Annotated in this window: 57 protein-coding genes and 1 pseudogene (2 of these 58 running past the window's edge); 38 read left to right on the forward strand and 20 right to left on the reverse strand. The window is 40.0% G+C overall.

The genetic code is table 11. The features are described from left to right. Window positions 1-969, reverse strand: partial view of a DNA repair protein RadA gene (radA, locus tag FCU45_RS03255; RefSeq protein ID WP_137012239.1) — the 5' portion only. 378 nt of this gene lie to the left of the window's left edge; only the first 969 of its 1347 coding nucleotides appear in the window; it begins with the start codon at window positions 967-969; its stop codon lies beyond the left edge, outside the window. 96 nt (window positions 970-1065) lie between these two features. Here radA and FCU45_RS03260 point away from each other — a divergent pair. Beyond that, window positions 1066-1563: pseudogene (locus FCU45_RS03260) on the forward strand (methyl-accepting chemotaxis protein); the annotation flags it as partial. A 2-nt stretch (window positions 1564-1565) separates the two neighbouring features. On the opposite strand, the gene ftsY reads toward FCU45_RS03260, so the two are convergent. Together ftsY and FCU45_RS03270 are read right to left on the reverse strand one after the other, a co-directional pair. After that, window positions 1566-2447: a signal recognition particle-docking protein FtsY gene (gene ftsY, locus FCU45_RS03265; protein ID WP_137012241.1), complete on the reverse strand. Its 882-nt coding sequence runs from the start codon at window positions 2445-2447 to the stop codon at window positions 1566-1568. Then, the gene (locus tag FCU45_RS03270; protein WP_137012243.1) at window positions 2448-3011 is read right to left on the reverse strand and encodes a TlpA disulfide reductase family protein; all 564 of its coding nucleotides are present in this window, start codon (window positions 3009-3011) and stop codon (window positions 2448-2450) included. 54 nt (window positions 3012-3065) lie between these two features. Here FCU45_RS03270 and FCU45_RS03275 point away from each other — a divergent pair, with 54 nt between their 5' ends. The 4 genes from FCU45_RS03275 to FCU45_RS03290 are packed head-to-tail and all read left to right on the forward strand — an operon-like array spanning window position 3066 to window position 6829. Continuing rightward, a complete protein-coding gene (locus FCU45_RS03275) occupies window positions 3066-3647 on the forward strand; it encodes a 5-formyltetrahydrofolate cyclo-ligase (RefSeq protein WP_137012245.1) in 582 nt (193 codons plus the stop codon). A 1-nt stretch (window position 3648) separates the two neighbouring features. Beyond that, window positions 3649-5217, forward strand: a complete 1569-nt coding sequence (rny, locus tag FCU45_RS03280) for a ribonuclease Y (RefSeq protein WP_137012247.1) — start codon at window positions 3649-3651, stop codon at window positions 5215-5217. Beyond that, window positions 5207-5677 (forward strand): cytochrome c, encoded by a 471-nt coding sequence (locus tag FCU45_RS03285; RefSeq protein ID WP_137012249.1) that lies wholly within the window; start codon window positions 5207-5209, stop codon window positions 5675-5677. The genes rny and FCU45_RS03285 overlap by 11 nt, the downstream gene beginning before the upstream one ends. A 6-nt stretch (window positions 5678-5683) precedes the next feature. After that, a complete protein-coding gene (locus tag FCU45_RS03290; protein WP_137012251.1) occupies window positions 5684-6829 on the forward strand; it encodes a DcaP family trimeric outer membrane transporter in 1146 nt (381 codons plus the stop codon). Here FCU45_RS03290 and FCU45_RS03295 read toward each other — a convergent pair. Then, a complete protein-coding gene (locus FCU45_RS03295) occupies window positions 6826-7719 on the reverse strand; it encodes a cation diffusion facilitator family transporter (protein ID WP_137012253.1) in 894 nt (297 codons plus the stop codon). The two genes, FCU45_RS03290 and FCU45_RS03295, sit on opposite strands and share 4 nt — an antisense overlap. A gap of 63 nt (window positions 7720-7782) precedes the next feature. On the opposite strand from FCU45_RS03295, the gene cmoB reads away from it, so the two are divergent. Then, entirely contained in the window at window positions 7783-8679 is an 897-nt protein-coding gene (gene cmoB, locus FCU45_RS03300; RefSeq protein WP_137012255.1) for a tRNA 5-methoxyuridine(34)/uridine 5-oxyacetic acid(34) synthase CmoB, read from the forward strand. Then, entirely contained in the window at window positions 8676-9188 is a 513-nt protein-coding gene (locus tag FCU45_RS03305; protein ID WP_137012257.1) for a hotdog domain-containing protein, read from the forward strand. The genes cmoB and FCU45_RS03305 overlap by 4 nt, the downstream gene beginning before the upstream one ends. An 8-nt stretch (window positions 9189-9196) precedes the next feature. Here FCU45_RS03305 and FCU45_RS03310 read toward each other — a convergent pair whose 3' ends face one another. Further along, window positions 9197-9790: an MBL fold metallo-hydrolase gene (locus tag FCU45_RS03310; protein ID WP_137012259.1), complete on the reverse strand. Its 594-nt coding sequence runs from the start codon at window positions 9788-9790 to the stop codon at window positions 9197-9199. Window positions 9791-9916: 126 nt separating this feature from the next. Between FCU45_RS03310 and FCU45_RS03315 the strand changes: the two genes are divergently transcribed. The 4 genes from FCU45_RS03315 to argB are packed head-to-tail and all read left to right on the forward strand — an operon-like array spanning window position 9917 to window position 13625. Then, on the forward strand, window positions 9917-10723 hold the full coding sequence (locus FCU45_RS03315; protein WP_137012260.1) for an NAD+ synthase: 807 nt from the start codon (window positions 9917-9919) through the stop codon (window positions 10721-10723). A gap of 11 nt (window positions 10724-10734) precedes the next feature. Next, complete coding sequence (locus FCU45_RS03320) at window positions 10735-11856, forward strand: DegT/DnrJ/EryC1/StrS family aminotransferase (protein WP_137012261.1); 1122 nt, start codon at window positions 10735-10737, stop codon at window positions 11854-11856. Between the two features lie 10 nt (window positions 11857-11866). After that, complete coding sequence (locus FCU45_RS03325) at window positions 11867-12790, forward strand: tetraacyldisaccharide 4'-kinase (RefSeq protein ID WP_137012263.1); 924 nt, start codon at window positions 11867-11869, stop codon at window positions 12788-12790. Then, window positions 12774-13625, forward strand: coding sequence for an acetylglutamate kinase (gene argB / locus FCU45_RS03330; RefSeq protein WP_137012265.1), 852 nt, complete (start codon window positions 12774-12776; stop codon window positions 13623-13625). Before FCU45_RS03325 ends, argB begins: the two co-directional genes overlap by 17 nt. On the opposite strand, the gene FCU45_RS03335 is transcribed toward argB, so the two are convergent. Continuing rightward, window positions 13622-14779: an FAD-dependent oxidoreductase gene (locus FCU45_RS03335; RefSeq protein WP_342776133.1), complete on the reverse strand. Its 1158-nt coding sequence runs from the start codon at window positions 14777-14779 to the stop codon at window positions 13622-13624. The two genes, argB and FCU45_RS03335, sit on opposite strands and share 4 nt — an antisense overlap. Window positions 14780-14844: 65 nt before the next feature. Between FCU45_RS03335 and FCU45_RS03340 the strand changes: the two genes are divergently transcribed. The 12 genes from FCU45_RS03340 (at window position 14845) to FCU45_RS03395 (ending at window position 25423) form a co-directional block, all read left to right on the forward strand. Then, a complete protein-coding gene (locus tag FCU45_RS03340) occupies window positions 14845-15147 on the forward strand; it encodes a DUF2018 family protein (protein ID WP_137012267.1) in 303 nt (100 codons plus the stop codon). Between the two features lie 84 nt (window positions 15148-15231). Next, window positions 15232-15564 (forward strand): hypothetical protein, encoded by a 333-nt coding sequence (locus tag FCU45_RS03345; protein WP_246032228.1) that lies wholly within the window; start codon window positions 15232-15234, stop codon window positions 15562-15564. Window positions 15565-15573: 9 nt separating this feature from the next. Beyond that, window positions 15574-16461 carry a polyprenyl synthetase family protein gene (locus FCU45_RS03350; RefSeq protein WP_137012271.1) on the forward strand — a complete coding sequence of 296 codons (888 nt, stop codon included), beginning with the start codon at window positions 15574-15576 and terminating at the stop codon, window positions 16459-16461. Continuing rightward, entirely contained in the window at window positions 16461-17759 is a 1299-nt protein-coding gene (gene hemA / locus FCU45_RS03355) for a glutamyl-tRNA reductase (protein WP_137012273.1), read from the forward strand. Before FCU45_RS03350 ends, hemA begins: the two co-directional genes overlap by 1 nt. Further along, window positions 17760-19067, forward strand: coding sequence for a proline--tRNA ligase (proS, locus tag FCU45_RS03360; RefSeq protein WP_137012275.1), 1308 nt, complete (start codon window positions 17760-17762; stop codon window positions 19065-19067). It begins immediately after the preceding gene. Next, window positions 19067-19495 carry an FxsA family protein gene (locus FCU45_RS03365; protein ID WP_137012277.1) on the forward strand — a complete coding sequence of 143 codons (429 nt, stop codon included), beginning with the start codon at window positions 19067-19069 and terminating at the stop codon, window positions 19493-19495. The genes proS and FCU45_RS03365 overlap by 1 nt, the downstream gene beginning before the upstream one ends. Beyond that, on the forward strand, window positions 19458-20279 hold the full coding sequence (locus tag FCU45_RS03370) for a thioredoxin domain-containing protein (RefSeq protein ID WP_246032229.1): 822 nt from the start codon (window positions 19458-19460) through the stop codon (window positions 20277-20279). The genes FCU45_RS03365 and FCU45_RS03370 overlap by 38 nt, the downstream gene beginning before the upstream one ends. Continuing rightward, window positions 20279-21220 carry a hydroxymethylbilane synthase gene (hemC, locus tag FCU45_RS03375; RefSeq protein ID WP_137012281.1) on the forward strand — a complete coding sequence of 314 codons (942 nt, stop codon included), beginning with the start codon at window positions 20279-20281 and terminating at the stop codon, window positions 21218-21220. Before FCU45_RS03370 ends, hemC begins: the two co-directional genes overlap by 1 nt. 1 nt (window position 21221) lies before the next feature. Then, window positions 21222-23036: a menaquinone biosynthesis decarboxylase gene (locus tag FCU45_RS03380; protein ID WP_137012283.1), complete on the forward strand. Its 1815-nt coding sequence runs from the start codon at window positions 21222-21224 to the stop codon at window positions 23034-23036. 84 nt (window positions 23037-23120) lie between these two features. After that, window positions 23121-23456, forward strand: a complete 336-nt coding sequence (locus FCU45_RS03385; protein ID WP_137012285.1) for a cytochrome C — start codon at window positions 23121-23123, stop codon at window positions 23454-23456. Window positions 23457-23576: 120 nt separating this feature from the next. Next, window positions 23577-24959: an argininosuccinate lyase gene (argH, locus tag FCU45_RS03390; protein ID WP_137012287.1), complete on the forward strand. Its 1383-nt coding sequence runs from the start codon at window positions 23577-23579 to the stop codon at window positions 24957-24959. Then, complete coding sequence (locus FCU45_RS03395) at window positions 24959-25423, forward strand: OsmC family protein (RefSeq protein ID WP_137012289.1); 465 nt, start codon at window positions 24959-24961, stop codon at window positions 25421-25423. The genes argH and FCU45_RS03395 overlap by 1 nt, the downstream gene beginning before the upstream one ends. A 102-nt stretch (window positions 25424-25525) precedes the next feature. On the opposite strand, the gene FCU45_RS03400 is transcribed toward FCU45_RS03395, so the two are convergent. Together FCU45_RS03400 and FCU45_RS03405 are read right to left on the reverse strand one after the other, a co-directional pair. After that, a complete protein-coding gene (locus tag FCU45_RS03400; RefSeq protein WP_137012291.1) occupies window positions 25526-26710 on the reverse strand; it encodes a murein transglycosylase domain-containing protein in 1185 nt (394 codons plus the stop codon). A 6-nt stretch (window positions 26711-26716) separates the two neighbouring features. Further along, entirely contained in the window at window positions 26717-27073 is a 357-nt protein-coding gene (locus tag FCU45_RS03405) for a histidine triad nucleotide-binding protein (protein WP_137012293.1), read from the reverse strand. Between the two features lie 124 nt (window positions 27074-27197). On the opposite strand from FCU45_RS03405, the gene pheS reads away from it, so the two are divergent. From pheS to serA, 7 genes are all read left to right on the forward strand, one after another. Continuing rightward, complete coding sequence (gene pheS, locus FCU45_RS03410) at window positions 27198-28190, forward strand: phenylalanine--tRNA ligase subunit alpha (protein ID WP_137012295.1); 993 nt, start codon at window positions 27198-27200, stop codon at window positions 28188-28190. Then, on the forward strand, window positions 28187-30526 hold the full coding sequence (pheT, locus tag FCU45_RS03415; RefSeq protein WP_137012297.1) for a phenylalanine--tRNA ligase subunit beta: 2340 nt from the start codon (window positions 28187-28189) through the stop codon (window positions 30524-30526). The genes pheS and pheT overlap by 4 nt, the downstream gene beginning before the upstream one ends. Then, window positions 30523-31803, forward strand: a complete 1281-nt coding sequence (gene aroA / locus FCU45_RS03420; protein WP_137012299.1) for a 3-phosphoshikimate 1-carboxyvinyltransferase — start codon at window positions 30523-30525, stop codon at window positions 31801-31803. The genes pheT and aroA overlap by 4 nt, the downstream gene beginning before the upstream one ends. Then, window positions 31804-32646, forward strand: coding sequence for a 4-hydroxy-3-methylbut-2-enyl diphosphate reductase (locus FCU45_RS03425; protein WP_137012301.1), 843 nt, complete (start codon window positions 31804-31806; stop codon window positions 32644-32646). A 134-nt stretch (window positions 32647-32780) separates the two neighbouring features. Continuing rightward, the gene (locus FCU45_RS03430; RefSeq protein ID WP_137012303.1) at window positions 32781-34436 is read left to right on the forward strand and encodes a 30S ribosomal protein S1; all 1656 of its coding nucleotides are present in this window, start codon (window positions 32781-32783) and stop codon (window positions 34434-34436) included. Window positions 34437-34441: 5 nt separating this feature from the next. After that, complete coding sequence (locus FCU45_RS03435) at window positions 34442-34921, forward strand: hypothetical protein (RefSeq protein WP_137012305.1); 480 nt, start codon at window positions 34442-34444, stop codon at window positions 34919-34921. Then, window positions 34921-36510 carry a phosphoglycerate dehydrogenase gene (serA, locus tag FCU45_RS03440; RefSeq protein WP_137012307.1) on the forward strand — a complete coding sequence of 530 codons (1590 nt, stop codon included), beginning with the start codon at window positions 34921-34923 and terminating at the stop codon, window positions 36508-36510. Before FCU45_RS03435 ends, serA begins: the two co-directional genes overlap by 1 nt. A 75-nt stretch (window positions 36511-36585) precedes the next feature. Here the strand turns inward: serA and FCU45_RS11795 are convergent, their stop codons facing one another. The 5 genes from FCU45_RS11795 to FCU45_RS03465 form a co-directional block, all read right to left on the reverse strand. Continuing rightward, on the reverse strand, window positions 36586-38274 hold the full coding sequence (locus FCU45_RS11795) for an efflux RND transporter permease subunit (RefSeq protein WP_137012309.1): 1689 nt from the start codon (window positions 38272-38274) through the stop codon (window positions 36586-36588). Continuing rightward, window positions 38267-39856, reverse strand: a complete 1590-nt coding sequence (locus FCU45_RS11800; RefSeq protein ID WP_137012311.1) for an efflux RND transporter permease subunit — start codon at window positions 39854-39856, stop codon at window positions 38267-38269. The genes FCU45_RS11795 and FCU45_RS11800 overlap by 8 nt, the downstream gene beginning before the upstream one ends. A 9-nt stretch (window positions 39857-39865) precedes the next feature. Continuing rightward, entirely contained in the window at window positions 39866-40654 is a 789-nt protein-coding gene (locus FCU45_RS03455; RefSeq protein WP_137012313.1) for an efflux RND transporter periplasmic adaptor subunit, read from the reverse strand. Continuing rightward, window positions 40651-42036, reverse strand: coding sequence for a TolC family protein (locus FCU45_RS03460; protein ID WP_137012315.1), 1386 nt, complete (start codon window positions 42034-42036; stop codon window positions 40651-40653). The genes FCU45_RS03455 and FCU45_RS03460 overlap by 4 nt, the downstream gene beginning before the upstream one ends. Window positions 42037-42129: 93 nt before the next feature. Further along, on the reverse strand, window positions 42130-43086 hold the full coding sequence (locus tag FCU45_RS03465; protein ID WP_137012316.1) for an HD-GYP domain-containing protein: 957 nt from the start codon (window positions 43084-43086) through the stop codon (window positions 42130-42132). A 92-nt stretch (window positions 43087-43178) separates the two neighbouring features. Between FCU45_RS03465 and FCU45_RS03470 the strand changes: the two genes are divergently transcribed. The 4 genes from FCU45_RS03470 to FCU45_RS03485 are packed head-to-tail and all read left to right on the forward strand — an operon-like array spanning window position 43179 to window position 45421. Continuing rightward, window positions 43179-43499 carry a hypothetical protein gene (locus FCU45_RS03470; RefSeq protein ID WP_137012317.1) on the forward strand — a complete coding sequence of 107 codons (321 nt, stop codon included), beginning with the start codon at window positions 43179-43181 and terminating at the stop codon, window positions 43497-43499. Continuing rightward, window positions 43484-44116 carry a type III pantothenate kinase gene (locus FCU45_RS03475; RefSeq protein ID WP_246032230.1) on the forward strand — a complete coding sequence of 211 codons (633 nt, stop codon included), beginning with the start codon at window positions 43484-43486 and terminating at the stop codon, window positions 44114-44116. Before FCU45_RS03470 ends, FCU45_RS03475 begins: the two co-directional genes overlap by 16 nt. After that, window positions 44110-44736 (forward strand): ATP phosphoribosyltransferase, encoded by a 627-nt coding sequence (hisG, locus tag FCU45_RS03480; RefSeq protein WP_137012319.1) that lies wholly within the window; start codon window positions 44110-44112, stop codon window positions 44734-44736. Before FCU45_RS03475 ends, hisG begins: the two co-directional genes overlap by 7 nt. 1 nt (window position 44737) lies before the next feature. After that, complete coding sequence (locus FCU45_RS03485) at window positions 44738-45421, forward strand: class I SAM-dependent DNA methyltransferase (RefSeq protein WP_137012321.1); 684 nt, start codon at window positions 44738-44740, stop codon at window positions 45419-45421. Here the strand turns inward: FCU45_RS03485 and FCU45_RS03490 are convergent. From FCU45_RS03490 to FCU45_RS03500, 3 genes are read right to left on the reverse strand one after another with little or no spacing between them, the layout of a single operon-like run. Further along, entirely contained in the window at window positions 45408-46088 is a 681-nt protein-coding gene (locus FCU45_RS03490) for a response regulator transcription factor (RefSeq protein ID WP_137012323.1), read from the reverse strand. The genes FCU45_RS03485 and FCU45_RS03490 overlap by 14 nt on opposite strands. Then, a complete protein-coding gene (locus FCU45_RS03495; RefSeq protein WP_137012325.1) occupies window positions 46076-47194 on the reverse strand; it encodes a hybrid sensor histidine kinase/response regulator in 1119 nt (372 codons plus the stop codon). Before FCU45_RS03495 ends, FCU45_RS03490 begins: the two co-directional genes overlap by 13 nt. Beyond that, window positions 47187-49982 carry an ABC transporter substrate-binding protein gene (locus FCU45_RS03500; RefSeq protein WP_137012327.1) on the reverse strand — a complete coding sequence of 932 codons (2796 nt, stop codon included), beginning with the start codon at window positions 49980-49982 and terminating at the stop codon, window positions 47187-47189. Before FCU45_RS03500 ends, FCU45_RS03495 begins: the two co-directional genes overlap by 8 nt. Before the next feature lie 102 nt (window positions 49983-50084). On the opposite strand from FCU45_RS03500, the gene FCU45_RS03505 reads away from it, so the two are divergent. Together FCU45_RS03505 and FCU45_RS03510 are read left to right on the forward strand one after the other, a co-directional pair. Then, on the forward strand, window positions 50085-50969 hold the full coding sequence (locus FCU45_RS03505) for a GGDEF domain-containing response regulator (RefSeq protein ID WP_137012329.1): 885 nt from the start codon (window positions 50085-50087) through the stop codon (window positions 50967-50969). Between the two features lie 197 nt (window positions 50970-51166). Beyond that, on the forward strand, window positions 51167-51496 hold the full coding sequence (locus FCU45_RS03510; RefSeq protein ID WP_281276884.1) for a diguanylate cyclase domain-containing protein: 330 nt from the start codon (window positions 51167-51169) through the stop codon (window positions 51494-51496). Here FCU45_RS03510 and FCU45_RS03515 read toward each other — a convergent pair. Next, window positions 51483-52601 (reverse strand): metallophosphoesterase, encoded by a 1119-nt coding sequence (locus FCU45_RS03515; protein WP_137012333.1) that lies wholly within the window; start codon window positions 52599-52601, stop codon window positions 51483-51485. The genes FCU45_RS03510 and FCU45_RS03515 overlap by 14 nt on opposite strands. Before the next feature lie 43 nt (window positions 52602-52644). On the opposite strand from FCU45_RS03515, the gene FCU45_RS03520 reads away from it, so the two are divergent. Together FCU45_RS03520 and FCU45_RS03525 are read left to right on the forward strand one after the other, a co-directional pair. After that, a complete protein-coding gene (locus FCU45_RS03520; RefSeq protein WP_137012335.1) occupies window positions 52645-53289 on the forward strand; it encodes a class I SAM-dependent methyltransferase in 645 nt (214 codons plus the stop codon). A gap of 53 nt (window positions 53290-53342) precedes the next feature. Then, the gene (locus FCU45_RS03525; RefSeq protein WP_137012337.1) at window positions 53343-53975 is read left to right on the forward strand and encodes a YceI family protein; all 633 of its coding nucleotides are present in this window, start codon (window positions 53343-53345) and stop codon (window positions 53973-53975) included. A gap of 97 nt (window positions 53976-54072) precedes the next feature. Here the strand turns inward: FCU45_RS03525 and pdxA are convergent, their stop codons facing one another. The 3 genes from pdxA to FCU45_RS03540 all read right to left on the reverse strand — a co-directional run. Next, window positions 54073-55026 carry a 4-hydroxythreonine-4-phosphate dehydrogenase gene (gene pdxA, locus FCU45_RS03530; protein WP_137012339.1) on the reverse strand — a complete coding sequence of 318 codons (954 nt, stop codon included), beginning with the start codon at window positions 55024-55026 and terminating at the stop codon, window positions 54073-54075. Continuing rightward, a complete protein-coding gene (locus tag FCU45_RS03535; protein ID WP_170175825.1) occupies window positions 55023-55805 on the reverse strand; it encodes a pyridoxine 5'-phosphate synthase in 783 nt (260 codons plus the stop codon). The genes pdxA and FCU45_RS03535 overlap by 4 nt, the downstream gene beginning before the upstream one ends. Window positions 55806-55934: 129 nt before the next feature. Next, window positions 55935-57491, reverse strand: the 3' portion of a protein-coding gene (locus FCU45_RS03540; protein WP_137012343.1) for a thioredoxin domain-containing protein. Its footprint extends 378 nt past the window's final position; only the last 1557 of its 1935 coding nucleotides appear in the window; its start codon lies beyond the right edge, outside the window; the stop codon is at window positions 55935-55937.

Below are 57491 nucleotides of genomic sequence, written 5' to 3' on the forward strand. Positions count from 1 at the left end.
CTGTCTTTTTGAGTTTGCCGTATGAGACTCTGAGACAAGTGCCTGAACTTCAAGTATGATAGGGCGTGATCCTTCCATGATGACCGTCAAAGCAGAGCCTGCCTGCTCTGAGTTACGGTTAAAAAAACGTGATGCCACGTCTGTGGCAGAAACAAGTCCGTCACCGCGCATCTCAAAGACTCCTATTTCGCTTGTCGGTCCGAAACGGTTTTTGAACCCCCTAAGGATTCTCAGCTCTTGCGACGAGTCGCCCTCAAAATAGAGAACCGTATCTACCATATGTTCTAAAACTCTCGGTCCTGCGATCGATCCCTCTTTTGTTATATGCCCTATGATAAAGATCGCTATATTTTTATCTTTTGCAATGCGCATCAGCTCAAAAGTTATTTGTCTTACCTGAGTGACAGAGCCGGGAGCTGATGATATATTTTCAGAGTAGAGCGTCTGAATGGAGTCGATTATCAAAAAGTCATAATCTCTATGCTCAAGCTCGACTAGTACCTGCTCAAGTCTTATCTCGCTTAGAAGATAGAGCGAGTCATGATTTGCGCTGAGCCTGTTCGCACGAAGTTTTATCTGTCCTGCAGACTCCTCTCCTGTTACGTAAAGCACATTCTTCCCGCTTGAAGCTATATCTCCGCCCACTTTTAGAAGTAGAGTTGATTTTCCGACACCTGGACTTCCTCCGATAAGTGTGAGAGAACCGGGAACAACGCCTCCTCCCAGAACCATGTCAAGCTCTGCATTTTTAGAGCTGAACCTGTATATCTCCTCCTCTTTTATCTCATTGATACTTTGCGCTTTTGCAGATGAGCCGGAAGCTGATTTTGTCTGTTTTGCGACCTCTTGCTGATGTTCATTAAGTTCTATAAATGAGTCCCAAGCTCCGCAGTTCGTGCATTTGCCCATCCATCTTGGAGTTGTAAGTCCGCAGTGCTGGCACTCAAAGAGAATCTTTTTTTTGGACATATTTTTTAGCCTTATTGAGGTATTTGAGGAATTATACACTTCAAATTATAAGAGAGAGTAAAATATTGCAAATTGTCATATTGTGCGTAATCTAAGATAATCTCAGACATTGCAGACCAGACAAACCTGCTTGCACTCAATGCCGCTATAGAAGCAGCACGTGCAGGTGAACATGGAAGAGGATTTGCGGTTGTGGCAGATGAAGTAAGAAAACTTGCAGAGAGAACTCAAAGAAGCTTGACTGAGATAAATGCGACAATAAATGTCATTGTCCAATCTATTGTGGATGTAAGTACACAGATGAACTCTAACTCTGAAGATATTCAAAAGCTCTCTGAAAATGCAACCGATGTTGAAGTTAAGATCAATGAGAGTGTAGGAATTGTAAAAGATGCGGTAAGAGCAAGTGATAAAACAGTAAACGACTTTGAGAAGACGGGAAGAGATGTTGAGTTTATAGTATCTCAAGTCTCAGAGATAAATGAGATATCATCTAAAAATGCAAGAAATGTCGAAGAGATAGCAGCTGCTGCTGAGCATCTAAACTCTATGACAGATGAGCTTCATGCTAAGTTGGAGACGTTTAGGACGTAAGATTAACTCTCTTCTTCAACGAAGATAGCATCTAAGAGTCCGTCTACGAACTCATACTTGTCAAACGGAGTAAGATTTTCGGGCTGCTCGCCTGTTCCAACGTATAGTATAGGGAGCTCGAGCGCGTAAGCGATGCTGAAGATGCTTCCGCCTTTTGCGGTTCCGTCAAGCTTAGTAATTATTATGCCGTCAATCCCTATCATCTCGTTAAAAGCTTTTGCTTGAGCTATCGCTGAGTTGCCTTGCGTGCCGTCGATGATAAGAACAGTTCTGTGAGGTGCGCCGCTGTGTGCTTTGTCACATATCCTAGCTATTTTTTTGAGTTCGTTTGCAAGATTTGTCTGGGTGTGAAGTCTTCCAGCAGTATCTATGATGACGTTGTCAAGCTCTCTTGATTTTGCAGAGTCTATCGTGTCGTAAGCAACCGCAGAGCTGTCATGTCCTTGTTTTGAGGCGATGATAGGAATGTCTAGTTTTTTTGCCCAGAGAGTAAGCTGCTCTATTGCAGCGGCTCTAAAAGTATCTCCCGCTCCGAGGATCACTTTTTTGCCCTCACTCTTATAGCGAGCCGCAAGTTTAGAGATTGTGGTCGTTTTTCCCGCACCGTTTACACCGACTATCAGCTCGACAAAAGGAGGAGTGAACTTTGGCTCCTCGTAAGATGTGTAGGCTAGGGTAGCAAGCAGTTTTGAGCGCAGAATGTCGCGTGTGACTTTATCTTGATATATCTCGCGAAGTATTATCTCTACAAGTTCATACTCGATATCTGCTTCGAGTAAAATATCCTCAAGCTCATCTTTGCTAAAGGATACTTTCTTCTTTGGAACTACGGATTTTAATGCATCTGCAGTTTTAGAGAGAGATTTTTTTATAAAGCCGAACATTTAGTTGCCTAAAGCATTTCTTATGTCGCTGTCAATAAACTCTTCCTCCGTCGCACCGACATAGTAGTTGATAAGTTTTGCATCTTTATACATCGCCATCGTAGGGATTGGGAATCTCTCTCCAAGCTCCAGCTCCAGCACAAGTTCGTTTACAAGACGGCGGTTTTGATCGGAATTGACCAAAAGATACTTAGCTCCGTAGGTCTGTGCAAACTCTTGAAGTTTTGCATCTGCAATATTATCCTCAATAGTTATGCCTATAATAATCAGATCATCTTTGTATTTTTCCTGAAGTGAACTTAGGTGAGAAGCGGCAGCACGGCATGGAGGACACCAGGTTGCAAATATATCAAATATGACTATTTTGCTTTCAGCTCCATCGAGCCTAAAGCCTTTTCCATCTTTTTTAACGATGTACTGTTTTTTATCCAGACCGGTTAGAACATACTCTTTTGCCGCTATCATCTCATTTGCACTGCTTTTTTTATCTTCGTTGCCTGAACAGCCTTGAAAAAGTATTGCTGCTGAAATAACTGAAATAACTAAAATATATTTTTTAAACATTTGCTTACCTTGTTTTTAGTAAAATGAGCGAAATTATAGCCATAAAGATTTTATATGCCTCTTACAAAAGCAATTTTTAGACGAAATTGTCTAGAAAAAATTAAAAGCTCTCCTTTTCACAACAGATTTTATAAAAATGCAAAAATAGATGCAAAGTTGCTTAAAGAGCTCGGCAGGTTTAAAAATTTAAAAAATTTAAAGATACTTTTTTATACTTCTCTTCCCTTTGAGGCGAACACAGCTAAATCAATTGAAAAATTGAGAAAAAAATGTGATATTTTTGTTCCATTTATGGAAGGCGAAAGTTTTAAGATGGTACCATTTAGATTACCGCTGAAGAAAAAAAAGTTTGGTATTTATGAAGCGGGAAAAAGTTTAAGAGATATTAAAAAAGTTGATATAGCCATAGTGCCCGTTGTTGGCGTAGATGGAAATTTACAAAGAGTTGGTTTTGGAAAAGGGATGTATGATCGTTTCTTTGCAAAGTTAAAAAAGAGACCGTACACAATTTTTATACAATCAGAATTTTGTTACACAAAAGAGTTGATCTGTGATGAGTACGACATCACATGTGATTTAATCATCACGCCAAATATTACCGTGCAAAATAAAAATATGGCTATAAATAGGAAATAAAATGTTAAATGAGATACTAATTGGAGGTTCAATCGCCTCTGTTAGTGGGCTTATTGGATTTTTCATCTCTAAAAAAATTACTAATGCTAATTTTGACATATATGTCGAAAAAGCTAAAGCTCAAGCAGGCGCGATCGAGAATGAGGCGCAGATGCTTTTATACAAAGCCAATATAAAATCTCAAGAGATAGAGCTCGAAGCTACAAAGCTTTATGAGAGTGCCAAAGAGAAGGCAAAAGCCGACCTCTATCAAAGAGAAGAGGATATTGTAAAAAAAGAGCAGAATTTTAAACGCTACAAACATAACGAAGAGAGAAGACTTCAGGATGAAGTGGCTATTTTAAAATCTAAGCAAGTTGATTTAAAAAGAAATGAAAAATCTCTAAACTCACTAAAAAAAAGATACGAAGAGAAGATAGACGAGGCGCTAAATGCCATAGAGCATTGTGCAGGAATGACAAAAGATGAAGCAAAAGCGGTTTTGCTTGAAAAAGTTGAAGAGAAGTCGCGAGCCGAGATAGCCCACATCGTAAGACGTTATGAAAATGAGGCAAAAACCGAGGCTAAGAAAAGAGCAAACTATATATTGGCTCAGGCTACAAGCAGGTATGCCGGCGAGTTTGCCGCAGAGAGACTTACAAATATTGTCCACCTCTCAGATGATGAGCTAAAAGGGCGCATTATAGGAAAAGAGGGCAGAAATATTAAAACCCTTGAGACTCTTTTGGGTGTTGATATTATTATCGATGATACTCCAAACGCGATCATGCTTAGCAGTTTTAATCTCTACAGACGTGCTATTGCTACAAAAACCATAGAACTTCTCATAGAAGATGGGCGTATACAGCCGGCTCGCATAGAGGAGATATTCACTAAAGTTTGCGATGATTTTGAGTCAGAGATCTTAAACGAGGGCGAGGAGATACTGGCAGAGCTAGATATCGGTGTAATGCATCCAGAACTTGTAAAACTGATAGGCAAGCTTCGTTATCGTGCAAGTTACGGACAAAATGCGTTGGCACATACTCTTGAAGTGGCACATCTCGCAGGAATTATGACGGCTGAGATGGGCGGAGACGTAAAACTTGCAAAAAGAGCGGGACTACTGCATGACATAGGAAAGGCTCTTACGCATGACAATGACGGAAATCATGTCGATCTTGGAGTTGCTATCTGTAACCGCTACAGCGAGCACAGTGTAGTTATAAATGCTATTTATGCTCATCACGGCTATGAAGAGATAAACTCCATAGAGTGCGGTGCGGTCTGTGCAGCTGATGCCCTATCGGCAGCAAGACCCGGCGCTAGAAGAGAGGTTTTAGAGAGCTTCTTAAAGAGAGTGACTGAGATAGAGGAGATAGCATCCGAGCATACGGGTGTAAAACAGGCTTACGCTATCAATGCAGGGCGTGAGGTAAGAGTCATAGTCAATGCCTCTTTGGTAAATGACGACGAATCTGTTTTGATGGCAAAAGAGATCGCCAAAGAGATAGAGGAGAAGGTTCAGTATCCGGGTGAGATAAAAGTCAATGTAATCAGAGAGAGCAGGGCTGTAGAGTTTGCAAAATAGAAAGTTTTACGCTTTTGGAGCTATGATCTGCTGTGCTATAGCACTTTTTCTCTTCAGCGGATGTTCTCTAAAAGAGCAGAGTAGCAAACCTGCTCTAAAACATATGATACAGAGCGAAAAACTTCGCATCTTGATGAGAGAACTTGACTTAGTGGTTTATGAGCGCCAAAAAAGCGAGCTTGAGAGAGACAAGATGCGTAAGAGGTATGTTTTTACCCTTGCAGATACGCTCAAAAAACTTTCGGCAGAAATTGAAAATATGCCAAAAGGTGATTTGGGCAGCGATTTGACACCTGGTGATTTTGATGATTATAAAAGATATGCAAAGAACCTCAATCAAGATGCAAATGAGTTGTACCTCTTGGCTCAAAATTATGAGTTTGAACTATTAACGAAAAAGATGGAAGATATAAAGACCTCATGTAACTCTTGTCATAAGCAGTTTAGGAAAAATCCCTAATTTATTATGACTATTTTACGTCTTTTTTGCTCTCTTCTTCTGTTTACTACGCTTCTCCTTGGAGATATTGAAGATAAAAACACGACATCCGGTAACATACTATCCAAGACGATTTTCAGCGTTGGCGGAAGAGCCCATCTAAGTACCATTTTTACCTCTGATCAATCAACATATTTTGCAGGAAAAATAGCCCTTGATAGTAAAGAAAAGGGCAAAGATATCTATGCAAATGCCCGCGAGAGCAGACTCTGGACAAAAACGAGAACTCCGACAGAGCAGGGCATACTGCGCACCACGCTGGAGATAGATTTTCTGGGCACGAAAGACGGCAAAGCCGATAAAAACGACTACTATCCCCGTCTAAGACACGCCTTTGTAGAGCTTGGGAGTTTTGGATTTGGTCAGACAAACTCTACTTTTAACTCCGTTTCGGCACTCGATACCATCTCCTACCCGATGGATGACACTTTTGTGCGTCAATTTCTTCTCCGATACACCTACGATAAAGACATGTTTGCATTTGACATCTCTCTGGAGGACCCTAAAACAACGCTTTTAGATAGTAGCAGCTCAAAGATCATAACAAAAGATGAGCTGCTTTTTGATCTAATTTTGCGTTCAAGATACTACCCAGTGTGGGGAGAGGTAGGCATTGCATTTTTATCGCGCAAGATTACCCATAACTCATCAATATATGATACCAAAGATTCCAAATACGGCTATGGAATCAACCTGTCAGGGCGACTTAAGACATTCGCAATGGATGATATCCGCTTTAATCTGCATTACGGAGAGGGGAGCGGGCGTTATGTAGCATACGGCGCTTTTAGCGAAGGAGTAATAGACTCAGAGGGAAAGATATCCCTTACCCCTGTTTATGGAGGACATCTTGGATATCGTCACTGGTGGAGCCATGATCTTCGCTCTACGATCGCTTTTTCTTACATCGGTGCCGATAACAACTTAGATGTTTTGCAAACGGGGCTTGATAAGGTCACAAAAGAGAGTTACGGCACACAGATAAATCTTCTTTGGGTACCTGTTAAAAATCTCTTAACTGGCATAGAGTACGCTTGGGCAAAGAGAGAGGTAGAGAGTAGGGAGAGCGGCAGTACAAACTTTTTTAATCTTGTATTGCGCTATGATTTTTAGTAACCGTCCTCGATAACATTCATCTCCGAATCGTCATAAGGGTCCATATGTATAAGAATATGTACATGTTTGTCATTAAATAGTTCACGAAGCTTGGCTTCAAGTCTATCTGAGATAAGATGTGCGTCGTAGAGCGATATGCTGACATTAAAGACTACGTGAACAGAGATAAATATATGGGAACCCGACTCTCTTGTTTTTAGGTCATGGTAGCCGTTTATATCTTTTTGAACATCTAAAAGCGCTTCTATTTTTGCCACATCTTCGGGTGCGGGAGCAGCATCGAGCAGCATTAACATCCCCTCTTTTATGATCGGAGCAGCCGAGTAGATCATGTAAATAGCTATACCCATACCAAGTATCGGGTCTATAAGATGCTCGCCTGTATATGATATAAGCAGCAGTGCCAGCAGGATGGCACCGTTTGAGAAGAGGTCTGTTTTGTAGTGAAGCGCATCCGCTTTGATGACCATATTTTTCGTTTTTTTTGCGACATAGTTTAAAAAAGCGACAAGAAATGCAGTTATAACAAAGGATGCGACCATAACGGTAACACTCGTTCCAATGTACTCCATAGGTTTGTAGCTTACAATTTTTGAAATCGCTTCATAAAATATAAAGAGTGCCGAAAAGGAGATGACAAACCCCTCTATAACTGCGGCTAAAGGCTCTATCTTACTGCGCCCGAAATGAAACTTGTCGTCAGGGTCTTTCTCCGCACTATTTAGGGCAAAGTAGTTAAAAAGCGATACTATCAGGTCAAGAAGCGAATCAATTGCAGATGCTAACACAGCAATAGAACCGCTAAATATTCCCACAGTCATCTTCATTAGTACAAGCACGGCCGCTACACTTGTCGAGACGACCGTAGCTTTCTTTTCGAGTCTCATAAAATTCCTTATAGCTATCTTTTGATACAATTATAATTAAATTTTTTTAAGATAAAGTATAAGATGAACATAGATGTATTAAGAGAAGAGCGACAGAAGTGGATGCTCTGGAAAAATATAGCACCGCTTCGCGAAGCTCTTGATAGTTTAGAGGATGGCTCATGGAGTGTAGAGCTGGGAGATGCGGTGAAAATAAGCGGCAATTACTCAGACCTCTCAGGGATAGAGAGAGTGGCACGAATGATGATGCCATGGAGAAAGGGACCGTTTGAAATATTTGACACATATATAGACTCCGAGTGGAGAAGCAACCTGAAATACAATCTGCTGCGCAAACATTTTAATTTAAAAGATAAGAGAGTTGCCGATATAGGGTGTAACAATGGATATTATCTTTTTAGGATGCAGGAGGACTCTCCAAAATCGCTTGTAGGCTTTGATCCTTCGCCGCTTTATAAGACGCAGTTCGATTTTATAAATCACTTTGTTAAAAGCGCTATTGTCTACGAACTTTTAGGGGTTGAACACCTAGAGTTTTATGAAGAGAAGTTTGATACTATTTTTTGTTTAGGGGTTCTTTATCACAGAAGCGATCCAATTGCTATGTTAAAGTCCCTCTACAGGGGGCTTGATAAGCAGGGTGAGGTGATACTTGATACCTTTTATATAGAGGGGGATGATGATATGTGCCTGTGTCCAGAGTCCTCATACTCCAAGATACCAAATATCTATTTCGTGCCTACTGTAAAAGCATTAAAAAACTGGTGCACAAGAGCTGGATTTAGCGGTTTTGAAGTGTTGGAGAAAACCGTGACAGGCAGTGATGAACAGAGAAAGACCTCATGGATAGAGGGGCAGTCGCTGGAAGATTTTTTAGATAAAGATGACAGCACAAAGACCATAGAGGGGTATCCCGCTCCTGCTAGAGTATATGTAAAATTAACCAAGGATTGCAAATGAGCGATAGAGAAGATAAAGATTTTGAAGATAACGAAGAGCTTGAAGTAGAAGATTACAGAGCCAAAGATGACGTGATGCTAAAGACTCACGAGGAGATCAACCGTGATCTCTGCGGAGAGATCGAGAAGATGGATATAGGGTATGTAAAATTAAAACTTGTAACCACTCATGATATGATTGCAGACTCTAAGGGATTGATACACGGCGGATTTATTTTCGGTGCTGCGGATTATGCCGCTATGGCAGCGGTTAATGAGAGAAACGTTGTTTTAGTGGCAAGCAACTGCCAGTTTCTCTCTCCCGTAAAATTTGGCGATATAGTTAATTTTACTGCTAAAGTACGCCATAAAGAGGGCAGAAAAAGAAACGTACGTGTTACAGGCAATGTTTTGGACATCAAGGTCTTTGACGGTGAGTTTAAGACAGTTGTGACGGATAGACACGTGCTAAAGCTAAAACTTACAGAAGAAGATGCAGAAGAGGAGGAGTACCACAACGAGCACAACTAGAGTGCCGTTTATAGATTGGCTATCCAGTAGTCACTGTATTGCTGCTCCTGTTTTATCGTAGTCGTGTTTCCGTGTCCCGGATATATGGTTTTGTCATAAGGGATCTTTTTAAATTCTCCAAGAGACTCTCTCATCTGCTGAGGTGAGGAGTATGGAAAATCTGTTCGCCCGATAGAGCGTTCAAATATAAAGTCACCGCTAAACATAGCATCTCCAATCTCAATCGTAGAACATCCAGGTGTATGCCCGGGAAAGTGACGAAACTTTACTTTAACTCCGTTAAAACCAAACTCCTGATTCGGCTCTACCTCTACATCCGGTTTTGAGGGCGGCAGGTCGGGACTCCAGCTGGAGCCTTGAAGAAGCATCACATCCTCTTTTGGAGTATATAGCGGAACTTTTAATCTCTTTTGCAGCTCTTCATTGCTCCAGACATGGTCAAAATGTCCGTGAGTATTTAAAATTGCTACAGGATTGGTCACATTCTGCATAACCCACTCTACGGCACCGATGCCCGGGTCGATTATAAAGTCCATCTCATCAACGGTGACTATGTAGCAGTTTGTCTGGTACTCTCCCATTGCTTTTGCTTTTATCTTCATTACACAACTCTTTTTTTAGGGCAATTGTAACCTAGTAAATATAAATATATCTATAGAGTGTTTTTGCACATATAGTTACTAAAGTTTGATATAATATTTTTTGTTAAACTTCTTTAAAGGTTGGTGATGGGAAAGTATGATCTCATATCGGAGTATCTGCAATATTTTTTGGACGATGAAGTTCGTAAGACAGGGATGCAAAACGTTGTTTTAGGACTTAGCGGCGGTATAGACTCAGCAGTCGTTGCCGTTCTTGCCCAGAGAGTATTCGGTGATAATCTTTTATGCGTAAAAATGCCTTCTCACTACTCTTCACAAAGCTCTTTAGACGATGCCGATGAACTCTGTCGTGATTTTAAACTAAACTCCATAACAGTCTCGATAGAGCCGATGTTAAAGGCGTATGAAGAGTTAAATCTAGATATGGACAATCTAAGACGCGGAAATCTCTCCGCAAGGCTTAGAATGAGCACCCTTTTTGATATCTCTGCAAAGCATAATGCATTGGTCTTAGGAACTAGCAATAAAAGTGAGCTTATGCTTGGATATGGAACGCTGTACGGCGATTTGGCAAGCGCGCTAAATCCTATAGGTGATCTTTATAAGAGCGAGATATATGAGCTTGCAGAGCATCTGGGCGTAACTAGAAGTATCATACAAAAAGCTCCCTCAGCCGATCTATGGGACGGACAGAGTGATGAAGCCGATCTGGGTTACAGTTACGCTAAGCTTGATGAGGCGCTTAAGTATTACGTTGAAGATAGATTAAGCAAAGAAGAGATTGTCAAAAGAGGGTGTGACGAGAGTATGTTCGATATGATCGTTGGGCGTATCTTTAGAAACCAGTTTAAGAGAAAAATGCCCCTTATTGCCAAGTTGACATCTAGAACAATAAACCATGATTTTAATTACCCAAGAGATATAACACTATGAAGGATGAGAGAATGAAAGTCGCATTTTGTAGATATGAGAGCAGTAGAGAAGCACACTCAAACGTGAGTGATGTTTTGGACCAAGAGGATATAAGTCAGGTAGAGGAGCTTGAGAGTGAATTTGCTTCATATGTAGGCGTTGATTATGCATTGGCGACCTCACACGGTACCTCGGCTCTGCACCTGGCTATGCTGGCGCTCGATTTAAAAAGAGGCGACAAGATAGTATGTTCCGTAAATGCACACCCTAACGTTCCGGAAGTCGTGCGTCATTTTGATGCAGAACCTATTTTTATAGATATTGACCCTGAGAGTTATAATATTAATCTTGACAAATTAGAGAAATATCTAGAAGATAACAGCGCGAAAAAATTAAAAGCCGTTATTGTCACGCATATTGCAGGACAGTGTGTCGATCTGGAGAGACTTTACGCAATGGCAAAGAGATTTGACGTAAAGATAGTAGAGGATGCCTGCGAGGCTTTAGGAGCTACTTACAAAGGTGAGAGGATCGGCTCAACGGGAGCTGATATTACCTGCTTTAACTTCTCTTCTCATCTAAAAAGAGATATCTGTAACGGCGGTATGCTTGTTTCAAACTCTTCTGAGATCATAGAGCGCGCAAAACTGCTTCGCTCACACGCTATGAAGAGAGATGAGGACTCTTTAGAGTATATCTATGACGTTGTGGACATCGGGTTTGACTACTCTATGAGTCAGCTTAGTGCCGCATATATTAGAGCACAGATAAAAGAGCAGGATAAGAACCTTCAAAGGATTCAAGAGATAGCTCAGATGTACAATAAGGCTCTTGATGGAGTGGAGCATGTCACTATTCCTAAGCCTAAAAGCGATGACCACCCTTACTCTTTATATATCATCAAAGTAGATAAAAACAGGGATTCATTCGCGCTTGAACTTAAAAAGCAGGGCGTTGAGGTCGGACTTCACTACATTCCGCTTCACTTTTTGACATACTACAAGAACAAATACTCGCTAAAAGTGAATAATTTTCCCGTAGCACTCACAACTTATCAGCAGGTTATGTCACTTCCTATCTATGCAAGTATGGAAAATAAAGAGGTGCAGTACGTGATCGAGAAGATAAAAGCGGTAGCATCGACAAGAGTTTAAAAGCAAAAAATTGAAAAAAAAGATAATCTTTTGGGTTGAGGAGTACTTCTACAACCCAAACCCCTCTCAAAGAGTTCTCTCTCTTTTACTTCTTCCGCTTAGCTGGGTCTACTGTTTTGTTATGTTCTTGTGCTTTAAAAGCAAAAAGAGCGAAGATCTTGGCGTAGATGTTATCGGGATCGGAAACCTGAGTGTCGGCGGAAGCGGCAAAACTCCGCTTGTAACAGCTCTTGCATCAAGATATGAAGATGCGGCAGTTGTGCTCAGAGGCTATGGGAGAGAGAGCAGCGGTCTTGTTGTGGTAAGCAGCGGCGAAGAGATATTATGCGATGTGGCCGTGAGCGGCGATGAAGCGATGATATATGCGCACAAGATTTCAAAGGCGATCGTAATTGTAAGCGAAGATAGAAAAAAGGGGATACTAAAGGCCAAAGAAATGGGTGCTAGAGTAGTCTTTTTAGATGATGCCTACTCAAAACATGAGATAAAAAAACTTGATATAGTAATAGATGTAGAGAGCAAAAATTTATCTTGTCTGCCATCTGGTCCATTTAGAGAGAGACTCTGGAGTAAAAAAGAGGCTCTTGTCGTAAAAGAGGGAGTAGATTTTAAAAGAGTGGTTGAACTTAAAAATAAAAGTGATAAAATGTCGCTTTTAACTGCCATAGCGAGACCTGAGCGACTTGATAGTTATCTGCCTGATGTTATCAGCAAAAACTACTTTGAAGATCATCACGCATTTACAAAAAGTGAGGTTTTTGATATTCTTCAAAGAGACAAAGCAGACTCTATTTTGGTGACATACAAAGATTTCGTAAAACTGGAGCAGTTCGGTTTAAAGCTTTCACTGCTGGATATGTATCTGGAAGTCGATGAAAATATTTTTAAAAAAGTAGATGATTATAGGAAATTTGGTAATGCAAAAAAAGATTGAAACAGTTCAGACGCTTCTTGAAGCCCTGCCGTTTATAAAAGAGTTCAATAAAGAGATAGTGGTCATTAAATACGGCGGTTCAGCACAGGAGTCCTCGCAGCTTAAAGAGAGATTCGCGCAAGATGTTCTACTTATGTATCTAGTAGGTATTAAGCCTGTTATCGTTCATGGCGGCGGCAGACAGATAAATGAGATGTTGGATGCGCTTAGTATCATTCCTAAATTTATAGACGGGCAGCGGGTAACTTCAAAAGAGGTAATGCGCATTGTCGAGATGGTTCTAAGCGGAGAGATAAACAAAGAGATAGTTTCACTTCTAAACTCTCATGGCGCAAAAGCGATCGGAATCAGCGGAAAAGATGCGAAGTTTATAAGCGCTCGCGCAAAAGATTTCGCTAAATGGGGACTCACTGGAAATATAACAAACGTAGATGCCGATGTCATCACAAATCTCATTGCAGAAAAGTTTATCCCCGTGATTGCTCCAATAGCAGACGGCGGAGAGATGGGACACCCAGGTTTTAATATTAACGCGGATTTATGTGCATCCTATGTTGCCAAAGCCATAGGTGCGAATAAAATCATATTTTTAACCGATACCGCAGGAGTGCTGAACAAAGACAAAAAGCTTTTAAGTACTCTAAACAAAGACGAAGTAGAGGCATTGAAGGCAGATGGAACAATCCATGGCGGCATGGTTCCAAAAGTGGATGCATGTCTTGAAGCAGTGGAGGGCGGTGTGCATAAAGCTCACATCATTGATGGAAGAATAGAGCACTCTCTTCTTTTGGAACTTTTTACATCTGCAGGTGTGGGAACGCAGATAGTTCTCTAGTCTTTTCTAGCCGCTTTATAGAAGAGTTTCTCGGTAGAGACCTCTTTTGGTATCGGCTCATTATATAAAATATTTTGAGCTAATATTTTTGCCAGATAAGGACCGTAAACAAACCCTCTTGAACCCAATGCATTTATAACATACATATTTGGATAGTATTCTAACATCTCAGGCGGGATCTTTGTTCCGTTTTTGATGGAAGGGTATTTTTTAAGGCTGCTCTCATAATTGACAACTTTGCCGATTAGAGGAAAGTAGCTTTTAATAGTAGCTCTGGCACCCTTATATATTTTTACAACCTCTAGATCTTCGAGTTTTATAAGTTCCTCTGCCTGCTTTAAAAGAGTTGCTGTCTGCATCTCGTCACTCTCTAGATAATAAGCGCACTTGTCACATGTTGTCAGACACTCTATCTTCTCATCATCATGCCTCTGTTGCGTTGCTCCGATTGAGAGGGTGCCGTCATGTTTGTTTGTTGAGACGGATATGGATTTATGGATATTAAAAGGAACTTTCGTTGTTGTCTTGACATCTACTCTAAGCCCGAAAATAGGCGATATTTTCATATATGGGATCTCTACTAATGAGCTGCCGACTCCTTGAGCCAAGATGATGTTTTTAGCTTTTATCTCATCTATGGTGTAGATGCCATCTTTGAAATGAAGCTCCTTGACATCTCTTTTGTAAAAATCAGACTCTTTTGTAAGTTCACGGCAGATCTGAACAGGCTCTACAACTGCCGCATTCTCATAAAAGTAACCATCAATCTCCATAAAGTTTTTTGAAATATAGTGGAGTTTTTCACTGCTTAAGTATTCACACCTTATACTGTTTTTTGATAATTTCTCTTCATCAAAATTAGTGTCCGCAACCCTAAGAACTCCTTTTTTATCAACTGCACTAGGCAGCAGTTTTTCATAAAAATCCAAAGAGTAATCAAGTGCCGCGTTTACCAAAGAGTTATAGGGGTTTTTCTTACCCGGCAGGGGTGAGAGAAATGCTCCTGCAGCCCCGCTCGCTCCTCCCGCAATCCCCTCCCTATCTATGAGCGCGATGCTTTTGTTCTCTTTTTGTAAAAAATAGGCCATGCTGCATCCCGCACTTCCGGCTCCGATTATTAAGAAGTCATATATTTTCATTTTAGAATTATACATAATATTCAAGTTTATATTGTTTTTGTGATGTTATAATCGCGGAAATAAAATTAGGATGTAAAACAATGTATGGACTTTTTGAAGATGAAGATGATCTATTAACAGGCTCACCAAAGAGCAAGTTGATGGATATCATTTTTCATGCTAATAATGATGTAGTAAGATACGAGTTAGAGAACTTTATCGACAGAGCGGCTGCAATGGAGATGATGATAAGAGAGAAGTGCGGCGATAAATTCAGCGATGACGGTGATGAGATAGAAAAAGAGATACGCTCTTTCATTCTCTCTAGAAGAGACGAAGTTGATGATTTTGCAAAAAACTTATATATTGAGATGATGGGTTCAATTTTATCAAAGAGTGAATAGTTGAAAACAGTTTTACGACTATTTACTCTCTTGCTCTTTAGTTTTAGTTTCATTTTTGCAAATAATTTTGCACAAAGCAGAGAAATGTCACTCAAAAAAGATGAGCAAAAGAAAATTCTTGTAAAATATGACAACAAAGAGAAAATATTTAAATTTAGATGGACACTCTATAAAAACGGTGGATTGGTAGTTTTTAGAGAATATGACAGAATTGTTGCTCAAAATGTACTCTATTTAAGACATAAAAACCGAAGTTTCAGAGTTGAGTTAAAGACGAGAGGCGCAGATTTTTACAATACGCCCTATATGTTGGTTAAATTTAAAGAGTTTGACCAAAAATCAAATAAGGCACTATTTGAAATCTTTTTATCGGATGATAAAGGGCAGATAGTACTTGAAGATCTAAATAACGGCTAAAGAGGGACGATGCAGAGAGTTGAGAGTGAAATAGCAAGATTAATTGGGGAGATAGAGTATGATGAAGTTACACGCCTTTTCAGTACGCTCTCAGGCGGTAAGAGACTTAGAGCAAAGCTAATTTTAAAGATCGCACCCTCAAGCGAGAGAGCCCCTCTTTTAGCAGCTATCGTAGAACTTATTCACGCTGCGAGCTTGCTTCATGATGATGTAATAGATGAAGCAATACTAAGACGCGGCGTAGCTTCCGTCAATGCGACTGAGGGAAGTAAAAACGCTGTTATGCTTGGAGATATTTTATACTCAAAAGCTTTTAGTGAACTTGTCTCGTTTGATAGGGGTATTGCCAAGATGATCGCCTCAAGCGTTACTGCTTTAAGCAAGGGCGAGATGATGGATGTAAAAATGGCGCAGAGTTTTAACGACGATGAAGAGAGATATCTTGAGATGCTATATCTAAAAACTGCCACTCTAATTGAAGCGGCAGCCCACGGGGCTGCAACCTTAGCGGGCAAAGATCCACTTTCCCACGCCCTCTACGGAAGAAACCTCGGTCTCTCTTTTCAGATAATAGACGATATACTAGACATCACAAGTGACGCGGCAACTCTTGGAAAGCCCGCAATGAACGATTTTGTAGAAGGTAAATGCACGCTGCCGTATATTTATCTTTACAGAGTCCTAAGCGGTGATGAAAAAGAGAGGCTAAAGAGCCTTCACGCAAAAGTTTTGAGTGAAGATGAAAGCGCATGGATCAGAGATAAGATGCAAGAGTACAAGAGTGTTGAGAGATCTTTTGAGTTGGCGCAAAAATTATCAGATGAGGCGATGAATGCAATGAAAAATGACGAACAGCTCATAAATATTTTACAGACCATGATAAAAAGAAGTTACTGATGCACTATTTAAATATAAGTTTTTCACATAAAAATTCAACTATGGAAGTAAGGGAGAAGCTCTCTTATAAAGATGAGCAATCCAAGATGGGGTGTTTGACTAAGTTAAACTCTAGCCCTGCAATAAACGAGTCTATCCTGATCTCTACTTGTAACCGCATGGAGGTGTTCTGCAGCTGTAGCGATGTGGCAGAGGCAACTCAGCATATTTTTAACATGTTAACGGCAAGGTCAGGAATTTCAATAGATGAACTTGAGGGAAGAGCTAGCATATTTGATGACAGCAGTGCTATTCATCATGTATTTTCGGTAGCTTCTTCACTTGATTCGATGGTCGTAGGCGAGACGCAGATCGCAGGACAGCTAAAAGATGCATTTAGATTCTCATACGACAAGGGTTTCTGCGGTCAAAAACTTGCTCGCGCAATGCACCACGCTTTTAAGTGTGCGGCAAAAGTCAGAAATGCGACCGATATCTCTTCAAAACCTGTCTCGATCGCAAGTGTTGCGGTTTCAAAGCTAAAGTCTGTATTAGAGAGCGTCGAGGGTAAAAAAGCATTGGTTATCGGTGTCGGAGAGATGTCTGAGATCACCGCTAAACATCTAGTGTCTAGTGGGGCTGATGTGTATATTATGAACAGAACCTCAAGCAAAGCTAAAAAATTGGCAGAGGAGTGCGGCGTTAAAACTTTGGATATGTGCGAATTGCCAAAAGCGGTAAATGATTTTGAGATTCTTTTTACGGCGACTTCTGCAACTGAACCTATAATAACAGATGAGATCATCCAGTCTTGCGACTTTGACAGATTTTGGTTTGATATGGCGCTTCCGCGTGATATTAACTACCACAAAGGCGAGCGAATCAATCTCTATGTAATAGATGATCTAAAAAATATCGTAGATGAGAATATGACGCTTCGTGAAGATAGTGCTAGAAAAGCTCACGGTATCGTGGGAAGAAGCACGGTAGAGTTCTTTGAGTGGCTAAATACTTTAAACATAGAGCCAATGATCAAAGAGATATATCAAAAGGCTTTTGAAGCTGCAAGAGTAGAGACACAAAGAGTCATTAATAAAGGCTTTATTCCAAGAGAGTATGAAGAACAGATCGCCAAGATGAGCGAGCAGGTAATGAAGAGATTCCTTCATGAGATGACCTCTAAAATGCGTAGTGTTTCAGAAGAGTCAAAAGCGGATATGGTGACAAGTGCACTACAGTTTTTGATACAAAAAGATAAAAGCGACATGCCTGATAAATACAAGTGCGAGCATGCCTTAAACATTATAGAAGGACAATAATTGAGAAGAAGCAGAGCGTTTGTTCCAACAACAAAAGAGGCGCCATCCGATGCAACACTGCCAAGCCATAAATTTTTAATTAGAGGCGGTTTTATAAACAGCCAAGGTGCCGGACTTTATAACTTTATGCCTCTTGGCAAGATCGTGTTAGAAAAAATAAGAGCTATTGTAAAAGAGGAGCTTGATCGCTCTGGGTGCCAAGAGGTACAGCTTAGTTTTGTTACACCTATCGGTTTGTGGGAGAGAAGCGGCAGATCCGAGGCTATGGGAAAAGAGATGCTTCGCATAAAGGACAGACACGAAAACGAGTTTGTGCTTAGCCCCACAAATGAAGAGGCTATGGTTGAGATGGTAAAAAACAGAGTCACCAGCTACAAAGACCTGCCGCTTAATCTATACCAGATCAATACAAAATTTCGCGATGAGGCAAGACCTAGATATGGACTTATGCGCGGTCGCGAGTTTTTGATGAAAGACGGATACTCTTTTCACTCCTCTGTGGAGGATATGATAAGAGAGTTTGATCTTATGGAAGAGACATATAAAAAGATATTTACAAGACTCGGGCTTGATTTTAGAGTAGTTGCGGCTGACAGCGGTGCTATCGGCGGAGAGGGGAGTAAAGAGTTTCATGTCTTGGCAAACAGCGGCGAAGATACTCTTGTAGTCTGCGAGGCTTGTGATTACGGCGCAAATATAGAGACCATCTATGAGAGCGAAGAGGAGATCGATGCACTAAAGATAAAATCTTACGAGGAGCTTCAAGAGCTAACTATTGAGAAGCGCTGCTCTTGCGGATCTGAGCTTCATTTTAAAAAAGGTATTGAAGTCGGGCACATCTTTCAGCTCGGAACTAAGTACTCTGCAGCGCTTGAAGCGCATTTCAACGATGAAAACGGAAGATCGAAGCCTTTTGAGATGGCTACGTTCGGCATAGGCGTGAGCAGACTTGTAGCGGCTGTGATTGAGCAGAATCATGATGAGAGTGGATGTATTTGGACAAAAGCGACCGCTCCATATGTGGTCAATATTATGATCTCAAATATTAAAGATGACGCTCAGGTAAATCTCGGCGAAGAGCTTTATACAAAACTTCAAGAATCAAATGTAGATGTTATGCTTGATGATTCTAAAGAGAGATTCGGTTTTAAGATGAAAGATGCGGAGCTTATAGGCTTCCCTTACACGGTTGTCATAGGTAAAGAGCTTGAAAACGGTCTAGTTCAGGTATTTGAGAGAAAAACAAAAGAGAGTATCTCCGTAAAAGCTGATGAGATCTTTGAAAAAATAACGGAACTTCTTAAGTAATGATATATTTTATACTCTACCTCTTTTTGGAAGTCATAATCTCGGTAAACATATCATCTGCCATCGGTGGTTTGGCAACATTTTTTGAGATACTTCTAAGCGCATTTATCGGGCTTATGATATTGGCTAATTTCAAATCAACTCTTAGAGAAAATTTTATGGCGGTATCATACAACTGTATCGATCTGCAGCAGTTTCAAAGCCTTAATCTCTTTACGATCATAGGGGCTATCTTGCTTATAGTGCCTGGTTTTTTAACGGACATTATCGGCGCTTTACTGCAGTTTAGCATATTTACGACTATGCTCGTTAATCGTTATAATGTAAAATCAGACAAATGCAAAAAAGAAGATGAATACAACAGTTTAAAAAAGGATAATGATGTCATTGATGTTGAAATTATTAGCGACAATAGCTCTAATAAGTAGTTTTGTAAGTGCGCAAGATTTAGAACAAAAAATAGAGACATTTATAGAGAACAGTTTTGATAATAATCCAAACGTAAAATCTATGAATGTTAAAATTTTAAGTAAAAACAGCGTTGAAGGGCATGAAAAGTGGAGTGCCTATGTAGTCGAGTTGGACGCTATTTTAAAAAAAGATGGACGACAGGTAGTTCAAAAGATGCTCTGGTTCTCAGATGGAGAGATTTTGACAAAAGAGCTTTTTGATATACAAAGCGCAAAAGCGATGAGCGATTTTGTCTCTATCCCTTTTAAAGATGAGTACTATAAAAGAGAGAACCTGATCTCAGGAAATCCAAATGCAAAATACAAGGTTGCTATTTTCTCAGATCCGCTTTGCCCATTTTGTAAATCTTACGTTCCTGAAGCGATCAACTTTATGAAAAAAGAGCCTAACAAATATGCAGTGTATTATTATCATTTTCCACTAGAGACGCTTCATCCCGCTGCGGTCGAGCTTGTAAAAGCAGCTATAGCTCTTGAACTCAAGGGGAGAAAAAACGTAGTGCTTGACCTCTACAAAGTCAAGGTAGATCCAAAAGAGAGATCTCATGAGAAGATTTTAGCCGAGTTCAACAAGACAATGAAATCAAATATCAAGCCGTTTGAACTTCTCTCAAAAGAGGTTACGGCTCATTTTAAGAGTGATCTTGAGATAGCTGACAAGATGATGGTCAACGGCACACCGATGGTCTTTTTTGACGGAAAGTTAGATAAAACAAAAATGAAATATAAAGAGGCAAAATAATGAAAAAATTAGTAATAGCAACAAGGGGTTCACAGCTTGCACTTTGGCAATCAAATCATATAAAGGCTGTTTTAGAGGAGCAAAATCCCGGTTTAGAGGTTGAGCTTAATGTGATTGTGACTACGGGGGACAGGATCCAAGATAAGGCACTATCTAAAATAGGTGGCAAAGGGCTCTTTTTAAAAGAGCTTGAAGAGGCGATGCTTAGAGGCGAGGCTCAGATTGCCGTTCACTCTCTAAAAGATGTTCCGACAGTTATGCCTGATGGGCTTTTACTGGCTGCTATTACGGAGAGAGAGGATTGCAGAGATGCACTTCTTTCCCAAAAATATGCAAATATTGATTCACTTCCGCAAGGTGCGGTAGTCGGCACATCTTCTCTTCGCCGTCGTATGCAGATAGAGAAGCTTCGTCCAGACTTGGTCATAAAAGATCTAAGAGGCAATGTCGATACAAGAATAAGAAAGCTAAAAGAGGGAGAGTTTGACGCTATTATCTTAGCGGCTGCGGGGATAAACAGACTCTCTTTACTAGATGCAGTAAAACACGTATACCCGATCTCTCTGGAGGAGATGGTTCCATCTATGGGTCAGGGAGCACTTGGTATTGAAGCGGTAAACGATGCAGAGGTCTTAAAGATAGTTGCAGGACTTGAAGATGAGTACAGCAGAATAGAGACTACTATCGAGAGAAGTTTTGTTGATGAACTAGAGGGCGGATGTCAGGTTCCTATCGGTGTCAATGCATCTGTTTTAGAGGATGGAAATGTAAGCATTAAAGCAGTTCTTGGTCTTCCTGATGGAACAGAGATGCTTAGTGATTCAAAAATAACATCCAAAAGAGATTACCAAAGCGTAGGCAGAGAGATGGCATCAGAGTTTATAGCAAGAGGTGCTAAAGAGCTTCTTGTGCGTGCTGAAGCCATGATGGAAAACAAATAGAATGAAGAGAACTATCGAGCTACTTAGAAAAAATGATGAGTTAAGAGTAATAGAAGAAGAGCTTGATATATATCTTGAGATACCTCACTTGGCTTATGCAGAGGTAAAGAAAAAAGATGGCGGCAAGGCACTTCTATTTACAAACGTAGTTGATAAGAAAAGCGGAAAAAAATTTCAAGAGAGCGTTTTTATGAATGTTTTTGGCTCATACAGACGTTGTGAGCTGCTCTTTGGAAGAACAATAGAGTCGGTTGCCGATGAGATAACAAAACTTCTTCACATGAAGCCGCCTGAAGGTTTTTTCAACAAGCTCTCAATGGCAGGTGAACTTTTTGCCCTTAAAAACATATTTCCAAAAAAGTTAAAGGGTAGCGGGGTTTGTCAGCAGATAAAATATTTAGATGAAAATATAGATCTCTACAAGCTTCCTGTACTGACTACTTGGGAGCAAGACGGAGGCCCTTTTATAACAATGGGTCAGGTCTATACGCAGAGCCTTGACGGTGAGATGGTTAACCTTGGAATGTATAGACTTCAAGTGTACGATAAAAATCATTTGGGGATGCATTGGCAGATTCATAAAGATTCCTCTCACTTTTTTGATCAGTATCAAAAAGCCGGCAAGAAGATGCCGGTCTCAATTGCTATCGGAGGAGATCCTCTATATACATGGTGTGCTACTGCTCCGCTTCCGTATGGCGTAAACGAACTTTTAATGTACGGACTTATAAAAAAAGAGCCTGCAAAGCTTGTAAAGTCTCTTACAACACCTCTATATATTCCGCAAGATGTTGATTATGTCATCGAGGGGTGGGTGGATACACAGGAGATGAAAATAGAGGGTCCTTTTGGGGATCACACGGGTTATTATACGCTCAAAGAGCCATACCCTGTTATGGAAGTAAGCGCGATAACTACGAAAAAAGAGCCGGTTTTTTTAGCTACCGTTGTAGGAAAACCGCCGCTTGAAGATAAGTATATGGGCTGGGCTACGGGGAAGATATTTTTCCCTCTTTTAAAAACGACCGCACCCGATCTGCTGGATTATCATATGCCTGAGAATGCAGGTTTTCACAATCTCATTTTAGCAAAGATGAAACCGTTATATAAAGGTCATGCAAAGCAGTTTATGCACGCTTTTTGGGGTGCTGGACAGATGAGCTTTGTAAAACATGCCATATTTTTGGACGAAAAGGCTCCTACTCTGGAGAATTATGAGGCAGTTGCTACATATATACTCGATAGATTTGCGCCTAAATCTCTCTTTATAACCGAGGGTATTTTAGATGCTCTTGATCACTCTTCTCCCGAAACGCTTGTTGGCGGAAAATTGGGAATCGATGCTACTTCTGCAAATAAAGTGGAAGCACCTCAGCTTTTAGGTGATGAGGAGCTTTTAAGAAGGGTTAAAGAGCTTGTCCCAGATGCTGTTAACCTACATCAGTTTATGAGAAGAACAAAGAACCCTATAACTGTTATATCTGTAAGAAAAACAAAAAATGCAAAGAGCTACTTTGACGCTTTAGTAGAGTTGAGCATGCATATGAGAGTGGTTGTCTTTGTAGATGAAGCAAAGAATGATATTTTTAACCCGTATATGCTCATCTGGAGAGTTACAAACAATATGGATGCCATGAGAGATGTTTATATATCTGCTTTGATGGTGGGAGTTGATGGAACAAACAAAAATCTTCTTGACGGATTTAGTAGAGAGTGGCCTGATGATGTTGAGTGCACACAGAGTGTCGTAGATGCCTTAAAGCAAAAAGGTGTGTGGGATTTAAGCGATAAAATGTATGAAAAGTTTCAATTGTAATTATTTAATCTCTTTTTCTCTTATTATAAGGTTAATATAATAAATAGTGATGTAACATAATCAATCATTATAGGGGTTTAACGCATGAGTAAGTTTTTAATGTTTGTCCTATCTATATCTATTTTTACTTCAATTAGTGCAAGTGCTGCGATATATAAAGGGCAAAGAGAGTTCGTAAGAAATTGCGTCAAATGCCATAAAGCAGGACAAAGTTACATTGCGACAAAAAGAAAGATAGAGTGGAAGAGCTATACTAGGGCTAAAGGAAAGAGACTCCAAGATATTCACTTAAAGAGTGATAAAGCTAAAAAGTCTCATAAATATTTTGAGAGCAAAAAGTTTTCTAAAAATACCAGACATTTAGAGGATTTTTTACTCGAATACGCAAAAGACAGCGGTAACGTTCCGGCTTGTAATTAAATAATAACTTCAGCAGAGATCAGAAGTACTAACTTCGCCTCTTTGCAAAGACTCTTCACTTTGTAAAAATCACTTAATTTAGTTAAAATACCAAACTTTTTAATATATCAAGGAATAATTATGGAAAAAATGTGGTCAGGCCGTTTTTCTGCAGGCTCATCAAATCTTTTAGATCAGTTTAACGCATCCATCATGTTTGATAGAAAACTATATCGTGAGGATATAGAGGGCTCTTTAGCACATGCCCAGATGCTTGCAAAGCAGGGTATCTTAACTGCCGATGAACTCTCCCAGATCACACAAGGGCTCACTCAAGTAAAAGAGGAGATAGAGTCAGGTCTATTTGAGTGGAAAATCTCGGATGAAGATCTTCATATGGGCATAGAGAAGCGTTTGACTGCTATTATCGGTGATGCAGGAAAAAAACTCCATACTGCAAGAAGCAGAAATGATCAGATCGCGGTAGATTTTCGCCGTTATGTTCTTCGTAAAAATTTAGAGATTGTAGATGCCATAAAGCTGCTAATGCAAGAGATATTGGTCGTTGCATCTAAGCACACTGAAACTCTAATACCGGGTATGACACATCTTCAGCATGCTCAGCCTGTCAATTTTGCTTTTCATCTGGGTGCGTATCTCTCAATGTTCAAAAGAGATATAGAGAGATTTGAGAGCTCACATGCAAGAAATAACGTCTCTCCGCTTGGATGCGCTGCACTTGCTGGAACACCGCATAAAATAGACAGAGATATGACGGCTCAGCTTCTGGGCTTTGATAGCGTAAGTGTTAACTGTCTAGATACCGTAAGCGACAGAGATTTTGCTTTAGAGATATTGTTCAGTATATCAACAATGATGATGCATATATCACGTCTGAGTGAAGAGCTTGTTATGTGGTCAAGTTATGAGTTCAAGTTTGTAGAGCTCAGCGATGAGTACTCTACCGGTTCATCAATAATGCCGCAGAAGAAAAACCCTGACGTTCCTGAACTTCTTCGCGGCAAGACAGGTCGTGTTTACGGCTCTTTGATGGGGCTTCTGACTGTTATGAAAGCTCTTCCATTAGCATACAACAAAGATACTCAAGAGGACAAAGAGGGTGTTTTTGATGCGGTTGAGACAGCTGAAATATCATTAGAGATATTAAAAGAGGCTATCAAGACTATGCAGGTAAAAGAGCAAAATATGAACAGTGCATGTAAAGTAGGGCACTTGAGCGCTACCGATCTGGCAGATTATCTGGTTCAAAAGTGCGATATCCCTTTTAGAGAAGCACACTTTATTACGGGTAAAGCTGTTGCAAAAAGCGAAGAGCTGAAAATTGATCTAAGCGATATAGAGCTGAAATATCTTCAAGAGATAGATAAGAGAATCGGCGAGGATGTTTTAGAGTTTCTCTCAATTGACAACTCTATGAATGCAAGAACTTCTGCAGGCGGAACATCTACGCAAAGAACCAAAGAGCAGCTGGAATATTTTAGAAATTTTTTAAAGGAGAAGTAATGAAGGTTACTGTTTCTCACCAAGATAGTATGAAATTTGAGGCTAAAACAGAAAAAAGCAGTTTTGTGATTGACTGTCCGCAGATAACGCCTGTCGAGTATTTTTTGGCAGGTATTATCACCTGCAGTGCAACGGATATTGTTTTACTGCCTAAAAATCAAGGCAAAACCGTTACAGACCTTGTGGTGGAGGGCGATGCAATAAGAAATGATGAGCATCCAAGAAAGTTCAACACTCTGCATCTTGAGTACAGCTTTAACTCCGATGGAGATGACATGATGGCGGCTCGCTGGGTCATGGCATCTTTGGAGACATACTGCTCTACAATAAACACCATTAGAGACTCCGTCGTTATCTCATACTCAATAACTCATAACGGAAATAAGATAAGAAAAAATGAGAAGATGATCTCTGGCGGTGGAAGCAAGATAGACATGGGCGAGATCGAGAGTTGCCCCTCATAGGAATTTATACACTAAAACGAACGCGTCCGTTTTAGTGGCAGGGACTAAAGTCCCTACAACCCCCTAAAGCTACGAAAAACAAGTTTTTCGAGAAGTATAATATTATTGATAAGCTTTATGATAAGATAGCATTCTCTTTGAGACTTTTTTTAGGTACTCTTTAGGCTCGCTGTATTTTAAATCTCTCAGGAGTGCATCATAGACTTCATTTGGTGTCATAGAGTTTATAATCGGAGCAGCTTTATGCATATTGTTCGTTTTGGCAAATGCCCAGGCGACGTTTCCGGCTCCCGTATTATATGCCGCAATAGTACAGTATAGACGGCTTTGCGGGTCTTTTATTTTGTTAAGGTATTTATAGTAAAGAATGTGCAAATAGGCACTTCCCATAGTGATGTTGTTCTTGCTGTTGTAGAGATAACTGCCTGAGACTATTTTTTTCTCTTTGTATAAAAATAGATAGCTGTCGATCCCTGCTGTTTTAGGGACTATTTGCATTAATCCGTAAGCAGGTATATGAGATCTTGCTCTTGGATTGTAGCTGCTCTCGGAGTGTATAACGGCAAATATAAGAGGCACGGGAATATTCTGTTTTAACGACTGCTTTTTAACCTCTTCGTAGTATATTTTCGATCTCTTTAGCATTGCGTCTGAGGGCATTGACACATTTAGCGTATAGATCCTCTCACCTTTTACTTTTTTTGAACTGCTTGATCTGATATTTTCATCTTTTGCTTTTTCATTCACATAGGAGATAAGAGCATCTTTTGATGGCTCTTTGTCAAATATAACGGTTGAGAGAATAGGCTCTGCTTTGATCTCATCATCTGCCATGTAAGAGGGTTTTTTTATCTTTGAGAGCCTCTGTTCAAGGAGATCGCTCTCATGCGCTTTTTTTGTATCTATAGTAACTACGTTGGCAAGAGCTTTTTTAAGCTTCTCTTTTGCCTCTTGTTCGGATGATGCTATAGTCTCTACAACGATAGTCTCATTTTCAAAATCAACATCTGTTCTTGTCTTTTTATCTTCACTGTAAGCTACCCATCTTTTTTTTGTTGAAATTATGGGATCTTCCCAAAAGAGGCTTAGTTCTTTTGTATATTTGTCATACTCTTTTTGCAGTGAGTTTTGATAGGAGTTAAACTCATCTTCTATACCTGTTTTGTAGGAGCTGAACTGACTTTTTTGATTTTCAAAAGCCCCCATCTGAGTCTTTTGAAAATCATTTGAACTTTGTGCTAAAAGTAGTGAAGATAGAGATAGAGAGATCAGGGTTTTAACGAACATAGTCTCTTAAAATTTTCCCATAGGATCCGCATCGCTCAGGTGTGACCAGGCAAGCTTTGCACCGCCTACTATATGAAAGTGCAGGTGCTTGACCTCCTGTCCTCCGTTATCGCCGACATTTGTTATCACTCTGTAACCGCTTTTATCGATTCCCATCTCTTTTGCGACATCTTGCATAAATTTAGTCATTCCCTCCATAGTCTGAGGGCTAACTTCGTTGAAACTATCTACATGAGTTTTCGGGATTGCGAGCACATGAATCGGAGCTTTTGGATTAATGTCATGAAACGCCATGAACTCCTCGTTTTCTAATATAATATTTGAAGGAATTTCATTGTTTATAATCTTGCAAAATATGCACATCTGTGCTCCTTTTTTTATTTATTGTAACATATAAAAGAGTAAATGAAGCTATATATAAATTATATTTGACTATAATCAACTTCAAAATTTAAGAGGGTATTTCCCTCAGATATGGGTGAGTCTATTGAAAGAGTGGTATGACGCAATAAAAGAAGCACAGAGCGTTGAGCGGATTGAAGAGATCCGTATAGCCGTGTTTGGAAAAAAAGGTGTTTTAGCAGCAGAATTTGCAAAAATGAAAAGCGCACCGGACGAAGAAAAATCAAAAATAGCACAAGAGTTAAACACTCATAAAACTGCTTTGATGAACGAGCTGCAGCAGAGAAAGACTATCCTTCAGACGTTGGAGCTAGAAGCGCATATGAAGGCAGAGGCTATAGATGTCTCTATGTACAGCACAAACTCTGAATCAGGTGCATTGCACCCGGTTATGGAGACTATGGATAGAATCGTAGAGTATTTCTCGTCTATGAATTTTGCCGTTAAAACAGGGAATATGGTAGAAGATGATTTTAACAACTTTGAAGCTCTAAATCTTCCAAAATATCATCCTGCACGCGATATGCAGGACACTTTCTATTTCAGGGACGAGATGCTGCTTCGCACGCATACATCGCCTGTTCAGATAAGAACGATGATGAACTCCAAGCCTCCTATACGTATGATAGCTCCGGGGGCTGTCTTTAGAAGAGATTATGATATTACTCATACTCCAATGTTTCATCAGGTCGAGGGGCTTTTAGTAGATGAAGAGGGGAAGGTCTCTTTTGCAAATCTGAAATTTATTTTAGAAGATTTTTTAAAGTATATGTTCGGTGACGTAGATGTCCGTTTTCGCCCTAGTTTCTTCCCTTTTACGGAACCTTCGGCAGAGGTTGATATCTCATGTGTTTTTTGTAAGGGAAAAGGGTGCAGAGTCTGTTCTAAAACAGGATGGCTTGAAGTACTTGGATGCGGAATTGTTGATCCGAATGTTTTTGAAGCGGTAAAATATGAAAATGTAAGCGGATACGCTTTTGGGCTCGGTGTGGAGAGATTTGCAATGCTTATCCACCACATAGGAGACCTGCGTTCGCTCTTTGAAGGAGATATTAAGTTGTTGGAGCAGTTTCAATGATAGTTACTAGAAGTTGGTTAAACGAGTGGGTGGATCTGAGCAACATCTCCACAGAGGAACTTGTAAAAACATTTAACTCAATAGGTCTTGAAGTAGACAGCATTTCAACATATGAGATCCCTAAAAAGATACTCTTTGGCAGGGTTTTGGATTGTAAAAAGCATCCGGATGCAGACAAGCTCAATGTGTGTCAGGTCGATATAGGGACAAGCGTGCGTCAGATCGTCTGCGGAGCCTCAAATGTAAGAGCTGGACTTGACGTAGTAGTGGCAACTATCGGTGCCGTTATGCCAAGCGGGCTTACAATAAAGCCTGTAAAGCTTCGCGGAGTAGAGTCTGAGGGTATGATCTGTTCGGCTAAAGAGATCGGGCTTGAAGATATTTACGATGGAATAATCGAGCTTGATGGCAGTATAGGGAGCTATACACTTGGCGAAGAGGTCTCTGAGAACCCGATATTCAGCGACGATTTAATCGAGATAGAGCTGACTGCGAACCGCGGTGACTGCTTAAGTATAAGAGGTATAGCCAGAGACTTGTGCGCAGCATATGACAAGTCTCTAAAAGATGAGAAAAAAGATGAAAATGATGATAAAAGAGTAGGGATCGGAAGGATTTTGTCTCTATCGCATGAAAATAATTTAAACGTAAACCTTCGCTACAAGGCCGTTGATCTAAAAGAGTTAAATCTTCCGTTTATAGTAAGATTGAGGCTGGCGCAGATAGAGAACTCAAGAGAGAGCGACATAGAGTCTCTTATGCACTATGCAACTCATAGCAGCGGGGTTATTTTAAGAGCATACGATCATAGCTTCTTCTGTTCTAAAAATGAGATGCTTGCAAAAGTATCTCTTACGCAGGATGAAAACGGCTACGCTTCGATAATGACAAAAGAGAATAAAAAAGCCTCTACTGTCGGAATAATTCAAGAAGATGAGTCAAAAGTAACCGACGAGAAGGGTGTTGTCCTTATAGAGGCAAGCTATATTCCCCCTGAAATAATCTCTAAAAAAATGCAAGAGTCAAAGATGCTTGCAGGTCCGATGTACTACAGAACTTCAAGAGGGAGTGAACCGGATCTGGATGTAGGTCTATGCTACTGTGTCGGTATACTGGAGTCTAATTCAGCTTCATCGGTCTTTGGCGGCACTATTGAGCTTGGCGATTCTCATGAAGATAAGATAATCAGTGTCAGCAAAAAAGAGATAGATGAGATAATCGGTGCTAACATCGACAAGGCTAAGATCACAAAAATACTTAAAAATCTCGGTTTTGATACGACAAAATCTTCTGCGAACAATTTTGTTGTCTCTGTTCCTAAATTTAGACATGATATATCCAATAAACAAGATATTGTAGAGGAGATCGTCCGCCTTGTGGGGATTGACAATATCCCCTCAAAACCTTTTAGCTTCACAGAAGAGAATAGACTAAAAGATGACTATTTTGCCTACAAAAAGAAGCGTGATTATAGACATAAAGCTGCATTTAGCGGCTTTTTTGAGTCGGTTCACTTTGTTTTTGATGAGAAGAGGGTTTTAGAGCAGTACGGTTTTGAGACCCTAGATGAGGGTAAAGAGCTTCTAAACCCGATCGTCAATACTCTTGATACACTAAGATCTACTCTTCTAACCGGTCTTTTAAAAGCGGCGTCAAACAACTCTAAAAATGGCTATTATTCTGTAAAGCTATTTGAAGTCGGTTCCGTATTTAACTCCCAAAGAGAGGAGTCAATGAGGATGGCAGTTCTATTCTCAGGTGACAGAGAGCTTGAGAGTCTCTCAAACGCAGGTAAACCATCAAAGGTTGACTTTGGATTTTTTACTCAAAAGATCTCAAACATCATCGGAGAGTTTGAACTAAGAGAGTTTAAAACAGAGCACTCGCTCTCTCATCCATTTCAATCTGCTCAGATCATTATCGGAGATGAAAGTGTAGGGGAGCTGTTTCGCGTTCATCCGGATGTAGAAGAGAGTTATGATCTTGATGTGACCTATATGTGTGAACTTGATTTCTCTAAGCTTCCAAGCGGACTAAAGAGTGCTAAAAACAGCTCAAGATATCAGGCGTCACACAGAGACTTGAGTCTTGTTATGCCAAAAGATATGGGTTATGATAAGGTCAAGGGTGTTATAGAGGAGTCCTCGGTAGAGAATCTTATCCGCTTCTACCCGGTTGATAAATACAGCGATAAATCTTTGGGTCAAAATATGAGTTTGACGATAAGATTTGTTCTTCAGTCGATGGATAAGACGCTAGAAGAGGATGATATTACCAAATCTATGCAGAGTATACTAGATGCACTAAAAGATAAATTGGGAATCACTATTAGATGAGAAGCGTAAAAGTTACAATAGCGTCACCATTCTCACTTGCAATATCTGAGATAGCACCCGATAAATCAATATCTCACCGCTGTGCTATGTTTGCTATGCTAGCAGATGGAACAAGCGAGATCACTAACTTTTTAAGAGCTGAAGATACTTTAAACTCTCTTAATATAGTAAAAAATCTCGGCGCAATGGTGGTTGATGATGGAGAAGTTATCAGGATAAGTTCAGAGGGGATCAAAGAGAGCAGCGAGATACTTGACTGTGGAAATTCCGGAACAGGAATGAGGCTTTTTTGCGGACTTTTAAGCTCGGCAGAGGGGCATTTTGTCCTAACGGGAGATGAGTATCTAAGACGCCGTCCAATGAAGCGAGTGACTGCACCTTTGCGTGACATCGGTGCAAAACTTGATGGCAGAAATGATGGCGATCTGGCACCGCTAAGTATTAGAGGTGCATCTCTCAAGGCGTTTAACTACGAGAGTAAAATCGCTTCTGCACAGGTTAAAAGTGCGATGATCTTGGCAGCTCTTAGAGCAGACGGTGAGTGCAGTTACAGCGAACCTGAACTGAGTCGTGACCATACAGAGAGAATGTTAAAAGGGATGGGTGCCCAGATCGAGACGGATGGCTTGATTACAATAATAAAGCCTATGAAAAAGCTTCTCTCTCCGTTAAAAATAAGAGTACCCTCAGATCCCTCAAGCGCATTTTTCTTTGCCGTTGCCGCTGCGATCACACCCGGTTCTGATGTCGTGCTGGAGGGTGTTACTTTAAATCCGACACGTATAGAGGCGTTCAAGGCGTTAGAGAGAATGGGAGCTGATATCAGCTATGAGACGACTGAGAACAAGTATGAGCCGATCGGAAATATACGCGTAAAACACTCTCCTCTTAAGGCCATAATCGTTGAAGATAATATCTCTTGGCTGATTGACGAGCTTCCTGCCCTCTCTATAGCCTTTGCATGTGCAGATGGCGTGAGCGTGGTTAAAAATGCCGAGGAGCTTCGTGTAAAAGAGAGCGATAGGATATCAACAGTAGTTAACGGACTTAGGGCTTGCGGCATAGAGGTTGAAGAGGTCCATGACGGCTACAGTGTAAAGGGTGGAGAGCTGAGAGCCTCTACGATAGACAGCCACGGAGACCATAGAATTGCTATGAGCTTTATTATCGCCGGAGCAAAATGCTCAATGCACGTGACGGATATAGAGTGTATAAATACCTCTTTTCCAAACTTTTTCGAGATATTTCAAAAAATAACGAAAGTAGAGTTTTTATAGATGAAGATAGAGCTAGCTGAGAGTTACGGTTTTTGTTTCGGTGTAAAGCGTGCAATTAAAATTGCAGAAGATAATAAAAACTCCTCTACTTACGGACCCCTTATCCATAATTCAAAAGAGATCGAGAGGCTTGAGAAAGACTTTAAAGTCGGACTTACTGACGATCACAGAAGCTTCTCTTCGGGTGATAAAGCGGTCATACGTACACACGGCATACCCAAAAATGAGCTCTCAGAGCTAAAAGCAAACAACGTAAATGTTGTAGATGCGACTTGCCCATATGTTACAAAACCGCAGCAGATATGCCAAGAGATGAGTGAGCAGGGCTACGACATTATCATCTTTGGAGACGAGGCTCATCCCGAGATAAAGGGTGTTAAGAGTTACGCGACTTACGGAGCGACCGTAGTTACCTCTCCAAAAGAGCTTGAAGATCTAAAGTTAAAAGATAAGATAGCTTTAGTTGCTCAGACAACAAGAAAAGTTGAAGACTATTTGGAAGTGGCAAATTATCTTATACCGCGTCATAAAGAGGTGAGGGTCTTTAACACCATCTGTAACGCGACATTTGAAAACCAAGAGGCAGTTAGAAAAATATCAAAAAAAGCCGACGTTATGATAATCATAGGCGGAAAAAATTCATCAAACACAAAACAGTTATTTAGCATCTCCCATGACAACTGTAAAGACAGCTACCATATCGAAGACGAGAATGATCTCGATTTTTCATGGTTTGATGGCAAAGAGTTCTGCGGAATAAGTGCTGGAGCATCCACACCTGACTGGATCATACAAAATGTTGTAAATGCTATAGAGAAGAATCAGCAAACAAAAAACAGCTAGAGTATAGCGTCCGAATTTTACACACTTTTACCCGCAAAAATATCTTTTAATCCTCTTAATTTATATCCGATTAATGCTAAAGTTATCAATAATTGGGTATAATCACGAAATTTTTATGTAACAGAGGATAGGTAATGGCGTTCGATAACGAATCATTTGAAGAAGAAGAAAATTTTGCGGAGATGTTTGCTGCTAGCGAGAAGCAGCAGGAAACAAGCCGCATTGTTGAGGGTGAAATTGTAGAAATCCAAGCGGATGAAAATAGAGCACTAGTAGGTGTTGGCGATAAACTAGAGGGTATTCTTAGTTTAGACGAAATCAGTGAAAATGGTGAACTTAAGTTTAATGTTGGCGACAAGATTAAAGTAATGGTAACGGGATACTATAACGAGCGTCCTAAAATATCTTACAAAAAAGTACTTGAGCAGCAAAAAACAATAGACTTTATTGATAAATACAAAGAGAACTTTGAAGATTTAGTTATTGACGGTGTTATCACCAAGAAGAACCGTGGCGGTTACGTTGTAGAAGCTGACGGTGTATCTTTCTTTATGCCTCGTTCATTGGCTGCTTTTAAAGAGAGTGACGAAGTTGTAGGTCGCAAGATAAAAGCTCAAGTCGTGAAAATCGATGAAGAGCAGAACTCTATTGTTGTATCTCGCCGTAAACTTTTTAATGATGAGCGTAAAAAGAAAAAAGAGATAATTGACAAGTTGATGGAAGATGATTCTGTTGTAGAGGGAACTATCAAGAAGATAACAAGCTACGGTATGTTCGTAGATGTTGGCGGTGTAGATGGTTTAGTTCACTACAACGAGATCAGCTATAAAGGTCCTGTTAATCCGTCAAAACTCTATAAAGAGGGTGACACTGTAGGTGTTAAAGCAATCTCTTACGATAAAGACAAAAGACATCTTTCACTATCTATCAAAGCGGTTCATCCTGATCCATGGGAAGAAGTTGAGAGCGAACTGGACGAAGGCGATACAATTACAGTTACTGTTTCAAACATTGAAGCGTATGGCGTTTTTGTTGATCTGGGAAATGACATTGAAGGTTTCTTGCACATATCTGAGATCTCATGGGATAAAAACGTTAAAAATCCAAATGACTACTTAACAGTAGGAGAAGAGATCGATGTTGAAGTTATCGAGATAAATCCTAAAACTCACAAACTTCGTGTATCACTTAAAAAACTTCTTCCAAAACCGTTTGATGAATTTGTCAAAAACCATAGTGAGGGAGATGTTGTTACAGGAGCTGTTACATCATTGACAGACTTTGGAGCATTTGTACGTATTGATGGTGTTGAGGGTCTTCTTCATAACCAAGATATCTCATGGGACAAAAACGTTAAGTGTAAAGATGTTTTAAAATCTGGTGACGAAGTTGAAGTCAAGATCGCCAAGATCAGCCCTGAAGACCAAAAAATATCACTAAATAGAAAAGCACTTTTAGAGAGTCCCATAGATGCATTCGCTAAAACTCACAAGGTAAACAGCCTTGTTACAGGAACTGTTCGTGACATTAAAGATTTTGGTGTTTTTGTATCTTTAGAAGATGGCGTTGATGCGCTTATCCGTGATGAAGATCTTGCTCCGCTAGAGAAGAGCGAACTTGAGATAGGACAAAAGATCGAAGCTGCAATAGCAGTTATCGATACTCGTCGTGACCGTATCCGCCTCTCTGTAAAAAAACTTGATTACATAAAAAACCAAGCGATGCTTGATGAGATCAACGATGACGAATCACACTCGCTGGGTGATTTGATAAAAGATAAATTTAAGTAAATATCGTGCAAAAGATTTTAAAATGGCTAACCCTGCTAATAGCGGTAGGGGTAGCTGTTTTTGTTGTTTTTTTTCTTATTTCAATTAACTCTAATGAGACTTCCGTTAATTTGGTCCCGCTGGAACATAGAAGCGAAGTTGCCGTAAAAGATAGAGAAAATATCTGGCTTGAGAGCTTTTCAAAAACGGAGAGACTCGGATATTTTTATCCTGTGAACGAAGTTTTTATTCAAGTTGATTTGAATGAGAAAGTAGCAGAAAAGACTATTTACAGACTCTCTGCACCCATAGCTGATCCTTATCAGCTCTTCTGCTTAAAAGAGGAGCTAAAACAGCATCAGCTAAAGTACTATCTTAAAAAAGATAAGAGCGGTGCAGAGTTGCTAATTTACTCAAAAGAGAGAGACAAGTTGGAATCTCTCGTTAAAGTTTTAAAGAATTACCAAATCTCAGCCACTGTTGGGCTGTACAAAGAGGATACATAATGCAAAAACATACTATAGTTGTTTGTGACCATATTCACGAAGCCGGTTTGGAGATGCTTAGGAATGATGAAAACATAAATTTTATCATGGCTGCTGACGAAGATAAGGTAAAGCTTTTAGATATTATTGAGCAAGCTGACGTTGCTATAACAAGAAGCTCGACTGATGTTGACGATAAATTTATCGCACATGCAAAAAATATGAAAGCAATTGTACGTGCTGGTGTAGGTGTTGACAATGTGGATATACAGGGATGTTCAAAAGAGGGGATAATCGTTATGAACGTCCCTACTGCTAACACTATTGCAGCGGTCGAGCTTACAATGGCGCATATGCTCTCTTGTATGAGAATGTTCCCATATTCACACAACCATTTAAAAAACGAGAGAGTCTGGAAAAGAGAGAAGTGGTACGGGTATGAGCTAAAAGGAAAGAAACTCGGTGTTATCGGTTTTGGAAACATAGGAAGCCGCGTAGCAAAGAGAGCTCAAGCTTTTGAGATGGATATTGTGGCTTACGACCCGTATATAAACCCATCTAAAGTTACAGACTACGATATGACATATACAAAGAACTTTGATGATATTTTGGCTTGCGATATTATCACTATCCATACGCCTAAAAACAAAGAGACTATCAATATGATAAGCAGTGCCGAGATCGCAAAGATGAAAGAGGGCGTTGTCCTTATTAACTGTGCAAGAGGCGGTCTTTATAATGAAGAGGCTCTATATGCGGGTCTAAAAAGCGGCAAGATCCGTTTTGCGGGAATTGATGTTTTTATGAAAGAGCCTGCAACCGATCATCCTCTTCTTGATCTTGATAACGTAACTGTTTCTCCTCACCTCGGTGCAAATACTTACGAATCACAATACAACATAGGTGTTCAGGCTGCTACGAATGCGATCTCTGCTGCAAAAGGCATCTCTTATCCGCATGCTATGAACCTGCCTATAGATGAGAGCAAGATACCTTCATTTGTAAAACCTTTCTTGGAGATGGGACAGAAGATCGGTTTCTTAGAATCTCAGCTTAACAAGTCTCAGATCATCTCAATCAAAGTGAGCGGACAGGGAGAGATAGCTAAATATGTAGACTCTCTTGCTACTTTTGTTGCCGTTGGTGCAATGAGCCAGATAAGCGATGATACTATCAACTATGTAAATGCAGATTTTATCGCTAAAGAAAAAGGGATAAAGATAGAGTCAGAAGCGCTTCACGACTCGTCTGTCTATAAAAACCTTATTACAATTAAGCTTACTACGGCAGAGGGTGGAACAACTACTATCAGTGCTACGATCTTTGATGACAACGTATTTAGAATCGTATCAATTGACGGTTTTGACATCGAAGTTGCGCTAAAAGGCGATATGGTAGTTCTTAAAAACAGAGATGTCCCGGGTGTTATCGGAAATATCGGTTCTACTCTGGCAAAACACAGCGTAAATATTGCAGACTTCTCGCTTGCTAGAAACGATAAGAAAGAGGCTCTGGCAGTTATCTTAGTCGATAATATTATTAATGATATTACGCTAAATGAGCTTCTAGAAGTTGATGCTTGCATAAGCGTTCAATACGCAAGAATGTAAAAACTTAGCGGGCTATGCCCGCTAAAAAATATGCACACCTAACGGTGTGCGTAGAAACCCCTTTAAAAGAGATTCCTACTTCTTATCCATATTAAAATGTCTCTCTAGATCAGCTTTATAAAGAAGTATCGGAACAACTATCAGTGAAGCGATAACAGCCGCAATCGTTCCAAAGATAAGAGCGACTCCAAGCCCTCCAAATACCGCATCTCCAGCTAAAAGAGTTGAAGCAAGTATTATTGCCGCAGCTGTTAGAAAGATAGGCTTAGCACGCGTTGCAGTTGCGTAAGCGATAGCCTCGGCTTTTTTCATTCCACTATCTTTCATAAGCGAAGCGGTAAAGTCTATCAGAAGCAGAGAGTTTCTTGAGCTTATCCCGATCAGGGCTATAAAGCCTATGAGAGAAGTAGCTGTCAAGAAGAAGGTGTCTGCAGTAAATAGATCCATGATCCAGTGCCCGACTATCACTCCTATGATCGAGAGAAATGAGCCTAGAAGTATGATTCCGCTAAGCGTATAGCTTTTATAGTAGATTACCATCAGTAAAAAGATAAGAACCAAAGCGGCTATAAATGCGGCACCAAGCTCTACGAAAGTATCAAGCGTTACCTCCATCTCTCCATCCCAGATAAGTTTATATACATTTTTGGAACTTTTGTCTGTGAGCTTAAGATTAAAGAGACCAATTTTTTCGATCTCATATTTGTCGCTAAAGGTGTCTAAGATGGTATCTCTTGCCTCCATAAGCGGATAAACCTGTGAGACCATATCTGTCTCAGCCATTACATTTGTCATCTGGTGAAGATTCTTGCTCATTATCATGGGATTTGATTTTTTAGGCATTATACTCACAAGCTCTGTAATAGGCGTCATCATCCCCATCTCGTTCATAAGTTTCAAAGATGAGAGCTTTGCTTTGATAGCATCTATATCTTTTGAGGAGAATTTTTTAGACTCTACACTAAGTGATAGATAGATTGGGATCTGATCGTTTGCCAAATCTGAGTTTTTAACAGCGATCTGCATCCCTTCAAAAGCCAGATATAAAATATCATTTAGCTGTTTTACGCTGATGCCTGAGAGTGAAGCTTTTGTGCCGTCAACTTCTACCTCAAAAGTGTCGTAGATCTCATCTTGCATGACCTCGACATCTACAAGGCCCTCAGTATTTTTAAATACATCCGCTACTCTGTTTGAGAGCTCTCTGATGCCATCTGCGTCATCACCGTATATCTCTGCGACAATAGCAGCCAATACCGGAGGACCTGCCGGAGGTTCTACAAAAGTGATGGTTGTTTTATCGTAGATAGATGAGCAGCTTTTTTGGATATCCGGTCTCATTCTTTGAACCATAAAGTATGATGGCTCTTCTCTGTGGTGTTTCTCAGATAGATTGACCACGATCTCTGCTACATTTTCGGAGTTTTTAAAGTGTGAGCCTTTAATAAGACCTGCAAAGTCAAGAGGTGCGCCCATCCCGAGAAATATCTCGAAATCTTCAACCTCTTTCTCTTTTTTTATAAAACCTGCAACACACTCCGTTACCTCTCTTGTCTGCTCGATAGAGCTTCCCTCGGCCAGAGTGGTATATATGGTAAATGTATCGTTGTTTTTCCCCGGAAGCATCTTTGCCAAAACCATATTGCTAGGCGCTATCATCAATACGGAGAGAATAAAAGCTATTAAAGTTGTAAAAAGTATCAAGTTTCTTTGAAGGGGGCTTTGAATTCCGTTAAGTACCGCATCTTGAAATTTTTTAAACATGTTTCTTCTCCTCAGAGTGAAAATCCGGTTTTTTTAGCATTCTGGCTGCTAGATACGGTGTGAAAATATATGCAACAAAAAGAGATGCGATCAGTGCTACGGGAACATTTGCAGGGATAGGTTTCATAAACTGCCCCATCATCTGCCCGACAAACGCCATTGGAACCATTGTCATAATAATAGCCAGTGTTGCAATGTTTGTCGGAGGTCCGATCTCATCTGTAGCCTTTACCATGATGTCTTCTATGCTCTCATGAGCTGCCTCTTTTGAGTGGAAGTGTCTGTGAATGTTCTCTATTACGATAATTGCCGCATCGACCAAGAGTCCAAGCGAGAGCAGGAACGCAAAGAGTGTTATTCTGTTGATGGTTTGACCGCTTAAGTAGGCTACAAAAAGAGTTATTGCCAAAATAGCAGGAACGGTAAATGTAACAATGAGAGACTCTCTCCATCCAAGAACCAAGATAAGCAAGATAGCGATAATTACAATAGATAAAAGAAGGTGGTAGACAAGTTCGTTTACCGCCTCGTTCGCTCTTTGCCCGTCGTTTCTGGTAATTACATACCCGATAGAGTTCTTGCGAAAAAACTCTTTTGAGCCTTCAAGCTCGCTCTTTACGGCATCTGCTATTATTACGGCATTTGTACCTTGAAGTTTTGATACGCTGAGTGTTACCTGATTTAGCAGTGGAGAAAACTCCCCGCTCTCATCTTTTTTGCTGATAGTTGCAGATTTGAAGTTCTGTATATCGTGAGAGAGTGACACTTTTGCAACCTGCTTAAGATATATAGGCGAGTTCATATATTTAGCAATAATAATATTGCCTATATCTTCGGCACTCTCTATCGCATTTTTGACACCAAGCATGATTATCTTATTCTCTTTTGTTCTGTTTTTAACTGCAGGAACGCTATATGAGAGAGATTGCACCCCTTGGACTATCTGCCCCATAGAGATGTTGTAGCCCGAGAGTTTATTTAGGTCCACTTCGATGTTAAACTGAGGCTTGTTTCCGCCTTTTACTTCCGTAACTGCAACATTTGCAAGTCCGTTTATGCGGTGCTGAATATCTTTTACTCTGTCATAAAGCTCAGTCTTGCTCATCTTCTCATCTTTTGAGTAAAAAGCGACCGATACGACAGGTATGTCTACATCTATGTCAAGAGGCTTGATGATAGGGTTCATAGCACCTTGTGGAAACATATCTGCATTTTGCATTATCTTGTCATATACTTTTAGGTTAGAGTCCTCTTTCTTCTCGCCGATGAAAAAGGCGGCATTGACTATTCCCACGTTATCCATCGCCATGCTTGAGATATTCTCAACCCCTTTTACCTCTTTTAGTTTTCTCTCCAGAGGCTTTACTATCACTTTTTGTATCTCGGCGGCACTTGCTCCCGGAAGTGCTACGATTACCGTCGAGCCGCTTACTACCATTTGAGGGTTCTCTTCGCGGGGCATTATGTTGAGTGAGAGGTAGCCGATAGAGAGCAAGAAGATGCCAAGAACCACTGTAAGAGGATTTCTTATAAATCCGCTTGCCAGCTTCCCTGCTATATCTGTTGGTTTATAGACGTTCATACTCTTTTCCTACTCTATTGCCACGGTAGCATACATACCCGGGTATATCGATTTGTAAACATTTTTAAATGAGATCTTAATCTTAAATGAGTGTGTCATAGGGTTTGAGCTCGGTATGATCGCACTGATCGTTCCAATGATCTTAATATCTCTTGATGGGATGTTTACTACTACTTTTTTTCCCTCTTGTATGCGGCTTAAATTCTCTTCGCTTATCTCTGCGGATATTTTCAGGTTTGAGAGGTCGGAGAGTTCAAGTGCAGGCATCCCCGGCATTGCCATCTCCCCAACATTGACATTTTTGCTAACTATTACCCCGTCATTTGGTGCGGTAATATTTAGGTAACGATACTGGTTTTTTACCTCTTCACGTTGCGCTTGCGCTTGAGCCACCTGCTTTTTTGCGATGATTATCATATTTGCAAGATTATTCTCTGCAAGTGCGAGATTTTCGACCTCAAATTTTGAGACCATATCTTTTTGAAGTAGTCTTCTATGTCTCTCAAGGTTTAGCTTAACGTTCGTGTATTGATTTTGATACATCTGAAGGCTGAGCTGTGCCTGAGAGATCGCAAGTTCTACTTGAATAAGAGCCGAATCTATCTCTTTAGAGTCTATTGTATAAAGCAGGTCTCCCTTTTTTACTTCATCGCCCTCTGAGACTTTCACATCCGTTACAAAGCCCATAAAACGGCTTGTAATCATCTTTTTGTTATCGCTAATAACTGTGCCTGAGAGTACGATCCCCTCAGCTATAAGCGAAGCCGCAAGTCCTAAAATCAGTAGTAGTTTTTTCATCTCTCATCTCCGTTTGCTAGTTTTTCAAGTGCGAAAACTCTCTCGTTTCGCTTATTTATCGTCTGCTGCAGCTGCAGAATTTTTTGTATCTGTTCTGATTGTTTGATTATAACATCACTCATGGAAGATAACTTCTCTCTATATCTCGCCTCATAGTTCTTATATATCTCATCAGCAAGTGCGAGTTCTTTTTTCAGCGACTCTATATCTTTGTTAAAGCTATCTATCTCAGTCTTTATCTTTTGTATCTGCAGCTCAATACCGCTGTTTGCGAGTGCTACCTGAGTCTTTGTCTTTAGGTAGTCAAGTCTTGACTTCTCAACGTTTGCATAGTCTGCTCCGCCGTTAAAGATATTCCATGTGAGTCTTGCCCCGAGTGTGTATGACTGATGATCGCTTGCATCTCCCAAAAAGGTATCATCTGCAGTTGCGACTTCAGCAAAAGCCCCAACCATCGGGTAGTAAGCGGATTTGGAAACATTTACCATACTCTCTTTTATGGCAAGCCCTCTGTTTGCTTTTTGAATATCCAAGTTGTTTTTGACGATCTCTTCACTCGAAATTGAGGGAGTTTTTATCTCCAAAGATGGCGTCTCAATAGAGGTCACTTTTTGATTTAGTAAAAAACTTATATAGTGGTAGAGAAGCTCTTTGTTTGATTCCATCTGAGATATAAGTCTCTCAACATTGCCCTTTTTAGCTTTTACTTCAAGAAGATCAACCTTTTTGGCGTATCCCACCTCGATCATCTCTTTTGTCATGGCTTCAAGTGTCTCTATGTTTGATAGAATTACATTTAGGTTTGAGATCGACTCTTCAAGCAGCGCCATATCGTAAAAACTTTTTCTCATCTCGTAAATCTTCTCATTTACTACTTGAGACTTTTCAAGCTTTTTTATTTTCGTTACGGACTCCATAATATCTTCGTAGCTTGATATCTTAAAGCCGGTAAATAGAGGAACTTCATACTTTAGCTTGCTTTGGAAGTAGTTTCTGTCATCTGGGTAGTTTAGGTCGCTTGGTGGAGTGGTGTAGTCACCATCTGGCACATAATTTGGACTAGATGGGTTAAGGCTTGACATAAACTCCTGCGCCCCGAAATCTCCAAAAGTAGCTTCTCTTGAGCTCAGTTTAAAACCAAAGACATTTCCCGCATCATCACTTCTTGCAAAATCTTGAATAAAATCAAGCTTACCGTAGTGGTTTGCCGAAGCAGCTTTGGCATCTTGCAAGGCACTCTCTATATCTATCTGAGCGCTTTTAATCTCTAAATTTTGAGATTTTAACATCTCCAGTGCACTCTCAAGGCTTAGTGATTGTGACGCATTTAAAAGGGAGCCGCCGATTGTTGCTATGAGCATAAAAGTAAGTAGTTTTTTCATACGTATCCTTAAATCTGTTTAATTAAGTGGAGATTATAACATATATTTTTTTTGATTATAATAAAATCTATAAAACTTGATTATTATAACTTTTTATAGCAGTTTTAGTGCAATATGAAGATAAGGTTGATTAAATCTATTTACCATATCAGGATCTTTCATCATCATCTTAAGCGCATCGAACGATGAGTAGTGCGGTCTATATGGTCTGTTGTTAGTAAGAGCGTCAAATACGTCACATATCGATAAAATAGAGGCTAAGTCGCTTATCTCGCCCTTTGTCTGTTTGTCGGGATAGCCAAGCCCGTCATATCGCTCGTGGTGGTGCATTACCGCATCTATAATATAGGGGTCGTGGATTCTGTTCTGCTTTAGTATCTCAACGCTGTATTGGCTGTGTTTTCTAACTATGAGGGTCTCTTGCGGTGTTAGTTCGCTCTCTTTATTTATAATATTTTTATCTATCTTTTTGACTCCGACATCATGCAAAAGAGCTGCGGAACCGAGTTTTAAGAGCTGCTCGTCGCTGAATTTGAGCGTATAACCAAGAGTAAGAGCGTAGATGGCGACGTGTAGTGAGTGGTTTTGGAGCATATGGTTATTTAACATATATGGCATAGTGTTTTTTATAAATAGCTCATCATATTTTAGAAGATAGATAATAGCATCGATTATAAGCTCGACACATCCGAGATTTATCTTGTTCTCTTTGTTTACCATGTATATTTCAAAAAGCTGGTTATTTACTTCATATAGAAGCTCGAGTCTTTTTTTATGGTCATCTTTATTATATTTTATGTAGTGTTTGAGCGTCTCGCAGGAGAGTATCTGCTTGTCTTCATCACTTTTGTTTATGTATAGATTTTCCTGTTTTTTTAGCTTGTCATACAGACTCTGCGTAAGAGTGGTTCCCGCTTCAATAATGATAATATAGTCTCTTCTCTTTTTTATAAAAATATCAAAAAGTGTAACGGCTCCCACGGCAAGTGCATCAATATCAAGCAGCGTGTAGGATTTGGCGTAGTTTAGTTTTGTTTTTACAATTTTCATTTTCGAATTATAGCAGAGATTTTTTCTAGCTCTGCTTTATTGCTGAAGCAAAATTTTGATAGAATATCATCTTTAGATAAAAAGGCTGAGTTATGCAGAGTGTAGTAGATTCTCTTAGAAAAAAAGGTAAGATTTATAAGAAGATGCAAGAGATCGCACCAAGAGAGCTTGGTGTACGAAACAAGATAAAAATATTTAAAGCTACAGATGTCAGCGGATATTTCTGGGCAATTTTTGCGATCAGCCAAAAGAGCAGACTTCTTATGAAAGATGTCCATAAATTTGAGGAGATATACGCAAAACTCGTTATTTTTTACGGACATAATTTCAAGCATAAGATCATCTTTATAGACGCGCCGATCTGCTCAAAAGCAAAAGAGGCACTTCTGGCTCAGGGTTGGAAGATCCAGTAATGCTTCTTTGCGATATAGGAAATACGACCTATCACTTTTTTGACGGCATAGAGCATTATAAAAAGGATGCAAAACTTTTTGACCCCTCATCCATAAAAGAGGAGATATTTTATATCTGCGTCAATAAGCAGGCTAAAGAGCTCATAAAACCTCTAAAAAACTGGATAGACCTCTCAACTTACGTAGATATGAGAAACTACTACGAGACGATGGGAATAGACAGAGTTACGTCATGCGAGGCGATAGAAGATGGCGTAATAGTCGATGCGGGAAGTGCCGTGACCATAGATGTGGTAAAAAGCGGCAGGTTTGAGGGCGGTTTTATCTATCCAGGTTCTAAAGCCATGAATGAGTGCTACAGAAATATCTCGGATGCGCTGGCTTACTCATTTAACTTTGAGCTTGATTTGGGTAAAATGCCGAAAAATTCCCGCGATGCCATAAGTTACGGATATCTAAAACTGCTTCGCAATGAAGTGGTGTCATACGGTATGGATATATACCTCACGGGCGGAGATGCTGCAGAGTTTGCAAAGATATTTCCATATTCGCATATAGATGAGACTCTGCTCTTTAAAGGGATGAAAAATATTATGAAAAAGGCCAATATATGTTAACAGTCGCACTTCCAAAAGGACGCATAGCGCAAGAGACGCTGGAGATTTTTGAGAGAATCTTTGGTGAAGATTTTGCTTTTGATGATAGAAAGCTGATACTAGAGACGCCGAAGTTTCGTTTTTTGCTTGTAAGAAATCAGGATGTTGCAACATACGTATTTCATCAGGCGGCTGACATAGGTGTTGTAGGACTTGACACTCTAGAGGAGCAGGGACTCGACGTTGTCCGTCTTCTTGATCTAAAACGAGGCATCTGCAAGGTCTCTATAGGTATGAAAAAGGGCGAAAAATTCGATCTTAACAAACCGGAGATAAAAGTCGCTTCAAAGATGGTAAATATTACAAAACGATACTTTGAAGAGCGCGCGGTTTCGGTTGATATCATAAAACTATACGGCTCAATTGAGCTTGCACCGCTTATCGGGCTTGCAGATATGATAGTAGACGTTGTTGAGACGGGAACTACTATGAAGCAAAACGGTTTGGAAGTTGTAGAGGATATTATGACATCTTCGACTTACCTTATAGCGAACAAAAACAGTTACGTTGCAAAAAAAGATGAAGTTCTGGACATATATAAAAAGATAAACAGCGTCGTACAAGCTGAGCAAAAAGCTTAATATGACAAATCTTGACCTCTATGCAAAAGCCGAACATCTACTAGGCATCGAAGAGGCGACGGAGGCGCTTTACGACCTCTACCGCTCAGAGCTTGACGAGTATAAGATAAAGACGCTTTTAGATGTGGGATGCGGTCGCGGCGGATTTATACAGCGTATGATGAGTGACGGAGTGACATGTAAAGGGATCGACCTAAGTTCGGTTATGGTCGATGAGTGCAGGGCAAAAGGTCTTAATGCGGAGTGTATAGATATAGCGGATGAGAGCGGAAAATATGATGCGGTAGTGGCTATATTTGACGTGCTTAACTTTTTGGACCAAGAGGAGCTTTTGAAGTTTCTCGACGGTGTTGCCGCTAGGCTTAACGATGATGGGGTCTTTATAGCCGATATAAATACCCTTTACGGTTTTAGCGATGTGGCGGAGGGTACAATGAGCAGTGAGAACGAAAAAGAGTTCTTGGTTGTAGATGCAGTCTTTCGTGATGAAAAACTATATACACAATTTACTCTATTTCAAAAGAGTGAAAACTCAATATATACAAAATATCAAGATACTATAGTTCAATATTTTCACAAGATCAGAGCTTTTGAGAAACTACCGTCTCTAAAGCTTGTAGACAAACAGACCTTTTCGCTCTACGATACCAAGGACAAAACGCTTCTTATTTTTAAAAAGAGATAGGCTCCAAAAGCCTGTATCCTACTCCTTGAAGGGTAGAGATAAAATCAAGACCCACTTTCTTGCGGAGTCTAAATATCATATTTTTTATGGCTGCATCACTCATAACTCTGCTCTCCCAAATATCTCTTTGAACCCTCTCGCTGCTTATAGGTTTTGCATTCTCTTTTATCAGCAGCTCAATAAATAGAGCCTCTTTTTTTGTCAATCTTATAGGTTTGTCATGCAGCAGCAGCTCTTTTGTAGAGAAGTTGTAGAGAAGTTCTTTGCGAAGTGGCACATTTTCGCGCGGCGGCAGTTTAAAGGAGATCTTTTTTAAAAGCAGGATAAGGTCGTCATATCTTATTGGCTTTAGTTCATAGGAGATGAGGTTAAGAGGAATTGCTCTTAGGAGATACTCCTCATCCTTGTATGCGCTGAGTACTGCAATTATGCACTCATTATCACTCTTTCTGACCTCTTGTATAAACTCCAAGCCGTTTTTGCCCTCAACTTTTATGTCTGAGATAATCACGTCTATGCGGTTCTCTTTATATGTCAGCAGAGCCTCTTTTACGCTCTTGCAGATAAATACCTTTTTAAAGTAGATGTTGAAAAGTTTTGCGGTGTTTGTAGCAAACTCTTCATTATCTTCCAAAAAGAGAAGTTGTAGCTCTTTTAATCTATCCATGTAAGAAACTCTATTGTAAAAATAGCGCCTTCTTCTGTGTTTGAGGCAGTAATAACGCCGTTGTTTTTCTCAATAAGAACTTTTGCCAAGTATAGACCGATCCCCGAGCTGTTTTTTGTACTTACGGTAGGCAGAAATATCTCCTCAAAAGATTGATCTTTTATGCCTCCGCCGTTATCCTTTATGGTTATTTTCTTATTTTCGATCTCTATGCGGATCTCAGGATTGAAACTGTTTCTTAGCTTAAATATCTCTCTTGAGTTGTTTAGTATCGCAAAGATCACCTGTGAAAACTCATTTACATTGCCAAATACAGGCTCTTTTTCATGTGAGACTATATATATCTTTATATCTTCAAAGTAGAATGTTCCTTCAATGATCGTCAAGATGTCGATAACGGCATCGGCGATAAAGAACTCTTTGTTGTCCGTAGATGGGTGGTAGAATTTTTTAAATGTCTCTATCGTCTCTGCCATAAACATAATAATATCTTCTGAGCGCTTTATAGATTTCAGGTAATCACTTTTACTCACACTTGAATCAGACTCGAATTTTGCCTTGTTGAGATTGTTGATCGAGCCAAGAGAGGAGAGCGGTTGTTTCCACTGATGGGCAATGTGCATTAAAAGCTCGCCAAGAGCCGCCTGTTTTGACTGCTGGAAGATCATCTGCTCTTTTGTCTTGTTCTTTTGGATCTCCTCTTGAACTCTTGCTTCAAGATCTCTTTCGTAAGCCCTTAGTTTTAAGTGTGTGCCGACGCGCGAGAGAAGCTCATCGGGATTAAAAGGCTTTGTTATATAATCCACGCCTCCAGCTTCAAAAGCCATCTGGATGTCTGAGGGTTTGTTCTTTGCACTTAAAAATATCACGGGAGTATGCATAGTATTTGGGTTTTTTTTGAGAGCTCTGCAGACCTCAAATCCGTCCATCTCGGGCATCATTATATCTAGGAGTATCAGGTCTATATTTTTCTCATTCGTTGCAATGTCGATAGCACTCTGCCCGTTTAGTGCGGGAATGAGGTCATAATCCCCAAGAAGTTCCATCAAAACGTCAATATTCTCTTTTACGTCGTCTACTATAAGTATGGTCTGTTTATTATGCATTTAACAACTCCTTTGCTTCGCTGAACTTATATTTTTGTATCAATCTTTTTACCTTTTCAAAGAGCTCTTTATCCTCTTCGTCCAGATCATACATCTCTATCTCTTGAACTATCGGTTCACACATTTTTGGGCGTCTTGATGCTACTGCACTACGCAGCTTTAAAAATAGAGCCTCTCTTTGTTCTTGGCTGATCTCAAGCGCACCTTTTACTTCATCTAAAGGGTTTTTGTCTTTAGTGCGCTCATCCGTTTTTAAAGTCGGTCTTAATTGCTCAAGTTCGATCTCAAAAATAAAGCTGCTCCCCTCGCCAAAGGTGCTCTCAACCCAGATCTTGCCTCCCATAAGCTCGACAAGCTCCCTGCATATAGCAAGTCCAAGACCCGTACCCCCGTATTTTCTTGTTGTGCTCTCATCTGCCTGCGTAAAAGAGTTAAACAGATTCTCTATCTGTTGTTGCGATAGACCTATTCCGGTGTCGCTTACCATAAATCTAAATCTACTGTTAGAGAGCCTGTTTACGAAAAGCTTTACATAGCCGCTGTGTGTGAACTTGACCGCATTGGAGGTTAGGTTTGAGAGCACCTGCATGATCCTCAGACTATCGCCGTAAACATACATTTCATCGGTTTTGTCATAGATTATCTCAAACGCAAGGCCTTTCTCTGCCGCTTTTATTTTTGTTATGTTGCTTATGCTGTCAAGTACTTCTATAAGATTAAAATCACTCTTGTTTATCCTCATCTTTTTAGCCTCTATCTTTGAGAGGTCTAAGATATCGTTTAGAAGTGAGAGCAGATCGTTTGATGCGTTTTCTATGATCTGCACGTACTGCAGAAGCGGTTGTGTAGTAATATTTTTCTTAATAAGGTATGCCATGCTGACGATGGAGTTCATCGGTGTTCTTATCTCATGCGACATATTTGCCAAAAAGTTTGATTTTGTTTTTGATGCCTCTTCTGCCTTTGCTCTGGCATTTTCGAGCTCTTTATTTAGTAAAGATAGCTTTCTTATCCAGTATGTCACGCCAAGAGCAATAACTCCGGCAACAGCCAATATTTTCCATATTAGTGAGTAGTTAACACCGTTCTCATAATTGATGGCAACCCATTTGTTTAGTATTTTCTGCTTCTCATCGTCACTTACGGAGTAAATCGCTTTTTCAAAAACAGCCAAAAGCGTAGGGTCATCGTTTCTAACTCCAATTCCTAGTTCCCACATATCTTCAAACTTACCTGCGATCTTAAGCTCTCCGGTGAACTCTTTTTGAAAGAAGTACCCGACACTTGCCAGTGTTCCAATGTAGCCGAAAAGTTCGCCGCTTCTAACCATCTCAAGCCCATCTTTTGCACTTTTTACATCGACTATATTTAGCGAAGGGTATCTTCTCTTTAATATTTCATTGTATGAGTACCCCTCTGGAATCCCTATCTTTTTATCTCCTACACTCTCAAAATCTGCAATAAATGCCACATTAGGTCTGGTGGCAAGTACAACGGGTATTCTAAGGTATGGAGATGTGAAGTCAAGATACTCCTTTCTCTCTTTAGTCTCCATCGCAAGTGGCAAAATATCGCATTTTCTAGCCCTTGCAAACTCCAGAGACTGCATCCAGTTATCTGTTTTTACAACCTCTATGGGAATGGAGAGATCTCTTTTAAACAACTCAAAGTAATCGGCACTAAGTCCTACGTGCTTGCCCTCTTGAATGCTCTCAAAAGGCATCCAATTCGGATCGACACATGCCTTGATGACTTTTTTACTCTCTAGGTAACTCTTCTCGTATTCGCTAAGGGTAGAGATCTGCTCATTTAAAATATTTTCGCTTTTATAAGTTATATATCCGCTCTCTTTAAGATTGTCAAAAGTATAGTTATTTAGAAGTTCAGAGAGTTCAAAGCCATCCTTTAAGAGACCAAGTTTTGCATACATCTGCGCATTTAATTTTATAAGCTCGGGAACTACAGCTCCTACTTTAAAAATATTTGTTTTAAAGAGTCTCTCCACAACAATAGCCTCATAAAGAAGAGACTCTTTGGATTTTGCTTGTGAGTATTTGTCATATATTAGGTCTATAATCTCTTTTTTGTGTTTAAAAGCATACTCCCATCCTCTGTTTGTTGCAACGGCAAACTTCTCTACCATATCTGGATTGTTGCGAGCTAACTCATCTGAGGTAAATAGCTCTACATCATATGAGTAGATCCCAAAATCAGCAGGATTTAAAATATTATATTTAATTCCCTCTTTATCAAAAAAATAGGGCTGGTTAGAGATAAAGATAGACATAGCGTCAACTTCACCGCTTCTAAACTTATCTATACTGAAATCGTGAGTTACAAGAGTGTAATCGCTGCTTTTAACTCCTCCCTCTTTTAAAAGCACACCTATGCTGGTGTGATCTATCTCATATGGCAGAGCCATTATCTTCTTGCCTCTAAGCTGCTCAACTGTCGTTATCTCAGGCTTTACCGCAAAACCAAGAGTATTTTGTTTAAAATATGAGGCGATAAGCACAACAGGCTTGTTTTGAAGTCTGTCTAAAATAAGTGAAGATGAGGAGACCCCAAACTCTGCTCTCTTCTCTATAACTTCATCGCTGATATCTATTCCGTTCGCATACTCTCTAAGCTCTACGTCAAGACCGATCTCTCTATAGTACCCTTTTTCAATTGCGGCATAAAATCCTGCAAATTCAAACTGGTGTTTCCACTCAAGCTGGACTGAGACCTTCTGAATTGAAGCCATAATAGTTGTTGAGAAGAGTAGTAAAGTCAGCAGTTTTAGCAATATAGATCCTTTAATGATAATATTCTATCCTATAAAAGTCTCAAAATAATCTCAAAATATAAATAAGACATCTTTATGACAAAATAGTGTTATAATTTTCCCATGGAAAAAACAAAAAAAACAATTTTAGTAGTAGACGATACAGAGACAAATATTGATATTATGCTTGAGTTACTTTCAGATAAGTATGATGTAGTTGTCGCACTTGACGGCAAAAGCGCTTTTGATGCGGTTGGGGATAATGAGGTAGATTTGATACTTCTTGATATTATGATGCCTGATATAGACGGTTACGATGTTTGCCGCGGATTAAAGGCTGATGAGAGGAGTATAAATATTCCTATAATATTTATAACGGCTTTGGATGATGAGAAGAGCATAGAGAAAGCTTATGCGGCAGGCGGAGACGACTATGTAGCTAAGCCTTTTAAGCCGCTTGAACTCTTGGCTAGAATTGATACTCAGCTAAAGTTAAAAGAGCTTATAAACCACCTTAACTATATATCCTCCTATGATGAGATGACGGGAATATATAACAGAAGAAAGTTTTTTGAGCTTGGAGAGAAGAGGTTTGCTCAGAGTACAAACGAGCTCTACGCCGTAATGATAGATATAGACAAGTTTAAAAACATAAACGACAGCTACGGACATCCGACGGGAGACAGAGTTATAAAAATAGTTGCCAAAACAGTATCGGAGTATCTCTCACATGATGCCATTTTTGGAAGACTAGGAGGCGAAGAGTTTGCGATCCTGTGCAACTGCCCCTCACCAAAAAGCGTCTCTGAGAATATTGAGAGCATAAGAGCGGCTGTAGAAGCATTAGAGCTGCTCTCGGATGCGGGAGAGAGTATAAAACTCACTATAAGTGAGGGCGTAGCTAAAAGAAATAGCGCTACAAAAAGTCTTGATGACCTACTTAGAGTTGCGGATGTCGCACTATATGAGGCAAAAGGGCTGGGTAGAAACAGGGTCATTTTTAGGTAATCTGATTTAGGTACTGTTTGTTTATCTTTAAAAAATGGTATCATCTTAGTTAATAATTGAAAAGGTTTACTGAAATGAGAAGAGACATCGATAGCAACAATCTTCAGGTCAGAGAAGCTCTTATGAAGATGGCTTCGTTTCATCTCTACTTTGCCTCAGCTGCTCTTTATATTTAGGGATCTTCAAGCCTATCTCTGATAAGAAAAGAGGATACCGTGGCAAGGTTGGGAGGCGACGAGTTTGTCGTTTTACTCTCTGATCTTAGCGATAATGAGTCAGAGGCTTTGGAGATGGCACGAAATGTATCGCAAAAGATACACAGCGTTATGGATAGAGGTATATTTGTAGGAGATGTAGTTCTAAACGTAACACTGAGTTTAGGAGTCGCACTTATCGGCAAAGATGGTGAAACAGTAGATGAGGCTCTAAAACATGCGGATATGGCAATGTATAACGCAAAAGATGCGGGAAGGAACTGCACCAAGTTTTATAGTAGGTTTAATGGCAGAGGTGCTAAAGAGGTTTGATAACGATCTCGCTTATCTCTGAACTTGCACCAAGTCTCATAGGCGGTCCCCAAAATCCAGTTCCTTTATTCACATAGATCTGAAGCTCCTCATTGTGTCGGTGCAGACCGCTAATATAGGGCTGCTGAAGCTGAACTAGAAATTTAAAAGGGTAGAGTTGTCCGCCGTGCGTATGTCCGCTTAACATCAGATCAACACCGCTGGTTACTTCATAAATAAATCTCGGCTGATGAGCCAAAAGAACCGTGGGGGACTCTTGGGTGTTTTCTAGAGCTTTTTGGAGGTTTGGCATATATTTTTCTGCTCTGTATCCAAAGATGTCATAAACACCCGCAAGATTAAAACCTCTGCCGTCTTCTCCAATATAAACATTTTCATTTTCCAAAACCCGTATGCCAAGAGATTTCATACTCTCTATAATGGTCTCTATGTCGTGAAAATACTCATGATTTCCGACTACGTAGTATGTCCCCAGTTTTGAATTTAACTTTTTGAGTACGTTTAGCGTCCCTTGTGCACCAAGAACATCTACGTCTATAAGGTCTCCGGTAATAACGACAATGTCAGGATCAAGTCTATTCGCCTTATCTACAATATCCTCTATAAAACCTTTGTCTATAAGCCCTCCGATATGAATGTCACTGAGCTGGACTATCTTGTATGACTCTTTTAAGCTCTTGATCTTAACTTCTACCTTTTGAATTTCTACAAATTTGGCATTATGAATAGACTTTAGAGTCAGCGTAGCTGCTGCAGCTATAGATGAGACGTCGAGGGATTTTTTAAAAAATGCTCTTCTTGAGTCGGAGATCGGTGCAAATGAGAGAAGCACTCTTGAGATATCATAAACGACCGCACTCCAAAAGAGTAAAAAAAGCACACCGATAGGAAGTGAGAAGAGAAAATAGAGCCAGCTTGGCGTATCTACATAGTATCTTGCCATCATGTAACACAAGATGCCCAGAAGGTTGATTATAAGAAATATACGAAAATAGTATTTTGTCTTTTGGTTTATATCAAGTTTGGCGATAAGCCTTCTGCTTATATACATATTGAGCAGGATAAAGACGCCGATAAAAGCGGTAAAAAAGAGTATGTAATTCATCTGGGAAGTATATCAAAATTGAAAAAATGTTATCATTCTTTTTATGAAAATATGTAAAATTTGCAGTAGTAATACAACATCTATAACAGATACAAAAACTCAAAAAATATATCATAAATGTCCTGAGTGTCGCTATATTTCTCTTGATGAGGCTTTTTACGTCGATGAGGAGAGAGAAAAAAAGCATTACGATAAGCACCACAACACTCTTGAATCTCTGGGCTATGTAAAGATGTTCGAGGATTTAGTGGAGGAGTTCGTCCTTCCTTACAAAGATGAGATAAGAAGCGCGCTTGATTTTGGGTGCGGGGAGGGTGAGGTACTGCCAATAGTTTTGCAGAGGAGTGGAGTAGCAAGCGACAGATATGACCTCTTTTACTTTCCTACAAAAGTTTATGAGGGAAAAAAGTATGACCTTATTGCCTCTACCGAGGTGTTTGAACATCTCTCATTCCCGATTGAAGTTTTTAAAAAACTGCTCTCTCATCTGGAAAAAAATGGCTATCTTCTGCTGATGAGCGCATTTCATCCAGATAATGACGAAGAGTTTTTAAAGTGGTGGTATATAAGAGACGTGACACATATTGGCTTTTTTAATATCAAAACGTTTGAGTACATGGCACAGAAGTTCGGTGTTACAATAATTAAACATAACTTTAAAAATATAATTCTTTTTCAAAATAGATAGCTATAAAAAGAAATAGAGGTTATACTCTGTCAAAATTATGTCAAGGATTAAGAATGAAAAATATAGTTATCTCTGCACTTATGGTGCTTTTTGCCGCTTCAGGTGCAATTGCAAGTCAAAAAAGCGGATGTGAACTGGCTCAAGTAGGAGCTGTTGAGGTTAGTTGGACAGGTTATAAAACTCCTAGTAAAGTAGGTGTAGGCGGAGTTTTTGATAGCGTAGCATATACACCTGTTGCAAAGAGCGGTGAGAACTTTCGCTCGATCTTGGTCGGTTCATCTGTTGTAATTGATACTTCAAGCGTAAACTCAAAGCATGAGGATCGTGACGGCAAGCTTGCTAAATTTTTCTTCGGTATGATGAGTGAGAAAAACATCAATGCAAAGATAGTAGATATCAAAGCTGATAAAAGAGTAAAAGATGCGCCAAGAACAGGCGTAGTAGATGTAGAGATAGAGATGAACGGTGTTAAAAAAACAGTTCCTATGACATACAGCTTTAGCGATGATATATTTGAAGCAAAAGGAACTATCGATATTTTAGACTTTAGCGCAGGCGATGCTCTATCATCAATAAATAAAGCGTGTTTTGACCTTCATGAAGGAAAAACATGGAGTGAAACAGGGATAGCGTTTAAAACTAAGATAGAAGCTATTCTTTGTAATGTTAAACCGTTAAAAGAATAACATAAAACCATACTCACTTATTTATAAAAAAACGTAAAGTGTCAGTTTTTCTCCCCTATCCGAAAGATAGGGGTAGCTTTAGGGGGTTGTAGGGACTTTAGTCCATGCCACCAAAAACGGACGAGTTCGTTTTTGTGCGTAACATCAGTATACCGCTCTTAATCGCATTTATGTAGCTAAGAGTGTTCGCATTGCCTTTGTAGGCGATGTCAAACGCAGTTCCATGATCTACCGAAGTTCTGATTATCGGTAGATTGAGCGAGACATTTATACTCTCATCAAAGTAGAGCGCTTTTAGAGGTGCGAGACCCTGGTCGTGATACATCGCCACGAAGTATCTATACTTCTCTCTGGCATGCGGCGTAAAAGCGGTATCTGGAACAAGCGGACCCACAAACTGCTCAAAACCTATCTTCTTGTTTGCACTCTTTATAGCTTTTGTAATTCTAAGCTCCTCATCTCCAAGAACTCCGTTATCACCCGCATGAGGATTAAGCCCGAGAACTGCCACGCTCTCTTTTGGTATTGAGTTATGAAGAGCCAAAAAGAACTCTTTTAGCTTTTTGTACTGCACTGCAGACGCTACATCTTTTAAGGGAATATGCTCGGTAAATAGAGCCACGAACATCTTCTCGCATCCAAGCATCATAATGGCATCTTTTTTAAAATAGTCACGAAGCATATCTGTATGTCCTTTGTAGCGCAGACCGGCTAACATCCACGCCTCTTTGTGGATAGGCATCGTCACGACCGCCTCAGTCTCTTTTGCTTCGCAAAGTTTTATGGCGCTTAAAAATGAGTCGTAGGAGTATCTTCCCGCATTTTTGTCAACGCAACCCTCTTTTATATTGAAGCTTCCCTCAACCTCATGCAGTACAAAATCGGAGGGAACAGAGACGTCTAAAAGCTCGCAGGCTTGATTTAACATATAGGAGTTTATGCAGTATATGGGCGCGCAGAGTGCAGAGACCTCTTTGTGGGCTTTGAGAGCTATCTCGATTCCCACACCGTTTAGATCGCCTACGCTGATGGCAATGCGCTTTTTGCTCATCTGGCAGTGAGTCGCTTCATCTCTTTTACAGCATCTGCCAAACCGCTAAAGACGCTTCTTGCAACAATGCTCTGACCGATGTTAAGCTCAGTGATCTCAGCTATCTTCATCATCTCATGGACATTATGATAGTTTAGCCCGTGCCCAGCGGCAACTTCCAAACCTATCTTTTTTGCATGTTTCGCGGCTGCAGTTATCTCTGCTAATGATTTTTCAACTCTTATAGAGAGTTCATTTCTAGGAAGTTCCAGCTCTTTTAGTGAGTGGTTTGAGGATGAAAGTGAAGAGTTGAGCATCGCGTAAATATTTGCAAATGCTCCGGTGTGAAGCTCAACCATCTCTGCACCAAGTTTTTTGGATTTCTCGACTGCTTCTATTGTCGGGTCGATAAAGAGCGAAACAGGGATGATGTAATCATGCAGAAGCTCTATAGCGTAGGCTATCTCATCTTCATGCCCTACTACGTCAAGTCCGCCCTCGGTCGTTACCTCTTCTCTCTTCTCAGGAACCAAAGTAGCGCGGTGGGGTTTTAGGTCGGCTACTATGTTTAGAATATCTCTGTTGATTGAGCACTCAAGGTTAACGGGAAGAGTAGAGTGCTTCATAATGTTGTAGGCATCGACGTCTTGAATATGACGTCTATCCTCTCTAAGGTGGATGGTTATCTGATCGGCTCCATTTGCACACGCAACGTAGAGGGCATTTAAGATGTCAGGGTCGTTGACACGTCTAGCTTCTCTTAAAACCGCCACATGGTCAATGTTTACGCCAAGTTTCATACTACTCAAATATTTTTCTACTTTCTGTGCATAGGATGTTGATAATCGTTTCTCTCACAAGCAGTAAAAACAGAGATCGTACCAAGCGCTAAAACAGCTATTAAAACAAATTTTTTCATCTTCATTCCTTTAAAAACTTTTTTGGATTATATCATTGATTTTGTTAATACTATCTGTGCTTGCAAAACAGCTTTTATCGCCGCAGATCATAAAATTTTCATCTTCAGTTGCTTTTTTCTGGATGAACGGATACTTCAAAGAGGAGAGCTCAAGCGCATTGGATTCCAAGTTTGTTTGCGTTGATTTTATGACTCTCTCACCCTTTAAATATCTAAGGGTCTGGCGCAGCATATATGGGTAGATAACAGGACGTCTGCCAAGCTCGTAAGAGTTGTATTCCATCGTCTTAAATGCAAAGTGGCTGTATTTATCATCTTCTAAAAGTGTGCTAAGAGAGAGCAGGACATCCACGATAATAGAGACAGGACTTGTGTATGTGTTATCTGAGATCTCGGCTTTTGTCTCAAACTCTCCTACGCTGAACTTCCACACTCCTTTGTCATAAAACTTCTCCAGTGCTAAGTTTGCAAAGTGCTGTGCGCGGATAAGGTAGAGTTCCTCTTGTGTAGAGTTAAATGCCTCTATTAGAGCTTGGGATAAAAATGCGTAATCCTCTAGGAACGCTTCTACTTTTGGAGTTTTATGAATTAGCGTGGTGTGGTAAAGCCTGCCCTCAATAAACATAGTCCCAAGAAGCGCATCAAGACTTTTTTTCGCACTTTGTGCGTAGTTTTTATCAATCTTGCCTAGGTTAAATAGAGACTTTATCATCATGGCAGACCACGATGTCTGTATCTTTTTGTCAATAAACGGATACTCTCTTGAGGCTCTTAATCCACGCAGGAGGAACTTTATGTTTTCAAAATCTTTTGGCGCATTTTCGCCCTTTAATCTAACGATATTTTTGCCCTCAAAGTTGCCATCTTCGGTGATGCTTAACATCTCTAAAATCTCATCTATATTTGTGTATCCGTTATCTGATAATAGTTTATAAACTTCATCGTAGCTATAGATGAAGTAAGTTCCCTCTTCGCCCTCGCTGTCGGCATCGCTGGCACTGTAGAAGAGAGAATCTTCGCTCATGTGGTTGTACCAAAAATCTGCAATCTCTTTCGCAATATCTAAAAAGCTCTCATCTTTGTATGTCAGGTAGGCATTTGTATATATTTCGCAGAGCAGGGCGTTGTCGTAGAGCATCTTCTCAAAGTGCGGAACAAGCCACTTGTCATCAACGCTGTAGCGGCAAAATCCGCCGTCAACCAGATCATACATACCCCCTTTTTTCATATTTTGAAGCGTATTTAAGATCATCGCTTTTGCCGCTTTATCGTCGTAGAGTCTGTCAAGTACCAGAAGTGTTCCAAGCGTGCTTGCATGCGGAAATTTCGGAGATACAGAGAAGCCGCCGTAGATTGTGTCGTAGTTGTTTTTTACCTGCAGCATAAAGTTTTTGACAAAATCCTCTTTTAAAACCGTTGCCTCTTTTGGATGCTCTTTATGGTTTAAAAAGCTCTCTATCTCGTCAGCATTTTTAAGAAGCTGCTCATCTCTTGAAGAGACCTTTTGGGCTATAAGCTTACTCAGCTCTATAAAACCCATTCCCTCAATGCTTCCTTCACGAGACTG

The organism is Sulfurimonas crateris, assembly GCF_005217605.1.
Lineage (GTDB): Bacteria > Campylobacterota > Campylobacteria > Campylobacterales > Sulfurimonadaceae > Sulfurimonas > Sulfurimonas crateris.

What these genes read in the sequence shown, in the direction of transcription:
- ftsY (WP_137012241.1), bottom strand. Translation starts at nt 2,447, where the DNA reads ATGTTCGGCTTTATAAAAAAATCTCTCTCTAAAACTGCAGATGCATTA.
- FCU45_RS03270 (WP_137012243.1), bottom strand. Translation starts at nt 3,011, where the DNA reads ATGTTTAAAAAATATATTTTAGTTATTTCAGTTATTTCAGCAGCAATA.
- FCU45_RS03275 (WP_137012245.1), top strand. Translation starts at nt 3,066, where the DNA reads ATGCCTCTTACAAAAGCAATTTTTAGACGAAATTGTCTAGAAAAAATT.
- rny (WP_137012247.1), top strand. Translation starts at nt 3,649, where the DNA reads ATGTTAAATGAGATACTAATTGGAGGTTCAATCGCCTCTGTTAGTGGG.
- FCU45_RS03290 (WP_137012251.1), top strand. Translation starts at nt 5,684, where the DNA reads ATGACTATTTTACGTCTTTTTTGCTCTCTTCTTCTGTTTACTACGCTT.
- FCU45_RS03295 (WP_137012253.1), bottom strand. Translation starts at nt 7,719, where the DNA reads ATGAGACTCGAAAAGAAAGCTACGGTCGTCTCGACAAGTGTAGCGGCC.
- cmoB (WP_137012255.1), top strand. Translation starts at nt 7,783, where the DNA reads ATGAACATAGATGTATTAAGAGAAGAGCGACAGAAGTGGATGCTCTGG.
- FCU45_RS03305 (WP_137012257.1), top strand. Translation starts at nt 8,676, where the DNA reads ATGAGCGATAGAGAAGATAAAGATTTTGAAGATAACGAAGAGCTTGAA.
- FCU45_RS03310 (WP_137012259.1), bottom strand. Translation starts at nt 9,790, where the DNA reads ATGAAGATAAAAGCAAAAGCAATGGGAGAGTACCAGACAAACTGCTAC.
- FCU45_RS03315 (WP_137012260.1), top strand. Translation starts at nt 9,917, where the DNA reads ATGGGAAAGTATGATCTCATATCGGAGTATCTGCAATATTTTTTGGAC.
- FCU45_RS03320 (WP_137012261.1), top strand. Translation starts at nt 10,735, where the DNA reads ATGAAAGTCGCATTTTGTAGATATGAGAGCAGTAGAGAAGCACACTCA.
- argB (WP_137012265.1), top strand. Translation starts at nt 12,774, where the DNA reads ATGCAAAAAAAGATTGAAACAGTTCAGACGCTTCTTGAAGCCCTGCCG.
- FCU45_RS03335 (WP_342776133.1), bottom strand. Translation starts at nt 14,779, where the DNA reads ATGTATAATTCTAAAATGAAAATATATGACTTCTTAATAATCGGAGCC.
- FCU45_RS03340 (WP_137012267.1), top strand. Translation starts at nt 14,845, where the DNA reads ATGTATGGACTTTTTGAAGATGAAGATGATCTATTAACAGGCTCACCA.
- FCU45_RS03345 (WP_246032228.1), top strand. Translation starts at nt 15,232, where the DNA reads ATGTCACTCAAAAAAGATGAGCAAAAGAAAATTCTTGTAAAATATGAC.
- FCU45_RS03350 (WP_137012271.1), top strand. Translation starts at nt 15,574, where the DNA reads ATGCAGAGAGTTGAGAGTGAAATAGCAAGATTAATTGGGGAGATAGAG.
- hemA (WP_137012273.1), top strand. Translation starts at nt 16,461, where the DNA reads ATGCACTATTTAAATATAAGTTTTTCACATAAAAATTCAACTATGGAA.
- FCU45_RS03365 (WP_137012277.1), top strand. Translation starts at nt 19,067, where the DNA reads ATGATATATTTTATACTCTACCTCTTTTTGGAAGTCATAATCTCGGTA.
- FCU45_RS03370 (WP_246032229.1), top strand. Translation starts at nt 19,458, where the DNA reads ATGTTGAAATTATTAGCGACAATAGCTCTAATAAGTAGTTTTGTAAGT.
- hemC (WP_137012281.1), top strand. Translation starts at nt 20,279, where the DNA reads ATGAAAAAATTAGTAATAGCAACAAGGGGTTCACAGCTTGCACTTTGG.
- FCU45_RS03380 (WP_137012283.1), top strand. Translation starts at nt 21,222, where the DNA reads ATGAAGAGAACTATCGAGCTACTTAGAAAAAATGATGAGTTAAGAGTA.
- FCU45_RS03385 (WP_137012285.1), top strand. Translation starts at nt 23,121, where the DNA reads ATGAGTAAGTTTTTAATGTTTGTCCTATCTATATCTATTTTTACTTCA.
- argH (WP_137012287.1), top strand. Translation starts at nt 23,577, where the DNA reads ATGGAAAAAATGTGGTCAGGCCGTTTTTCTGCAGGCTCATCAAATCTT.
- FCU45_RS03395 (WP_137012289.1), top strand. Translation starts at nt 24,959, where the DNA reads ATGAAGGTTACTGTTTCTCACCAAGATAGTATGAAATTTGAGGCTAAA.
- FCU45_RS03400 (WP_137012291.1), bottom strand. Translation starts at nt 26,710, where the DNA reads ATGTTCGTTAAAACCCTGATCTCTCTATCTCTATCTTCACTACTTTTA.
- FCU45_RS03405 (WP_137012293.1), bottom strand. Translation starts at nt 27,073, where the DNA reads ATGTGCATATTTTGCAAGATTATAAACAATGAAATTCCTTCAAATATT.
- pheT (WP_137012297.1), top strand. Translation starts at nt 28,187, where the DNA reads ATGATAGTTACTAGAAGTTGGTTAAACGAGTGGGTGGATCTGAGCAAC.
- aroA (WP_137012299.1), top strand. Translation starts at nt 30,523, where the DNA reads ATGAGAAGCGTAAAAGTTACAATAGCGTCACCATTCTCACTTGCAATA.
- FCU45_RS03425 (WP_137012301.1), top strand. Translation starts at nt 31,804, where the DNA reads ATGAAGATAGAGCTAGCTGAGAGTTACGGTTTTTGTTTCGGTGTAAAG.
- FCU45_RS03430 (WP_137012303.1), top strand. Translation starts at nt 32,781, where the DNA reads ATGGCGTTCGATAACGAATCATTTGAAGAAGAAGAAAATTTTGCGGAG.
- serA (WP_137012307.1), top strand. Translation starts at nt 34,921, where the DNA reads ATGCAAAAACATACTATAGTTGTTTGTGACCATATTCACGAAGCCGGT.
- FCU45_RS11795 (WP_137012309.1), bottom strand. Translation starts at nt 38,274, where the DNA reads ATGTTTAAAAAATTTCAAGATGCGGTACTTAACGGAATTCAAAGCCCC.
- FCU45_RS11800 (WP_137012311.1), bottom strand. Translation starts at nt 39,856, where the DNA reads ATGAACGTCTATAAACCAACAGATATAGCAGGGAAGCTGGCAAGCGGA.
- FCU45_RS03455 (WP_137012313.1), bottom strand. Translation starts at nt 40,654, where the DNA reads ATGAAAAAACTACTACTGATTTTAGGACTTGCGGCTTCGCTTATAGCT.
- FCU45_RS03460 (WP_137012315.1), bottom strand. Translation starts at nt 42,036, where the DNA reads ATGAAAAAACTACTTACTTTTATGCTCATAGCAACAATCGGCGGCTCC.
- FCU45_RS03465 (WP_137012316.1), bottom strand. Translation starts at nt 43,086, where the DNA reads ATGAAAATTGTAAAAACAAAACTAAACTACGCCAAATCCTACACGCTG.
- FCU45_RS03470 (WP_137012317.1), top strand. Translation starts at nt 43,179, where the DNA reads ATGCAGAGTGTAGTAGATTCTCTTAGAAAAAAAGGTAAGATTTATAAG.
- hisG (WP_137012319.1), top strand. Translation starts at nt 44,110, where the DNA reads ATGTTAACAGTCGCACTTCCAAAAGGACGCATAGCGCAAGAGACGCTG.
- FCU45_RS03485 (WP_137012321.1), top strand. Translation starts at nt 44,738, where the DNA reads ATGACAAATCTTGACCTCTATGCAAAAGCCGAACATCTACTAGGCATC.
- FCU45_RS03490 (WP_137012323.1), bottom strand. Translation starts at nt 46,088, where the DNA reads ATGGATAGATTAAAAGAGCTACAACTTCTCTTTTTGGAAGATAATGAA.
- FCU45_RS03495 (WP_137012325.1), bottom strand. Translation starts at nt 47,194, where the DNA reads ATGCATAATAAACAGACCATACTTATAGTAGACGACGTAAAAGAGAAT.
- FCU45_RS03505 (WP_137012329.1), top strand. Translation starts at nt 50,085, where the DNA reads ATGGAAAAAACAAAAAAAACAATTTTAGTAGTAGACGATACAGAGACA.
- FCU45_RS03515 (WP_137012333.1), bottom strand. Translation starts at nt 52,601, where the DNA reads ATGAATTACATACTCTTTTTTACCGCTTTTATCGGCGTCTTTATCCTG.
- FCU45_RS03520 (WP_137012335.1), top strand. Translation starts at nt 52,645, where the DNA reads ATGAAAATATGTAAAATTTGCAGTAGTAATACAACATCTATAACAGAT.
- FCU45_RS03525 (WP_137012337.1), top strand. Translation starts at nt 53,343, where the DNA reads ATGAAAAATATAGTTATCTCTGCACTTATGGTGCTTTTTGCCGCTTCA.
- pdxA (WP_137012339.1), bottom strand. Translation starts at nt 55,026, where the DNA reads ATGAGCAAAAAGCGCATTGCCATCAGCGTAGGCGATCTAAACGGTGTG.
- FCU45_RS03535 (WP_170175825.1), bottom strand. Translation starts at nt 55,805, where the DNA reads ATGAAACTTGGCGTAAACATTGACCATGTGGCGGTTTTAAGAGAAGCT.